Raw genomic sequence first — 57671 nt, forward strand, 5'->3', positions numbered from 1 at the left:
AATCGCGACGATCATCGCCACCGCGGTCGAGCAGCAGAGTTCCGCCACCCGCGAGATCGCCCGCAACGTCGGCGAGGCCGCCGACGGCACCCAGCATGTCCGCCGCAACATCGACTCGGTCGCCCGCGCCGCCGCGGAATCGGGCGAGTCCGCCAACCGCGTGCTGACCGCGTCGTCCACCGTGGCCGACGAGGTGCGCTCGCTCGGCTCGCAGGTCGACAGCCTCGTCAGCCAGATGCGGGCGGGCTGACCGGCGGCGGGCTGATGGCCGGGCGTCGCTCCGCCGCCGCGCACAGCGGACGGCGGAGACGCCTTGCCGGACCCCGCACCGCAGCGATCACCGGCGGCCCGAGCCCACGACCGAGATCGGCCGCCACAGGATCGCCGCCCCGGCGCCGGCGCCGCAGGCACCGCCCCAGAAACCGGTTTCGCCCTGCCCATCATTGGTTCCGACGCCGGCACCGGCCTGGGTGCTGCTGACGCCGGTGTTCTGGTCCGCCCGGGCATCGCCGGATTGGGCCATCTGCTGCTGCTGTGACTGAGTGGTCATACCAATTCTCCTATCGAGGGCGCACCAGCTACCAAACTATTCGTCGGCAATCAATTGCGTTCTTCGATAGACGGCGTGACATTTTCTACGCCCGGACCAAGCGTTTTCGTCGGTCTTTCTTGCAGTGCCGAAGAGTTTGCCCCGCAGCGCACAAGAAAAAGGGCAAGAATGGTGACCCAGCAATCATGCGTCCGCTCCAAACGAAAAAGCCCCTCTCCCGCGGGGGGAGAGGGGCTCTCGCCGGACGGTCACGCCGCGCCGGAAGACCGGGACCGGATCAGCCGCTGTTGCGCAAGCCGGCGGCGATGCCGTTGATGGTCAGGTGGATGCCGCGGGCGATCTGCTCGCCGCTGTCGCTGGTGCGGTGGCGCTTCAGCAGCTCGACCTGGACGTGGTTGAGCGGATCCAGGTAGGGGAAGCGGTTGCGGATCGAGCGCGCCAGCAGCGGGTTGCTTTCGAGCAGCGCCGTCTGGCCGGAGATCGCCAGCAGCGCCTCGATGCTGTCCTGCCACTCCGACCGGATGCGCGAGAAGATGCTGTCGCGCAGCGCCGGGTCGGACACCAGCCCGGCGTAGCGCGAGGCGATGGCGATGTTCGACTTGGCCAGCACCATGTCCATGTTGGACAGCAGCGTGCGGAAGAAGCCCCAGTCGCGGTGCATGGCGCGCAGCCGCTCCATGCCGTCGGGATGCGCGGCGAGGTAGGCCTTGACCGCCGAGCCGAAGCCGTACCAGCCCGGCAGCATCAGGCGGCACTGCGCCCAGCTGAACACCCAGGGAATGGCGCGCAGATCCTCGATGCTGGTGGACTTCTTGCGCGACGCCGGGCGGCTGCCGATGTTCAGGTTGGCGATCTCGCCGATCACCGTCGATTCCCAGAAGTACTTTTCAAAGCCGTCGGTTTCGTAGACCAGGCCGCGGTAGGCCTTGAAGGCATGCTCCGACAGCTCCTCCATGGTTTCGAGGAACAGGTCGGTGCAGGGCGCGGCCGATTCCGGATGCAGCAGGGTCGCTTCCAGCGTGGCGGCGGCCAGCGTTTCCAGGTTGCGGCGCCCAACCTCGGCGTTGGAGTATTTGCCGGCGATCACCTCGCCCTGCTCGGTGATGCGGATGGCGCCCTGGACGGCGCCGCCCGGCTGGGCCAGGATCGCCTGATAGCTGGGCCCGCCGCCGCGGCCGACCGAGCCGCCGCGGCCATGGAACAGCCGCAGCCGCACGCCGTGCTTGGCGAACACCTCGACCAGCGCGATCTCGGCCTTGTACAGCTCCCAGCCGGAGGTCATGAAACCGCCGTCCTTGTTGCTGTCCGAATAGCCGAGCATCACCTCCTGCAGGTTGCCGCGGCTTTCCAGGAAGCGGCGGTAGGTCGGGATCGACAGCAGGCGGTCCATGGTGGCGGCGCAGTTGCGCAGGTCGCCGATGGTTTCGAACAGCGGCGAGATGTTGAGGTCGAGCGCACCGTCCTTCGGCCGCAGCAGCCCGGCCTCCTTCAGCAGGACCGCGACCTCCAGGATGTCCGACACGCCGTCGGTCTTGGAGATGACGCAGTTCACCACCGCGTCGGCACCGAAGCGGGCGCGGCAGTCGGCGGCGGTGCGGATGATGTCCAGCTCCGACCGCGTCTCTTCCGAATATTCGGCGTAGGGCGAGGCCAACGGGCGGTTGGTCTCCAGCTCGCCGATCAGCAGGGCGATGCGCTCGTCCTCCGACAGGTCGGCGTAGTGGATGTCGGGATCGACGAAGGCCAGCAGCTCGGCCACCGAGCGCTCGTGCACGTCGGAGTTCTGGCGCATGTCGACGCTGGCGAGGTGGAAGCCGAACAGGTCGACGGCGCGGCGCAGGTGGCGCAGCCGCCCCTTGGCGAGCGCGGCCGAGCCGTTGACGGTCAGCGACCGGTCGATGATCTCCAGGTCGGCGCGGAACTCCGCCGGGGTGGCGTAGGCCGGCGCGTCGCCCACCGCGTGCAGCGGCGACTCCAGCCCGTCGAGCTGGCGCAGCGTCGCCGCCAGCCGGGCGTAGATGCCGGAGATCGCCCGGCGGTAGGGCTCCATCTTGCGGTGCGGCGACGGATCGGGCGAGCGTTCCGCCAACTGGCGCAGCGGCTCCGACACGTCGATGACCCGGGTGCTGAGCGACAGCTCGGCGCCCAGCGCGTGCAGTTCGTCGAGGTAGAAGCGCAGCGCGCGCGTGCTCTGCATCCGCATCGCCTGGCGCAGCACCGGCGCGGTGACGAAGGGGTTGCCGTCGCGGTCGCCGCCGATCCAGCTGCCCATGCGCAGGAAGGACGGCAGCTCGGTCGCCGACCAGGAGGGATCCATCCGGCGCAGATGGTCCTCGAGCTGCGCGTAGAAGCGCGGCAGCTGGCGCAGGAAGGTGTAGTCGTAGAAGGTCAGGCCGTTCGACACCTCGTCCGTCACCGCCAGCTTGGTGGAGCGCAGGATCGCGGTCTGCCACAGCGTCAGCACGGTGTGCTGCAGCGCTTCGAGGTTGGCCTCCTCCTCCTCCGGCGTCATCGGGCCGTGGTCGCGCTCCGCCAGCAGGTTGGCGATGTTCATCTGCAGGGTCAGGATGCTCTTGCGCTGCACCTCGGTCGGGTGGGCGGTCAGCACCGGGCTGACCAGCGCCGTGTCGAAGAACTCCTTCAGCTGCTGGGTGGTGATGCCGGCCTTCTGCGCCTCGTCCAGCGCGTGCCCCATGGTGCCTTCGCGCGGCGCCGACCCGGCGAGCGCGTGGGCGCGGGTGCGGCGGATGTGGTGCTGGTCCTCCGCGATGTTGGACAGGTGCGAGAAGAAGCTGTAGGCGCGCACCACCCGCGCCGTCTGCGGCGGCGACAGGCTGTTCAGGATGGCCTCAAGCTCGCGCCGGGCGCCCTGGTCCTCGTCGCGGTGGAAACGGACGGAGGTCTGGCGGATGCGCTCGACGATGTCGAAGACCGCCTCGCCCTCCTGGCTGCGCACGGTGTCGCCCAGGATCCGTCCGAGCAGGCGGATGTCTTCGCGGAGCGGCTGGTCCTTCGTCTCGGAATTTTCCTGGAGCAGGATGGCGGACATGGGCGGCGGTTTCCTGGGCGATAGGGAAAGGGCGGATAAGGGCGCGGTGACGAAAAAAACGGCAGGGCCACCCCTGCACGGGAAGTGGTCAGACCATCGGGCACAGCATGCCGATTCCGTATGAAGTTTCAACCGTCCCTGTGGCAGTGCGAAATGATTTCCATAAGGCGGCAGCGGCGGCAAGATCCCGACGGCCGCCAGCCCCCGCGGGGTGGCGCCATGCGACGTCGCATGACGGACGACGGAACTGCGCCGGGCGAGACGGCCCACCCCCCTGGAAGGAATGGCTGCAATTCCGCCTGCGCTCTGCCCGCCCCGCGTGGTTGGGCTTGCTCATTTACTAGTATGGTAGTATGCTTCAAGATTGGTTGCTGCGCGTCCGGCGTGCAGAAGGGCAAAGGGATGACGGTACCGATGCTGAGCAAGATCGATGCGGAATCGAGCGAGCCGATCGCGCGGCGCGTGTACAGGGTGCTGCGCGGCGCCATCGTGACGATGCAGTTCCGCCCCGGTCAAGCCCTGTCGGAACAGGAGATCGCCGACCAGCTCGGCGTCAGCCGCCAACCGGTGCGCGAGGCCTTCATCAAGCTGAGCGAAGCCGGGCTGCTGACCATCCGGCCGCAACGCGGCACGTTCGTCGTCAAGATCTCGGCCAAGCAGGTGCTCGACGCCCGCTTCGTGCGCGAGGCGGTGGAGCGGGCGGTGGTGCGCAAGGCCTGCGAGACCATCACGCCCAGCGGGCTGACCGAGCTGCGCGACAACCTGAAGGCGCAGTGGGACATCGCCGAGGATCCGAACCCCGAACGCTTCCTGGAACTGGACGAGGCGTTCCACCGCGCCATCGCCGCCGCCGCCGAGTGCGATTATGCCTGGCGCATCGTCGAGGAGACGAAGGCCCAGATGGACCGGGTTCGCTACCTCAGCGTACCCTACGCCACCCCGATCCGCCGGCTGATCGGGCAGCACCAAGCCGTGCTGGAGGCGATCACCGCCCGCGATCCCGCCAGGGCGGAAACCGCGATGGGCGTGCATTTGCGCGAGATCCTGACCTCCCTGCCGGAGTTGGAAGGCAAGTTCCCCGACCTGTTCAGCCCGGACGAACCCGGAGTGGGGGCGGCGAAGATGCCGCCGCGGGCGGTGGGCCGGGCGCGGACCGTCCTGTCCCGCTAACGAGACCCAGGCGGGTTGGTCACGCCGACCGGCCCCCTGATCGGGCTCCATGGATTCCAGGAGTTGGATCCGACATCGACCGGCACGTGCCCTCTTGATCCGTGCTCTCGCTTGCCTGCTATGATTGGATGACACAACAGTCGCGATTGCCAATCGCTGATGTTGTTGACATACTACCATACAAGAAAGCGAGCACGCCTCGTGAGGGAAGGGAACAGCCTATGCGCCTGAGCGCCTCCAACCTGGCCAGCCTGCCCGCCACGGTCGCCCGCCCGGCCTACGACCGCGGGGCGCTGAGCGTCGGCATCGTTCATCTCGGCGTCGGCGCCTTCCAGCGGGCCCATCAGGCCGCCTACACCGACGCGGTGCTGGACCAGGGGGGCGGGCAGGACGGCGCCGCCTGGGGCATCGCCGGCGTCAGCCTGCGCAGCCCCGACACGCGCGACGCGCTGGCGCCGCAGGACGGGCTCTACACCGTCGCGGTGCGCGATGCCGAGGGCGAGCGGCTGCGGGTGATCGGCTGCCTGACCGAACTGCTGGTCGCGCCGGAGGATCCGCCGGCGGTGCTGGAACGGCTGACCCGGCCAGCGGTGCGCATCGTGACGCTGACGGTGACGGAGAAGGGCTATTGCCATGACCCGGCCACCGGCGCCCTGAACGAGGACCATCCCGACATCCGCCACGACCTGAACACTCCGGACCGGCCGCGCACCGCCGTCGGCTTCCTGGTCGAGGCGCTGGCCCGCCGCCGCGCCGCCGGGGTGGCGCCCTTCACGGTGCTGAGCTGCGACAACCTGCCGGGCAACGGCGACACCGTCGCCCGCATCCTGCACCGCTTCGCCGAACTCCGCGACCCGGCCTTCGGCGCCTGGGTGGCCGACACGGTCGCCTGCCCGAACAGCATGGTCGACCGCATCGTCCCGGCCACCACCAACGCCGACCGCGCCCGCGTGTCGGACGCGTTGGGCGCCGAGGACGCGTGGCCGGTGGTGACCGAGCCGTTCAGCCAGTGGGTGGTGGAGGACCGCTTCCCCGCCGGCCGCCCGGCCTGGGAGACGGTCGGCGTCGAGATGGTGGCCGACGTCCACCCCTACGAGACGATGAAGCTGCGGCTGCTGAACGGCAGCCACTCCACCATCGCCTATCTGGGTTATCTGGCCGGCTACGAGACGGTGTCGGACACCATGACCGACCAGGATTTCGCCAGCCTGATCCGCGGCCTGATGGACCAGGAGGCCGGCCCGACCCTGCGCATGCCGCCGGGGGCCGATCTGGAGCGCTACAAGAGCGCGCTGATCACCCGATTCCTGAACCCGGCGCTGCGCCACCGCACCTGGCAGATCGCCATGGACGGCACGCAGAAACTGCCGCCGCGGCTGCTGAACCCGATCCGCGACCGGCTGGCCGCCGGCCTGCCGATCGACCGGCTGGCCCTGGGCGTCGCCGCCTGGATGCGCTACGTCGCCGGCACCGACGAACAGGGCCGGCCCATCGATGTGCGCGACCCGATGGCCGGCCGGCTGGCGGAGATCGCCGCGGCGGCGGCCGGCGACCCCGACCGGCTGGCCCAGGCGCTGTTCGGCCTGACCACGGTGTTCGGCGAGGATCTGCCGCGCGACCCGCGCTTCACCGGCCCGGTCACCGCCGCCCTGCGCCGCCTGTTCGCCGAGGGCGCCCGCGCCGTCGTGGCGGCGACCGCCTGACATTCGACAGCCTCATCTGTCTACCTTGATTAGGGAGTGTTCCCGTGGTTGCCCTGACCGTCGAAAAACCGCATGTCCTGGCGCTGCGTCCGGAAAACGGACCCGGCGTGGGATCGGTGAAGGCCGGCGAGGTGCTGGTGCGCGTCCAGCGCGCCGGGATCTGCGGCTCCGACCTGCACATCTACCACGGCTCCAACCCGTTCGCGGTCTACCCGCGGGTGATCGGCCACGAGTTCAGCGGCACGGTCGAGGCGGTGGGCGACGGCGTCGCCACCCTTGCGGTCGGCGACCATGTGGTGGTCGATCCCGTGGTGTCCTGCGGCCATTGCTACGCCTGCCGGGCCGGGCGGACCAACGTCTGCGCCAATCTGGAGGTGTTCGGCGTCCATCGCGACGGCGGGTTCCGCAACCATGTCGCGGTTCCGGCGGCCAACGCCGTCAAGCTGCGCTCCGACCTGCCCTTCTCCATCGCGGCGCTGGCCGAACCCTTCTCGATCGCCGCCAACGTGCTGTCGCGCACCGGCATCGCCGCCGATGACACGCTGCTGGTCTACGGCGCCGGCACGGTCGGGCTGACGGTGGTGCAGGTCGCCAAGCTGCACGGCGCCCGCTGCATCGTCGCCGACATCGACGACAGCCGGCTGGAGCGCGCGCGGGAGTTCGGCGCCGACGTCGTGCTGAACTCCGCCCGCGTGTCGGTGCCCGACGCGGTGCGCGACGAAAATGACGGGCTCGGCCCGACGGTGGTGATCGACGGCGCCGGCGTGCCGGCGCTGCTGGAGGAAGCCTGCCGCATCGCCAGCCCGGCCGGACGCATCGGCCTGCTCGGGTTCTCCCCCAACCCCTGCCCGGTGATCCAGCAGGAGATCGTCAAGAAGGAACTGACGCTGGTCGGCTCCCGCCTGAACCGCCGGCTGCTGCCGCAGGTGGTGGAATGGCTGGAAAGCGGCCGGCTCCAGCCCGCCGCGATGATCACCCAGGTCTTCCCGGCCGCCGACGCGGCGAGCGCCTTCGCCCTGATCGAAAAGGACCCGTCGAGCACCATCAAGGTGCAGCTCGACTTCGAATCCTGAGCCCATCCGCAACGACAAGACGGCAGGCCCGCCCTGCCCCCAAAGAGGAGGAACCCCACGATGGACAGCAAGACCCCGATTTCCCGCCGCAGTCTGGCCCGCAGCATCGGTCTCGGCGCCGGTCTGGCCGCCGGCGCGACGCTGCTGGGCGGCCTCGCCGCCCCGGCCATCGTCCGCGCCCAGAGCAAGACGACGCTGAAGCTCGGCCACCTCGCCAACGAGGACAATGTCTGGCACAAGGCCGCGATGGTCTTCGCCGAGGAGGTCGGCAAGCGCACCAACGGGCAGGTCGAGGTCAAGGTCTTCCCCAACGAGCAGCTCGGCAAGGAAACCGACCTGATCAAGGGCATCCAGCTCGGCACGGTGGACTTCACCATCACGGGAGAGTCGCTGCAGAACTGGGCGCCGGCGGCGGCGTTGCTGGCGGTGCCCTACGCCATCCGCGACCTCGACCATCTCGACAAGGTGGTCAACGGCGCCCCCGGCCGGAAGATCGCCGAGAACATCGAACAGAAGACCCAGCTCCTGCCGCTGACCTACTTCGCCCGCGGCCCGCGCAACCTGACGAGCAACCGCCCGATCAAGACACCGGCCGAGCTGAACGGGTTGAAGATGCGCGTGCCGAACGTGCCGCTGTTCGTGTCCTTCTGGCAGGGGCTGGGCGCCAAGCCGACGCCGATGGCCTTCTCCGAAGTGTTCACCGGGCTGCAGAACGGCACCATCGACGCCCAGGAGAACCCGCTGGCCCTGATCAAGTCGGCGAGCTTCTTCGAGGTGCAGAAATACGTGAACCAGACCGAGCACGTCATCAGCTGGATCTATCTGGTCGGCGGCTCCAAGAAGCTGGGCAAGCTGCCGGCCGAACAGCGCACGGCGATCATGGAGGCGGCGAAGGCCGCCCAGGCCGCCGAACGCAAGCTGTTCATCGAGGACGAGACCAAGCTCGCCGCCGACCTGAAGGCCAAGGGCATGGAGTTCGTCGCCGTCGACAAGGCCGCCTTCGCCGAAAAGGGCCGCCCCGCCGTGGTCGCGGCGCTGTCGGCGGAGGTCAAGCCGATCTACGACGAGATCCTGGCGGTCGGGTGATCGGGGACTTGCCCCTCTCCTCCCCCGGGGAGAGGGGCGAGCCGAAGGCTCGGGGGTGAGGGGGCGTTACGCCCGGCAGGGCGGAGAAAGACGATTGAGCGGTTTAGCCCGACCGTCGGCACGCCATGCGTCCCCCTCACCCAACCCTCTCCCCAGGGGGGAGAGGGCTTGCCCTCCCCCTTCCATCCTCCGCAAGGACTTCCGATGCGCAACGCAATCGCCGCCGTCGTGTCGGCCGCCGCAACCCTCTGCCGCTGGGGCACCCTGGCGGCCACCGGCGTTCTCATCCTCGTGGTCACGCTCCAGGTGCTGGGGCGGATCCCCGGCATGCCCTCGCCGCCCTGGACCGAGGAGGTGGCGCGCTTCGCCCTGGTCCATCTCGTCGCCTTCTCCTGCGGGCTGGCGCTGCTGCGCGGCGAGCTGGTCAACGTCGACATGTTCACCAGCCTGCTGCCGGTGCCGATGCAGACCGCGGTCGCCCGGCTGGTCGACCTGATCATCCTGGTCTTCGCCGTCGCCATCATTCCCGGCTCATGGGATTACGTCGTCGGCAGCCTGGGCGAGCGGGCGCGCTCCATCGACGTGCCGATGATCTGGGTCTACGCCGTGACGCTGATCATCCCGGTCTCCCTCGCCTTCTTCGCCATCGCCCGGCTGGCCGGGCTGGGGCGCGAGCAACAATCGCCCAGCCACGGAGAGATGGTCTGATGGTCACCGCGCTCTTCCTCACCTTCGCCATCCTGCTGATCATCGGCGCCCCCGTCGGCATCGCGCTGGGAGCGGCATCGGCGGTCTATCTCGTCGGCAGCGACATCGACCTCGCGGTGGTGCCGCAGTTCATGTACGCCGGCATGGACAGCTTCGTGCTGCTGTGCATCCCCGGCTTCGTGCTGGCCGGCAACCTGATGAACGGCGGCGGCATCACCGACCAGATCGTGCTGTTCAGCAACCGGCTGGTCGGCCATATCCGCGGCGGGCTGGGGCTGGCCAACGTCACCGGGTCGATGGTGTTCGCCGGCATCTCCGGCACCGCGGTGGCGGAAACCGCCTCGATCGGCGCGGTGATGATCCCGGCGATGCGCAAGTCGGGCTACGACGCGCCCTTCGCCGCGGCGGTGACGGCGGCCGCCTCCACCGTCGGGCCGATCATCCCGCCCAGCGTTCCGATGATCATCGTCGGCACGCTGACCGGCCTGTCGGTCGGCAAGATGTTCATGGCCGGCGCCATCCCCGGCCTGCTGCTGGGCGTCGGCATGATGCTGACCGTCTGGATCCTGGCCCGCACCCGCAACTACCCCAAGGGCCGCTGGGAGGGCTTCGGCGCCCTGCTTAAGGCCAGCCGCGGCGCCTTCTGGGCGCTGCTGATGACGGCGATCATCCTGTTCGGCATCGTCGGCGGCTATTTCACCCCGACCGAGGCGTCGGTGGTGGCGGCGATCTACGCCTTCGTCATCGGGCTGTTCGTCTACAAGGGCTTCAAACTGCGCGACCTGCCCGGCATCCTGCTGGAGAGTGCCATCGGCTCGGGCGGGCTGATCCTGCTGGTCGGGCTGGCCAACGTCTTCGGCTGGATCCTGACCAGCGAGCAGATCCCGCAGGCCATCGCCGCCTCGATGCTGGCGCTGACCACCAACAAGTACCTGATCATCCTGCTGATCAACATCCTGCTGCTGATCGTCGGCACCTTCATGGAGACGATCGCGGCGCTGATCATCCTGTTCCCGCCGCTGCTGGCGGTGGCGACCCAGGTCGGCATCGACCCGATCCATTTCGCCACCTTCGCCGTGCTGAACCTGATGATCGGCCTGACCACCCCCCCGGTCGGCGTCTGCCTGTTCGTCGCGGCCAACATCGCCAAGATCTCGCTGGGCGACATCACGCGGGCGATCTGGCCCTTCCTGCTGTGCAACATCGCCATCCTGTTCCTGGTCTCCTACGTGCCGATCATCTCGCTCTGGTTGCCCAACCTGCTGTTCCGCTGACCGTTCAACCCCCGCCCCCTTCCAAAGCCCCCTCCCAAGGAGTTCGAAGCCATGGAACAGTCCTGGCGCTGGTTCGGCCCCGAAGACGCCATCAAGCTGAACCACATCCGTCAAGCCGGCGCCTCCGGCATCGTCACCGCCCTGCACCACATCCCCTACGGCGTCGTCTGGTCGGTCGAGGAGATCGAGAAGCGCCGGGCGATGATCGAGGCGGACGCGACGCTCGGCCTGCGCTGGAACGTCACCGAAAGCCTGCCGATCCACGAAGCGATCAAGATCGGCGACGGCGACCTGACGGAGCTGTTCGACAACTACCGCCAGTCGATGCGCAACCTCGCCGCCTGCGGCGTGATGACGATCTGCTACAACTTCATGCCGGTGCTGGACTGGACGCGCACCGACCTGGCGGCGGCGCTGCCCGGCGGCGGCACCTCGCTGCGCTTCAACGCGCACGAGCACGCCGCCTTCGACGTCTACATGCTGGAGCGTCCCGGCGCCGAGGACGACCATTCCCCCGAGGTGATGGCGAAGGCCAAGGCGTGGTTCGACCGCTCGTCGGAGAGCGACCGGGCCAAGCTGCTGTCGAACATCATGGCCGGCCTGCCCGGCGCCTTCGACCGCTACGACATCCCCGGCCTGCGCCGGATGATCGCCCGCTACAACGCGATGACCGCCGACGGCCTGCGCGAGCGGCTGGTCCATTTCCTGCGCGAGGTGATCCCGACCGCCGAAGAGGTCGGCATCCGCATGGCGATCCACCCCGACGACCCACCCCGCCCGCTGTTCGGCCTGCCGCGCATCGTCAGCACCGAGGACGATCTCGCCTATCTGATCGACGCGGTGAAGTCGCCGTCGAACGGCCTGACCTTCTGCACCGGCTCGCTCGGCGCCGGCCAGAGCAACGACGTGCCGGCGATGGCCAAGCGCTTCACCTCCGACATCCACTTCGTCCATCTGCGCAACGTCGCCAAGGAGCCCGACGGCTCGTTCGAGGAGGCCGACCATCTCGGCGGCGACGTCGACATGGTGTCGGTCGTCACCACCCTGCTGGAGGAGCAGAAGCGCCGCCAGGACGCCGGCAACGACAACTGGCGCCTGCCCTTCCGCCCCGACCACGGCCACGAGCTGCTGGACGACGTCGGCAAGCCGACCCACCCCGGTTACCCGATGATCGGCCGCCTGCGCGGTCTGGCCGAAATCCGCGGCGTGATGACCGCGGTGGCCGACCTGAAGCGGCTGCCGGTGTGAGGGTGACGGCGCGCCGGGGTCAGTTCCCAAGGCAATCGCTTGAAGGTCTGCAATTCCTTTTTAGGAAGCTCGTCATCCCCGCGAAGGCGGGGATCCACGGTTCGTAGAGTGGTTCCTGTGGGAAAATCTGGATCCCCGCCTTCGCGGGGATGACAGGAATAATCCTACTCATAGGAACTTCCGTCCCTCATCCGATGGCCCTGGATTACCCCCCGGCGCGCAGGCCCAGCCGGGCCAGCTTCTTGTAGAAGGCGGCGCGGGAGATGCCGAGCGACCGCGCCGCCTCCGTCGCCTTGCCGCCGCTGGCGGCGAGCGCACGGCCCAACAGCGCGCGTTCGAAGGCGTCGAACGCCTCGTCATAGCCCGGCACCGTCGCGGCCGGTTCCGCGGCGCGCGCCGCCGGTGCCGACGGTACGGCCAGGGCCGGCGGCGCGGCGCTTCCCCCCAGGTTCGGCAGCGCCTCCGCCAGATCCTCGGCGGTCAGGCGGCGGTTGTCGGTCAGCAGGCAGGCGCGCTCCAGCACGTTGCGCAGCTCGCGCACGTTGCCGGGCCAGCGGTGGCGGCCCAGCGCCTCCACCGCGTCGGGGGTCAGGCCGCGCAGGGGCAGGCCGGTGCGGGCGGCGATCTCCTGCAGGATCGATTCGGCGATGGCCTCCAGCCCGCCGCCCATGTCCGCCAGGGCCGGCAGGCGGATCGGCAGCACGTTCAGCCGGTAGAACAGGTCGGAGCGGAAGCGCCCGTCGCGGATGCGGTTCTCCAGGTCGACGTTGGTCGCGGCGATCACCCGCACGTCGATCTTGACCGGCCGGTCCGACCCCAGCGGCTCGATCTCCTGCTCCTGCAGGGCGCGCAGCAGCTTGGCCTGGAGGCCCAGCGGCATGTCGCCGATCTCGTCGAGGAACAGGGTGCCGCCGTCGGCGGTCTTGAACCGCCCCTCCCGCCCGCGGCGGTCCAGCCCGGTGTAGGCGCCGGGCACCGCGCCGAAGAACTCCGCCTCCAGCAGGGTTTCGGGGATCGCCGCGACGTTGACGCCGACGAAGGGCCGGCCGCTGCGGGCCGACAGGCCGTGGATGGCCTGGGCGATCAGCTCCTTGCCGGTGCCGGTCTCGCCCAGCAGCAGGATCGGCGCGTCGCTGCGCGCGGCCAGCCGGGCCTTGCGCTTCACCTCCAGGCAGACCGGGCTGTCGCCGACGTAGCTTTGCAGCGTGTAGCGCGGCTGCCGCCCCTCGTCGAGCCGTCGCTTGGTCGCCGCCAGTTCGGCCTCCAGCCGCGACAGCTCGGCCAGCAGCGGTTTCAGCCGGTGCAGGCTGTCATACAGCACGAAGCCGACCGCGCCGATCACCGTGCCCGCATCGTCGGTCAACGGAAAGCGCGACACCACCAGCCGTTGCGTCCCGAACAGCATCAGGTCGAGCAGGATCGGCTGCCCGGTCGCCACCACCTGGCGCATCTGCGAGTGGGGGATGATGTCCTCCACCTCGCGGCCGATGGCGAGCGCGGGGTCGGCGATGCCGAGCATCCGGGCGTATTTGGCGTTGATCCACACCACCCGCGCGTCGCGGTCGACCGCCACCGTGCCTTCGGACTGGGTGTCCAGCGCCTCGAACAGCGACGGCATCGCCCGGCCGCGCAGCATCGCCGGCCCGCCGGGAAGCGCGTCGAGAAAGCGCTCCCCATCACCGCGATCCGCCTCGCCCCGATGCTCCTCGCCCCGATCCGCCACGCAACCCCTCCCGTCCCGGCCTCCCGAGCGCCGGGGATAGCTGTAACGGAATTTCAGGCCGGCGTGCAGCCCCTGCCGGTCGGCACGGGCACCATGATCGCAACGCGGCGGCGGCACGGCCTTTTCCATTGCGGCGGCAGGGTCTTGCGCCGGCCGGACGGGACGGTCCATTCTCGGCGCCGAAACATTGCCGAGTCCGCCGACATGCCCGCCGTCCTGCCCGCCGCCACGATTGTGTCGCGATGAGCGTTCCGTCCGTCCTTCTTCTGGTCGCGGTCGTCGCGACCCTATGGACGGCTTGGCGCAGCTGGGCGTTGCCGCCCTTCCCCGGCCGCGTCAACTTCATGCTGATGCAGCTGTCGGCCGCGTGGTGGACGACCGCCGCCGCGCTGGAAACCCTGGTGGCCGCCCCGGCGGACAAGCTGTTCTGGGCGGAAATGGCGTGGATCGGCATCGTCGGCGCACCCAGCTTCTGGACGCTGTTCATCTGGTCCTACATCAAGGGCGAGCTGCCGGGGCGCTGGCGGCTGGTGCCGACGGTGGTCGGGCTGGCGACCTGGGCGGCGGCGATGACCAACGAGGCCCACCACCTGATGTACGTCGCGGTCCAGCCGGTCGACGACCAGCCGGGCGCGGCGCTGCTCTACCGGCACGGGTTGTGGTTCTTCGCCATCACCATCTACCTCTACGCCTTCATGTTGCTGAGCATCATCGTCACCGCCAGCGGCATCCACCGCGCGGCGCCGGCCTACCGCGCCCATTACCTGGGCTTCCTGGTGGCGATGGCGGTGCCGTGGGTGGCGAATGTCGGCTATGTCACCGGCAACGCCACGCTGTTCGACTTCGACCCGACGCCCTTCAGCTTCCTGGTGATGGGCGCCGTCTTCTATTGGCTGATCACCCGCCGCCGGTTGTTCGACCTGCTGCCGGTGGCCCGCGACGCCCTGCTGGACGCGGTGCCCGACCCGGTGCTGGTGCTGGACGCCGACGGCACGGTGGTGGAGGCCAACCCGGCCGCCCGCGCGCTGGTGATCGGCCGGGCGCCCATCGGCCGCCGGCTGGCCGAGCTTCCCGGCCTGGACGCGCTGGCATGGGCGCATGGGTCCAGCGACGCCGGCCCCTACCCCGCCGCGCCGCAGCCGATCACGCTGGAGACCGGCGGCGGCCTGCGCAGCTTCGAGGCGACGCGGGTCCCGCTCGGCGCCTCGGCCCGCATGGTCGGCTGCCTGCTGCTGCTGCGCGACGTCACCCACCGCCGCCGGGCCGAGGCGCGGCTGGAGGACACCGTCCGCCGGCTCGACACCGCGCGGCGCGAGGCGGAGGAGCGGCTGGCCGCCGAGCAGGAGGCCAAGCGGGCGCTGAACGGCTTCCTGTCGATGGCAGCGCACGAGTTCAAGACGCCGCTCGCCATCATCGACGGCGCGGCGCAGCTCCTGCTGCTCGACGCCGAGGTCAAGGCGCCGAACATGCTGCCGCGGCTGGAGAAGATCCGCCGCGCGGTCCGCCGGCAGGTCAACATCCTGGAGACCTGTCTGGCCGACGACCGCCTGAACGACCCGGCCTTCGCGCTGCGCCGCGACAGCGTCGACCTGCCGGCCCTGCTGCGCACCGCCGCCGCGGCCCAGAGCGACGCCGCCGCCGGCCGCCGGGTGGAGCTGGACCTCGCCGACTGCCCGGAGCGCGTTGCCGGCGACGGCCCGCTGCTGGAGCTGTGCGTCCACAATTTGCTGAACAACGCGCTGAAATACTCCAGCCCCGGCACCCCGGTGCGGTTGCGCGCCTGGACGGAGTGCGGGGCGGGCCAAGGGACGGAGCAGTTCGCCCTGTCGGTCGGCGACCATGGCATCGGCATCCCGGCCGACCAGCTGGACCGGGTGTTCGACCGTTTCTTCCGCGCCAGCAACACCGGGACCGCGGCGGGCAGCGGCGTCGGGTTGAACATGGTCCGCCGCATCGCCGCGCTGCATGGCGGCAGCGTCACCGCCGACAGCCGGCTGGGCGAGGGCAGCGTCTTCACCCTGCGGCTGCCGCTCTGCGACGGCGCCATGGCGGAGCTGCCCGTCGACGAGAGTGTGATCGCTTCAAGCGGAATCGCTTGAAGCGATCATACGGAAAACCAAAAGCTTGGATTCGATCCGGCGCTCATTGAAGCGCCTGATCGAATCCAATCCGTTTGGCAGAACGTTTCTTGCATTGATTGGCCCGTGAAGGGAATAATCCCGCTCCCTTCACCTGGACCTTGGCAAGATGAGCGAACACGACCCCACCGTCGTCCGGCCGATGCCGAAACCCCGCGTCCCCCTGGGCATCGAAGAGGTGCTGGTCGCCATCACCATGGGAGTGGTGGCGCTGATCACCTTCGCCAACGTCGTGGTGCGCTACCTGACCGACATCTCCTTCGCCTTCACGGAAGAGTATTCGATTGCGCTGATGGTCATCATGACCTTCCTCGGCGCGTCTGCCGCGGTGGTGAAGGACCGCCACATGCGGATCACCTTTCTGACCAGCAAGCTGTCGCTGCCCAACCGCCGCCGGGCGGAGGTCTTCGCCATGGCCTGCACCGCGGCCATGTACGCGCTGCTGGTGGCCTATGGGACCTGGGCGACCTGGGACGACTACCGGTTCGAGGTGACGTCGCCGGCACTGGGGCTGCCGCAATGGATCTACACGATCTGGCTGCCCGTGCTGTCGGTCGTCGTCACCCTGCGCGCCCTCGGCCGCATGGTCCGGATCGCCCGGCAGAACGAGAAGCTGGAGGGCGAGGCATGATCACCACCCTGCTGTTCGGCTCCTTCCTGTTCATGCTGCTGCTGGGCGTGCCGATCGCGGTCGCGCTGGGGCTGGCCGGCACCGCCTCCATCGCCTTCGCCCATCTCGGCGTCATCTCGGTGCCGACCAGCGTCTATACAGGCATCGCGAAATACCCGCTGCTGACGATCCCGATGTTCGTGCTGGCCGGCACCATCTTCGACCGGTCGGGCGTGGCGCAGAAGCTGGTGCGCTTCGCCACCGCCGTCATCGGCCAGGGCAAGGGGGCGCTGGCGGTGATCGCGGTGGTCGTCGCGATGATGATGGGCGGCATCGCCGGCTCGGGCCCGGCCATCGCCGCGGCGGTTTGCGGCGTCATGGCACCCAGCATGATCCGCGCCGGCTATCCACGACCCTACATCGCCGGCGTCATCGCCGCCGCCGCCGCCACCGACATCCTGATCCCCCCGTCGGTCGCGCTGATCATCTACAGCGTCCTGGTTCCGGCGGCGCCGGTCACCGCCATGTTCGCCGCCGGCATCATTCCAGGGACGCTGGCCGGGCTGGCCCTGATCGTTCCGACCCTGTGGTTGGCCCGCCGCTACAACCTCGGTGGGAACATGGCGCACGAACCGCGGCCGCCCTTCTGGAGCAGCTTGTGGGACGCCTCGCTCGGCATGTTCGCCAAGGTGCTGATCCTGGGCGGCCTGCGGCTCGGCATTTTCACCCCGACCGAGGCGGCGGTGATCGCCGTGGCCTACGGCCTGCTGCTGGGCATGGTGGTCTACCGCACGATCAAGGTCCGCGACCTCTATTCCATGATGGTCGAGGCCGCGGAGATTTCGGCCATCATCCTCACGGTCATCGCACTGGCCAGCGTTTTCGGCTGGGCGATGAGCACCCTGTCGATCATCGACCCGATCGCCAACGCCATCGTCAATCTCGGGATCGGCGAATACGGGGTCCTGTTCCTGCTGATGATCATGCTGATCGTCATCGGGACATTCCTGGACGGCGTTTCGACCTTCATCATCCTGCTGCCGCTGCTGATTCCGATCGCCATGACCTATCATTGGGATCTGGTCTGGTTCGGCGTCCTGCTGACGCTGAAGATCGCGATCGGCCAGTTCACCCCGCCGATGGCGGTCAACCTCATGGTCACCTGCCGCATCGCCGGCTGCACGATCGAAAGCACCGTGCCCTGGGTGCTGTGGCTGATCCTGACCATGTTCATGACACTCGCCGCCGTCGTGGTCTGGCCGGATCTGGCGCTGTGGCTGCCGCGGCGCATGGGGTTCTAGAGGACGTCGGCGATGTCGCGGCTGGTCAAATGCAGGCTGGCCGCGACGTCATACCCGCGACGGGCGATCTTGCCGGCCGCTGCGGCCTCCAACGCTCCGCGGTGGTCGGCGGCGTAGGCGAGGCAGTCCTCCGGCGCCGGTTCGCGCCGGCCGAGCAGCGCGCGGAAGGCCAGCCGGTGGACGGCGCACCAGCCGCCATGCCCCGCCGGGCGGAAGACCAGCGCGTCGATCTCCGCCCGCCACAGCAGCCCATCCGCCGTCATTCGCGCAGCCCCAGCCGCTTGGCGAGGCGGAACAGGTTGCTGCGGTCGAGCCCGAGGGACCGCGCCGCCTGGGCCCAGTTGCCGCCCTGCCGGTCGAGATGCTGCTCGATCATCCGCCGCTGCAGCGCCTCCACCGCGTCGTGCAGCGACAGCTCGGGCGGCGGTTCCGGCGGCACGGGGGGTGCGGCCGGGGAGGCTGACACGCCCGCGCCGCGCTCCTCCAGCACGCCATCCTCAAGGCCGAGGTCGGCCGCGGTCAGCGTCAGCACGCCGCCCTCCGCGGCGCGGGCGACGCGGGCGCGGATGGCGCCACGGCCGATGGCGTGCTCCAGCTCGCGCACGTTGCCGGGCCAGGGATAGGCCAGCATCCGCCGCTCCGCCGCCGGGGAAAGCCGCAGGTTGCGCAGGCCGAGCCGCGCCCGGTTGCGCTCCAGGAACAGGCCGGCCAGCCGCAGCACGTCGGTGCCGCGGTCGCGCAGCGGCGGCACCCGCAGCGGATAGACGCTGAGCCGGTGATAGACGTCGGCGCGGAACCGCCCTTCCCGCACCTCCGCCGCGAGGTCGCGGTTGGTGGCGGCGACGACGCGGACATCGACGGTGATCGGACGGTCGGAGCCGACGCGCTGGATCTCGCCGTTCTGCAGGGCGCGCAGCATCGTCGCCTGGGCCGCCAGCGGCAGCTCGCCGACCTCGTCGAGGAACAGGGTGCCGCCGTCGGCCAGCTCGAACTTGCCGCGGCGGTCGGCCACGGCGCCGGAAAAGGCGCCGCGGACATGGCCGAACAGCTCGCTTTCCACCAGCGCCGCCGGCAGGGCGGCGCAGTTGACATGGACCAGCGGCCCGGCGGCGCGACGGGAACGGGCGTGCAGCCGGCGGGCCACCAGCTCCTTGCCGACGCCGGTTTCGCCCAGCACCAGCACGACGAGGTCGCTGGCCGCCACCGTGTCGACCTCCGTCAACAGCGCCGCCATCGCCGGGCCGACCTCAAGGCCGAGGCCAAAGTCGGAATCGGGGTCGGGCGGCGGGTCGCCGACGATGCGCACCGCGCCATCCTCCGCCCACGCGGCCCCCCGCCCGGCCGACTGCCGCTCGACCGCCGCCGCCAGGTCGGCGGTCAGCCGGGCCCAGGCGGCAATGGCCTCCTCCCAACCGTCGAAGCGGCCCTCGTTCAGCGCGTCGAGCGTCAGCATGCCCCAGGGCCGCCCCTCCACCGCCAGCGGCGCCCCGACACAGTCGTGGACATGCAGCCGCTCGCCCAGGTCGGGGATCAACCCGTCATAGGGATCGGGCAGGTCGCAGCCGGCGGGAAAGCGCAGCGGCGCGCCGCCCGACCCGGCGATGGCCTGCAAACGGGGATGCTCATCAAGCTGAAAACGACGCCCCAGCGTGTCGGGGCTGAGGCCCCGCGTCGCCAGCGGCCGCAGGCGGCGCCCGTCCTGGTCCTGGTCCTCGCCGCGGTCGCCGTCCTGCCGCAGCAGGGCGCAGGCGTCGCAGGGCAGGTGGCGCACCATGAGATCCAGCAGCAGGGGCCACAGCCGTGCCGGATCATCGAGCGTCCGCAGCAGCGCGCCAACCTCGTCCAGCGGGATCAGCGTTGTCGAAATGACCGCATCGTTGTCCATCCGACATCATACGTCACGCGGTCAAACCGACAACAGACGATTTCTGCAGCGCAGAAATGCGGGCTGCGGCGCTTTGGCACAGGGATTGCCATGGGGTTGCGACATCGTGACGCGCAAAAGGATTGCCCCGCTCCATGCTGACTCCTGCCCAGATCGCCGTCATCAAGGCGACCGCTCCCGTCGTCGCCGCCAACGCCAACCGGATCACCGGCACCTTCTACCCGCTGATGTTCGAGCGCTACCCGGAAGTCCGGGCGGTCTTCAACCAGAGCCACCAGCGCAGCAGCGCCCAGCCCGAGGCGCTGGCCAACGCCATCATCGCCTACGCCTCCAACATCGACCGGCTGGAGGTGCTGGGCCCGGCGGTGGACGGCATCGTGCAGAAGCACGTCTCGCTCAACATCACGCCCGACCAGTACAAGATCGTCGGCACCTGCCTGATGGAGGCCATCGGCACCGTGCTGGGCGCCGCGGTGACGGCGGAGGTCGCCGACGCCTGGGGCGCGGCCTACTGGCAGCTCGCCGAGCTGCTGATCGCGGCGGAAGAGAAGGAATACGCCCGCAAGGCGGCCCTGACCGGCGGCTGGCGCGGCGCCCGCCGTTTCCGCATCGTCGAGAAGACGCCGGAAAGCGCGGTCATCACCTCCTTCCGGCTGGCGCCGGTCGATGGCGGACGGGTGATGGACTTCCAGCCCGGCCAGTATCTCGGGCTGTGCCTGTCGATCGACGGCCAGACGGTGCACCGCAACTACAGCCTGTCGGCCTCGCCCAACGGCCGCGACTACCGCATTTCGGTGAAGCGGGAGCAGCAGGGGCTGGTGTCCGGCTTCCTGCACGACCGGGCCCGGGTCGGCGACGAAATCGACGCCTACCCGCCGGCCGGCGAGTTCGTGCTGCGCGAGGGCAACGGTCCGCTGCTGCTGATCACCGGCGGCGTCGGCCAGACCCCGGCCCTGCCGCTGGCCGAGCAGGCGCTGGCGTCCGGCCGCAAGGTGATCTACGTCCACGCCGCGATCAACGGGTCGGTCCACGCCTTCCGCGAGCAGGTCGACCGGCTGGCGGCGCAGCACGGCGCCCTGACGCCGGTCTATTGCTACGCCGAACCGCAGGACGGCGACCAGCCGCACCTGACCGGCCTGCTCGACCAGGAGCGTCTGGCGGCGCTGCTGCCGCAGGAGGACGGGGTGGCCGCCTATGTCGTCGGCCCGAAGCCCTTCATGGCCGCCGTCATCAAGGCGCTGACCGCGCTGGGCCTGCCCTCCTCGTCCATCGTGCACGAGTTCTTCGGGCCGCGGGAAGCCATCGCCTGATCGGGCTCGCCCCGACAAGGTGCCTGCAACATTTTGGGGCCGGATCTCCTCTGGAGTCCGGCCCTTCCTGTTCCCTGGGACACCCGCGCCGATTGCCGATCCACAACCTGGGGGACATCAATTCTCGCCAATCTCGGAGCAACCTGTCTTCGTTTCGGAAACGGCACGACCCTATGGCGAAAACTGCCCGTACAAAATCCCGCTTCCGGTGATTTTGTCTGACAACCTTGGCCCTCGGCCGCCTGGGGATCCGAAAGTCTGGTAGCGGCCGAGGTTCAGATCGTGGATTCTCCTTATTTCTTTCTTAGGCAATTCCGCGCTTTCCTATCAGCCAGACGGCGCAAATTTTTCCGAACCTTCGCCTTTCGCGCAAACCCGGCCACCGGAGCGTTGCGGAAACGGCATGGGCAAGGGAACGGCCGCGCCGGGCACGACGGTGCGAATTTGTCAGTTCATATGATGATTTGCGCGGCGAGAGTCGGAAAAGGCCGGTCGCGGAACCTGCAGGGCGCATTGGGGAGGACGGGATGTCGAACGACACGATCAGCGTGATGCCACAGAGCATCGGCACGCCCACCGGACGCGGGACGGGCGGTGGCGCCTGGTATTCCGGGCTGCGCGGCAAACTGATGATCGCCATCGGCGTCGTGCTGTCGGGGACGCTGGTCGCCGCCGCGGTGGCGCTGATGGGATACGCCAACGTGCGCACCACCATCGACGCGATCGTCGGGCAGGCGGTGCCGGCGATGACGGAAGGCATGGGCGTGGCGCAGCAGGCCGAACGGCTGGTCGCGCTGGCCCCGGCGCTGACCTCCGCCGACAGCCCGGCCGCGCGCGCGGCGGTGTCCGCCCGCATCGGCGCCGCGAAGGACGAATTCAACACCCGGCTCGCCCGCCTGCGCGCGACCGGTTCCGCCGGAACCCAGCTCGCCGCCATCGAAGAGGCGGCGCAGGGCCTGCTCGGCAACCTCGCTCAGCTCGACCAGGCGGCGGCGGAGCGGGTGGCGCTGGCCGAGCAGCGCAAGGCGATGCTGCCCAAGGTCATGGCCGCCGATGCCGAGATCCAGAAATTCACCGCCCCCTGGCGCTCGGTCATGAACAACAACGAGGATCAGGCGCGCGCCACGCTGACCGACCCCGGCTCCGACCCCAACACCCTGCGCGAGGCCGCCGCCGAGCTGACCCGCATCACCGCTGAGAAGAAGCCACTGGTCACGGTGATCGAGGAGGCGACCAGCGTCCGCAACATGATCCTGGAGGCCACCGGGTCCAACGACGACCAGCGGCTGGCCATCCTGGAGACGCGCGTCGGCGTGTCGTTGGCCGGGCTGGTCAACGCCGCCACCGCCCTGCCCGAACGTCTGGCCGAGGTGGCGGGCAAGCAGGCCGAACTGCTGACCGGCTTCGCCGTCGGCGACGACTCGGTGGTCAGCATCCGCCAGAAGGAGCTGGCGATCCAGGTCCAGTTCACCCAGCTTCTGGAGAGCAACCACACGCTGGCCGGCACGCTGTCGTCGGGAATCGCCACCCTGGTGGACGCACAGAAGTCCGCCATCGCCGACGCCAGCGGCGCCACCACCCGCATGCTCGACAACAGCCGCCTGACCCAGATCGCGGTCAGCGTGGTCAGCGTGATCGTCTCGATCCTGGTGGTCTGGCTTTATGTCGGCCGCATCGTCATCCGCCGCATGCTGACCCTGAAGGCCGGCATGGGCCGCATTGCCGCCGGCGACCTCGACGCCGACATCACGCTGGACGGCCGCGACGAGATCGCCGAGATGGGCGCCGCGCTGCGCGTGTTCCGCGACACCGCGCGCGAGGTGGAGACCACCCGCACCGCGGCGGAAGCCGAACGGCAGCGCGCCGCCGGTGAACGCCGCCAGGCCATGCTGTCGCTGGCCGACCAGTTCGAGAACGGCGTGAAGACGGTGGTGGAGACGGTGTCCGCCGCCGCCACCCAGATGCACCAGACCGCCGCCACCATGGTGGAGACCGCCGACGACACCTCGCGTCAGGCCGGCAGCGCCGCCGAGGCGGCCGAACACGCGTCGGTCAACGTCGACGGTGCCGCGTCCGCCGCGCACGAGCTGTCGCAGTCGATCACCGAGATCTCCCGGCAGGTGACCGAATCGGCCGCGATCGCCGCCAAGGCTGCGAACGAGGCCGAACGCACCGACAGCACCATGCGCGAGCTGAACGAGGCGGCCGGCCGGATCGGCGCGGTGCTGGACCTGATCTCCGACATCGCCGGGCAGACCAACCTGCTGGCGCTGAACGCCACCATCGAGGCCGCCAGGGCGGGCGAGGCCGGCAAGGGCTTCGCCGTGGTGGCGCAGGAGGTCAAGCAGCTCGCCAGCCAGACGGCGAAGGCCACCGACCAGATCGCCGGCCAGATCGGCGCCATGCAGAACGCCACCAACGAGGCGGTCACCGCCATCCGCAACATCGGCCAGACCATCGGCCGCCTGAACGACATCGCCTCCAGCATCGCCGCCGCGGTGGAGGAGCAGGGTGCCGCCACCTCGGAGATCGCCCGCAACGTCCAGCAGGCGGCGGGCGGCACGGCGCAGGCCTCGCAGAACATCGGTCAGGTCCGCACCGCCGCCGGCCAGACCGGCCAGTCGGCGCAGGAGGTCCTGTCGGTCGCCGAGGAAGTCTCCAGCCAGACCTCCCACCTGCAGCAGCAGATCGACCGCTTCCTGCACCAGGTGCGGTCGGCCTGAGCGACGGCTGCCAACCGAAGGGTCTCTACTCGTCCTGGTGCTGGTCGGTCAGGCGCTGGCGGGCGCGGTTCAGATGGGACCGCATCGCCAGCGCCGCCGCGTCGGCGTCGCCCAGCGTGATCGCTTCGAAGATGCGGGCGTGTTCCTCCAGCACCCGGCGGGTCCGTTGCGGGGCGTCGCCGGCCAGCAGGTTCAGCGCCACCACCATCGACCGGTCGATGGCGGGGTGCAGCGTGTCGAGGACCGACACGAACATCGGGTTGCAGGTCGCCTCCGCCACCGCGTGGTGGAAGGCGAAGTCGGCGGCGCTGGCGGCCGTCGGCGACGCGCCCGTCTCCAGCGCCCGCACCAGCCCGTCCAGCGCCTCGCCGATCCGCGACAACTGGTCGGGCGACCGCCGCACCGCGGCCAACGCCGCCGCCTCGCTTTCCAGCGGCAGGCGCAGTTCGAAGCTGCGCAGCATCCCGGCAATGTCGGACAGCCCGGCCAGCGCGGCCAGCCCCTGCGGCGGGCGCCGCTGCACATAGGTGCCGGAGCCCTGGCGGGCCACCACCAGCCCGTCGGCCTGCAACAGCATCATCGCCTCGCGCACCACCGGGCGCGAGACCTCGAACATCTGGCACAGCTCCTTCTCGGAGGGCAGCCGGTCCCCCTCCTTCAGCGCGCCGGATATGATCTGTTCGAGGAGCTGGCCATAGAGCTGGTCGCCCAGGCGCTCCCGGCGTTTGGGCTGCAATTTCAGTCCGGCGATCTTTGCCATACCCCAACCCGACGACGTCCAAGACGGCGGGCATGGTAGCGGACGGCGCGCACCGGCGGAACGCCGCAGATCCGGCACGGGTCCTTCCGCCGCAGGTGAAAGGACCCGTGCCCGTCGCGTCGGCTCAGCCCTGGACGACGATCTGGCGCTGGCGGCCCAGCCCTTCGATGCCCAGCTCCACCACATCGCCGGCCTTCAGGAAGACCTGCGGCTTCTGTCCCATGCCAACGCCCGGCGGGGTGCCGGTGGAGACGATGTCGCCCGGCTGCAGGCTCATGAAGCGCGACAGGTAGGACACCAGATAGCGCACGCCGTAGACCATCGTCGCGCTGCTGCCGTCCTGATAGCGGTGGCCGTTGACCTCCAGCCACATCTTGAGCTTCTGCGGGTCCTCGACCTCGTCCCGCGTCACCAGCCACGGGCCGGTCGGGCCGAAGCTGTCGCAGCTCTTGCCCTTGGTCCACTGGCCCTGGCGCTCGATCTGGAAAGCACGCTCGGACACGTCGTTGACGATGCAATAGCCGGCGACATGGTCCATCGCCTCGTCTTCCGAGACGTATTTGGCGGTCTTGCCGATGACGAAGGCCAGTTCGACCTCCCAGTCGGTCTTTTCCGAGCCGCGCGGCAGCTCGATGGCGTCATTCGGCCCGACGATGGCGCTGGTCGCCTTCATGAAGATGATCGGCTCCGGCGGCACCGCCATCCCGGTCTCCGCCGCGTGGTCGGAGAAGTTCAGGCCGATGCAGACCATCTTGCCCACCCGCCCGACGCAGGGGCCGAGGCGGGGGTCGCCCTCCACCAGCGGCAGCGTCGCCGGGTCGATCGCTCGCAGCCGGTCGAGCCCGTCCGGCAGCAGTACCGCACCGGCGATGTCGTCGACATGGCCGGACAGATCGCGGATGCGGCCGTCGGCGTCGAGCAGGCCCGGCTTTTCCTGGCCCGGCGGGCCGTAGCGCAACAGTTTCATCGAGAATTTTCCTGATGTGACGGTGACGTCGGCAGTGACGGCGCCGGATCCTGTCGGAACGGCCGCGAAAGTAAAGGGGAGAACGAACGAATTGTAGCGTTGCTTCTCCGGCGGGTCGACAGGGTGAAAATTATGTAGTAAAACTACAATTTGTTCCCGCCCCCACCCAATCATCCCCTCCTTCACCCCGGCCCCGCGACCCTCATGCTGGCAACCATCGCATCCTCCCTGGACCGGCTGCGCCGCGCGGAAGCCGCGGTGGCGCGCACGGTCCTGGCCGACCCCGACGCCGCGGTCCGCGACAGCCTGGCGCAGCTCGCGGCCAAGGCCGGGGTCAGCGAGCCGTCGGTGCTGCGCTTCTGCCGCTCCGCCGGGTTCGGCGGCTTTCAGGAGTTCAAGATCGGCCTCGCCCAGCATCTGGCGGCATCGGCCGCGTGGGAGCAGGCGGCCGACCGGCCGACGCCGCTGGTGCGCGACCTGTCGCCCGGCGACAGCGTCGCCGGTGCGGCGGAAAAGGTGCTGAACCGCGCCATCGACGCGCTGGTCCGCCTGCGCAGCCGGCTCGACGCCCCGGCGCTGGAGCGGGCCGCCGCCACGCTGGCCCAGGCGCGGCGGGTGCAGATCGTCGGCGTCGGCGCGTCGGGCGCGGTGGCGCTGGACGCCCACCACAAGCTGTTCCGCCTGCTCCCCCAGGTGACCGCCAGCACCGACGCCCATCTGCAGGCGATGGCCGCGGCGACGCTCGGCCGCGGCGACGTGCTGCTGGCGATTTCCAAGACCGGCACCAGCGCCGAGATCCTCGACACCACCGCCATCGCCCGGGACGGCGGCGCGACGGTGATCGCCATCACCGCCTCGGCGACGCCGCTGGCGGAGCGCGCCGACATCCGCCTGACCGTCGATGTCGACGAGGACACCGCGGTCCACACCCCGATGGCCTCGCGGCTGGCGCAGTTGGCGTTGGTCGACGCGCTGACGGTCGCGGTCGGGCTCCAGGCGCCGCCCGGGCTGGACCGCCGGCTGTCCCGGATCAAGGCGGTGCTCGCCGGCCACCACCGGGCGCCGGACCGCCCGCCGACCCAACCCACCACCATCCCGCCCACTGAGGAATCCTGATGTCCAGCACCCAGAGCAGCGTCCAGACTCCCAGCGCCATTCTCGACCAGCTCGTCGCCTACGGCGTCGTTCCGGTCATCCGCAACAGCTCCGCCGATCTGGCGCGGACGGCGGTCGGCTGGCTGCGCGAGGCCGGTTACGGCACCTTCGAGATCACCATGACCACCCCCGGCGCCGTCGGCCTGATCGAGGAGCTGTCGGCGGAGGGCGGCGCCCTGATCGGCGCCGGCACCGTGCTGACCCCCGCCGCCGTCGCCGAGGTGGTGAAGGCCGGCGCCCGCTACGTCGTGTCGCCCTGCGTGGTGCCGAAGGTGGCCGCCGCCTGCCGCGACCACGGCGTCGCCTGCCTGATGGGCGCCCTGACCCCGACCGAGGTGCACGCCGCGATCTCCGCCGGCGCCGACGCCATCAAGATCTTCCCGGCCTCCACCGTCGGCCCGGCGCACATCAAGGCGCTGAAGTCGGTGTTCCCCGGCATCCCCTTCGTCCCCACCGGCGGCATCGACGCGACGACGGTCGCCGCCTACGTCGCGGCGGGCGTTGCCTGCGTCGGCGCCGGCGGCAAGCTGGTCGACGAGACGCTGGTCAAGAAGGGCGACCGCGAGGCCATCCTGGCCGCCGGCCGCCAACTGCTGGACGCCTACCGCGCCGCCAAGGCCGGCTGACTCCTACATCGTCGCCGCCAGCGCCTCGCGGACGGCGTCGACCGCCGCCACGCCGCGGGTGAACACCGCCGGCGCGGTGGCGGCGAGGTCCTGCGCCTCGGCGCGGCGGCCTTCGCGCATGCCGTCCTCGACGGCACGCATCAGGCCGACGAACAGGGTCAGGCCGAAATGACTGCCCGCGCCGGCCAGCCGGTGGGCGATGTCCTCGATCTCGTCGTCGGCGGCATCGGCGGCGGTCAGGCGGGGCAGCCCCTCCCCCGCGCTTTCCAGCAGCAGGCCGCGGATGGTGGCGAAGCGGGCGGGGCCGAGCGAGCGGATGTAGCGCTCCAGAATCTCCTCGTTCACGTCCACCTCCCGCACGGTTTCCCGCGCCGGCGTTTCGTCGGCCTCGGCCTCACCCGGCGCCTCGTCGTCGGTCCGTGCGGCGACGGTGTTGGACAGCAGGTGCATCAGCCGTTCCGGGAAGATCGGCTTCTCGATCACCGCGTCGATGCCGGAGACGATGTAGCGGGCGCGGTCGGCGGCAAAGACGTTGGCGGTCACGGCGACGATCGGCACCGCAGCGCGGTCGGCGTCGGCCAGGGCACGGATGCGGCGCGCCACCTCCGGCCCGTCGATGTCGGGCAGCCGGATGTCGAGCAGCACGGCGTCGAACCGCTTCCGCGCCGCCAGCTCCAACGCCTTCTCGCCGGTTTCCGCCACGGTGATGCGGTGGCCGGCGTCGGACAGCAGCCCCAGCGCCACCTCGCGGTTGATCGCGTCGTCCTCCACCAGCAGCAGGGCCAGCGACCGCACCCGGCTGATCGGCAGCAGCCGCCCGGGCCGCGTCGGCAGCGCCAGTTCCGCCACCCGTTCCAGCGGGATGGTGACGGTGAAGACGCTGCCCAGCCCGACCGCGCTGTCGACGCGGATGCTGCCCTGCATGGCGTCGAGCAGGTGGCGGACGATGGCCAGCCCAAGCCCGCTGCCGCCGAAGCGCCGGGCGATGGTCGGATCGGCCTGTTCCAGCTTTTCGAAGATGGCGGCGCGGCGTTCGGGCGGCACGCCGATGCCGGTGTCGCGCACCGCCAGCCGCAGCCGTTCCCCGGTGCCCTTCGAACCGGCTCCGGAACGTTCCGAACCCGGTTCGATATCGACGCGCAGGTCGACCCCGCCGCGTTCGGTGAACTTCACCGCGTTGCCGACGAGGTTGACGAGGATCTGGCGCAGCCGCTGGCGGTCGATCACCACCAGCTCCGGCACCTCCGGCGCGATGTCGAGGACCAGCGCGATGCCCTTCTCGTTCGCCAGCCCCTCCACCGTCGCCACCACCTCCTCCAGCACCGGCAGCAGCGCGCAGGGGGCGGGGTCGAGGTCGAGCTTGCCGTCCTCGATCTTGCGCAGGTCGAGGATGTCGTTGACCTGATCGAGCAGCCCGTGGCCGCAGCGCATGATCGATTGGGCGTAGCGCCGCTCGCCGCTGTGCAGTTGCCCGGTCAGCAGCAGCCGGCACAGGCCGAGGATGCCGTTCAGCGGCGTGCGCATCTCGTGGCTGACGGTGGCAAGGAACTCGGTCTTGGCGGCGTCGGCGCGTTCGGCCCGCTCCTTGGCCTGCCGCAACTCCTCGCGCGCCCGGCGCGAGGCGGTGATGTCGTTGGCGACGCAGATGATGCGGCAGCGGCCGTCGCCCGACCATTCGAAGGGGTGGCGCTGCAGGGCGAACACCGCGGTCTCGCCGTTGCGGGTCAGCACCAGCTCCTCCATCCCGAGCGAGCGCATGGCGCCGGGATCGCCGCCGGCCAGCGCCCGGCCGGTCTCATGCCCCAGCACCTCGGCCAGCGGCCGGTTTTCGATGGCGGCGCGGCGGGTGCCGAAGCTGTCCTCCGCCGCGCGGTTCCACAGCACGACGCGCCCGCTGTCGCCCTCCAGCACGTAGAGCACGCTCGGCACGTTGTCGATCACCGCGTCCAGGAACGCCTGGGTCCGGCGCAGCAGTTCCTCCGCCTCGCGCCGGCGGGTGATGTCGACGACCGAACTCAGCAGCACCTCCTCGCCCTGGAACTCGAAGGCGATGCCCGACAGCAGGCCCCACAGGCGGCGGCCGGATTCGGTGACCAGCTCGGTCTCCACATCCAGCGCCAAGCCGCTGGTGAAGACGTCGCGCACGAACTCCTCGCGCACCGCCGGGGCGAACCAGACGCTGGAGGCCGGCCGGCCCAGCAGGTTCCCGGCGTCGGCCACCTCGAACAGGTCGGCGGCGCGGCGGTTGACGAAGCGGATCTGGCCGTCAGCCCGGCCGGAGATCACCAGCGGCACCGGCGCCGCCTCCAGCACCGTGCGCAGCCATTGCTCGTTGCGGCGCAGCGCCTCGCTCTTGTCCTCGGTCTCCTGGATGTAGAAGCGTAGCGCCCGGGCCAGTTCGCCGATCTCGTCGGCGCCGGTCGCCGGCACCTCGGCGCGGCCGCCGTTGGTGCGATCGCGGATCGCCTCGCTGACCGCCCACAGCCGCGCCAGCACCTTGCGCCGGACATACAGCACCGACAGCACCATGCCCAGCAGCACCACGCCGACCGAGGCGAAGAACAGGCGGGTGTAGGTGGTCGACACCTCGATCACCTGCTGGCGGCTTTCCTCCGCCGCCTTGGTCTGCTCGACGAAGATGCCGGTGTTGAGGCCGGTGTTGACCAGCGACACCTGGTTGGCGCGCTCGACCAGCCCGGTCAGCGCCTCCGACGCCTGCAGTTCGGCCTGCCGCTGGCGGAAGACCGAACGGTCGCCCTCCACCACCGCGCGCATGCCGTCGGCCAGCCGCTCCAGCCGGCCGGCGACGCCATCGGCGATGACGGCCGCCGTGACGGGCCGCGCGTCCGACAGGGCCGCCAGTTGCGCCGCCGCCCCATCGGCCAGCCGGCTCAACGCGAAGCTGTTCTCCATCTGGTGGACCGATGCGCTCAGGAACAGCAGCCGTTCCGCCATCGCCAGCCAGCGCTGGACGCCGGCGTCCTCCACCCCGCGCAGGCCCGGCTCGGCCAGGGCGTCGGCCATCCGCCGCACGTCGCGGTCGCGCTCCGCCAGCGCCCGGCGGGCGGCGATGCGGACGGTCACGCTGCGGTCGATGGCGTCGCGCAGCCGCAGGATCTCGTCGCGCTGCTGCTTCAGCCCGGCGATGCGCGGCGCTTGGCGGCCATCGGCGGCGTCCATCTCCGCCAGCAGCCGGTCATAGCCGTTGAGCTGGTCGGCAAGGCCCTGGTTGATCGTTTCACGTCCGAAATTGTCGTTGGACAGCGCCAATTGTTCCAGGGTCCGCATGATCCGCTGGTGCTGGCGTTCCAGCTTGGCCGAGGCGACGACGGCGGGGAACTGCTCCGACGTCACCTTGGTGATGCCGGCGTGCAGCCCGTCGAAGGCGATGTAGGCGCCGAGCCCGATCAGGAAGGCGACCAGCCCGTTGAAGGCGAGCGCGCCGAACAGCCGCGCGCCAACGCCGATCCTCACCACGCCCGCCTTGCCGTCGCCCGTCATTCCGTCTCCATCGGCACCCCGCCCATCGATAGCCTGATCTTTTGCGCGGAGCCGCGGCCAGCGTATCATAGCGGCGTCGTGGGATAAGGGGAGAAGCATGGGCCAGCCGCGCAGGGGCGTCCTTTTCGGTCTGCTGGCCGCTGTGCTGGTTGGTTTGGCATCCGTTCCGAACCGCCCGGCCGTTGCGGTCGACGCCGTCGCGGCGGCGGGGGGCGGCGACCGCCCGGTGCTGGCGGAGATCGAACGGCGCGGCGTTGTGCGCTGCGGCGTGTCCTTCAACCCCGGCTTCGCCGCCAACGACGATTCGGGGCGCCCGGTCGGCTTCATGGTCGATCTGTGCCGGGCGCTCGCCGCGGCGGTGCTGGGCAAGGCCGACGCCATCGAGATCCGCCGCATGTCCAAACCGCAGGAGTTCGCCGCCGTCGCCGCCGGGGAGGTCGACGTCTCCTTCGCCCAGACCTCCTGGACGCTGACGCGCGACACGACCTACGCCGTCGATTTCGGCCCGCCGGTCTTCCACGATGCGCAGGGGCTGGCGGCGTGGCGGCTGCCCGATGGCCGCTCGGCCCTGGAAAACGGCGAGCTGACGGTCTGCGTGCCGACCGGCACGACGACGCAGGCCGAGTTGGAATCGCTGATCGCCCGCGGTCGCCGGCCGTGGAAGCTGCGGATCTATCCCGCCTGGCCCGACGCGCTGGAGGCCTTCCTCGGCCGTGAATGCGGGGCGATCAGCGCCGACCGCGCCCTGCTGACCACCGCGCTGCACGCGCTGGACACCCCGCGCGACGCGGTGGAGATCGCCGTCCCCCCGGAAGCGACGCGCGAGCCGATCGCGCCGCTGACCCCGAACAGCGACCGGATGTGGATGGCGGCGGTGCGCTGGACCATGTTCGCGCTGATCCTGGCCGACGACGGCGGCGTCACCGGCGCCAACGCCAATTTCCAGCGCATCACCGGCAGCAGCGAGATGCGGCGCCTGCTGTCCGGCCTGCCGGACGTGGCGGCCAAGGCCGGCCTGCGCCCGGACTGGGCCTATCAGGCGATCGTGCAGGTGGGAAATTACGGCGAGATCTTCGAGCGCAACCTGGGCGCCCACTCGCCCTTCCGGATGGAGCGCGGGGCGAACCGGCCCTGGACCCAGGGCGGGCTGCTCTACGCCCCGGTGTTCCAGTAGGCGCCCCAGCCTACCCGAACGAACACTGTGGCGAGCGCGATGGAGCGTTGTGACCCCCGACCATGGTAGGGGGTGACACTGATAGTTCGTACACCACACAATCCTCCCGATAACAGAGAGCCGTACTTGGTCATTAGTCCATTCGACCATGAGGCGCGGCTCGCCAAAAACCTACTGTTCAGATGGGAGGGTGCAGATCATGGCCTACGCGGCTTCGACGGCGGATGCCGTCCGACCGATGACGGGCGAGGAGAAAAAAGTCATTTTCGCCTCGTCGCTCGGCACCGTGTTCGAATGGTACGATTTCTACCTGTACGGATCGCTCAGCGCGGTGATCGCCAAGCAGTTCTTCTCGGGCGTCAATCCGACGGCGGCCTTCATCTTCGCGCTGATGGCCTTTGCCGCCGGCTTCGCCGTGCGCCCCTTCGGCGCGCTGGTGTTCGGCCGGCTGGGCGACATGATCGGCCGCAAATACACCTTCCTGATCACCATCCTGATCATGGGCCTGTCGACCTTCATCGTCGGCATCCTGCCCAACTACGCCTCCATCGGCATCGCCGCCCCGGTCATCCTGATCGGCCTGCGCCTGCTGCAGGGCTTGGCACTGGGCGGTGAATATGGCGGTGCCGCCACCTATGTGGCGGAGCATGCGCCGCACGGCCGCCGCGGCAACTACACCTCCTGGATCCAGACCACGGCGACCCTCGGCCTGTTCCTGTCGCTGCTGATCATCCTGGCCTGCCGCGGGGCGATGGCACCGGAGGACTTCGACGCCTGGGGCTGGCGCATTCCCTTCCTGATCTCGATCGTGCTGCTGGGCGTGTCGGTGTGGATCCGCCTGATGCTGAACGAATCGCCGGCCTTCAAGCGGATGAAGGAGGAGGGCAAGCACTCCACCGCCCCGCTGACCGAGTCCTTCGCCCGGTGGAAGAACCTGAAGATCGTGCTGCTCGCCCTGTTCGGCCTCGTCGCCGGCCAGGCGGTGGTGTGGTACACGGGGCAGTTCTACGCCCTGTTCTTCCTGACCCAGACGCTGAAGGTCGACGCCCAGCCGGCCAACCTGATGATCGCCGCGGCGCTGCTGATCGGCACGCCCTTCTTCGTGATCTTCGGCTCGCTCGCCGACCGCATCGGCCGCAAGCCGATCATCATGGCCGGTCTGCTGCTGGCCTGCCTGACCTACTTCCCGCTGTTCAAGGGCATCACCCACTACGCCAACCCGGCGCTGGAGGAGGCGATCGCCACCGCCCCCGTCGTCGTCGTCGCCGACCCCAACGAGTGCTCGTTCCAGTTCAACCCGGTCGGCACCAGCCAGTTCACCAGCTCCTGCGACATCGCCAAGAGCGCCCTGGTGAAGCGCGGCATCCCCTACACCAACGAGGCCGCGCCGGCCGGCACCACCGCCTCGGTCAAGGTCGGCAGCACGGTGATCCCCGGCTATTCAGCGGCCCCGCAGGCCAACACCACGGTGTCGCTGGGCCACGCCCCGGCCACCGCCCCCGCCACCCCGGCCGACGCCAAGGCCGCGGGCGCCGCCTTCGACAAGGGTCTGGGCGACGCGCTGAAGACGGCCAACTACCCGCCGAAGGCCGACCCGGCCCGCATCAACACGCTGATGGTCGTGGCGCTGCTGACGGTGCTGGTCATCTACGTGACGATGGTCTACGGCCCGATCGCCGCGATGCTGGTGGAAATGTTCCCGACCCGCATCCGCTACACCTCGATGTCGCTGCCCTACCACATCGGCAACGGCTGGTTCGGCGGCTTCCTGCCGACGACCTCCTTCGCCATCGTGGCGGCGACCGGCGACATCTACTCCGGCCTCTGGTACCCGATCATCATCGCAGCCGCGACCCTGGTGATCGGCCTGCTGTTCGTCCGCGAAACCAAGGACGTCGACATCTACCAGCACGATTGAAGCCGGCGCTTCCGGGCTGAGACGCAAACGGGCGGAGGGAATGGCCCCTCCGCCCGTTCCGCGTTTCCGCTCGGTCTCAGTTTCCGCTCGGTCTCAGTTTCCGCTCGGTCTCAGTTTCCGCTCGGTCTCAGTTTCCGCTCGGTTTCAGTCGCCGATCGACAGCGCCGCATGCTGCGTGCCGTCGAAGGCCATGGACGCCGTGCCGAGCCCGGTGCTCAACGGGGCGGCGCTGCGGCCCTCCTCGTAGCCGTGGGTGACGTAATGCGTCGTCGCCGCCTGGAGGTCGTTCCCGAAGGCGGCCTGCAGGTCGGGATAGCGCGCCAGATAGGACTGGGCGTCGAAGACCAGCGACCGCCCCTCCTGCCGGCCGAACTCGGCGTAATGCAGCGCCGCCGCCGTGGTGTCGGCGCCGAACGCCGCGATCAGGTCGGGGTTGGCCGCCAGATAGCTCATGGAATCGAAGGCGGTCTGCCGCCCCTCCAACCGGCCGGTCTCGATGTAGTGGCGGGTCGCCTGCGCGGTGTCGGTGCCGAAGGCCGCCACCAGATCGGGGTTGTCGGCGAGGTAGCCGGCGGCGTTGAAGCGCAGCGACCGCCCCTCGCTCCAGCCGGTGTTCAGATAATGGCTGAGGGCGGCGTCGCTGTTGGTGCCGAAGGCGGCGGCCAGATCGGTGTTGGCCGCCAGATAGGACAGCGGGTCGAACACCGGCGCGCTGGCGCTGGCCACGGTCTGGTCGGTGTAGCGGATGAACTCCACGTCGCGCAGCCGGTCGTACCCGCCGCCGTCAACCACATAGACGGAGCCGTCGTACGCGATGGCGCCGCTGCCGCCCAGCGCCGCGTGGCGTTCCACCGTGTCGTTGCCGGCGCCGCCGTCGATGACGTTCACCCCGGTGCCGCCGTCGAGCAGGTCGTCCCCGCCGGCGCCGTTGATGGTGTCGTTGCCGGCATAGCCCCGCAAGGTGTCGTTGAAATCCGAACCCAGGAGCAGGTCGTTGCCGGCCATGATCGCGCCCCGCACCTCCTCCGCGCTGGTGCCGCTGGCGGCCCAGCCGAGGACGGTCGACACCGGCAGGTTCAGATCGCCGACCGCGAAGTTGAGGTCGGTCCCGGAGACGTCGCGGACCCCGGTCAGCGTGCCGCCGGCCAGCGTCGTTCCGGTCACGTCGTAGGTGAACTGGCCCTGAAATTCAGTGTGATGGCCACCGCCGTAATCGACGACGATCTGGTCTGCCGTCGCCTGGGCGACCGTGCCGCCCCGAATGTCCGTGACCCCGATCGCGTCCGTGTTCAGGCCATGCTGGGAACCAGCCGTGAGCGCTACCATTCGACCCCTCCATAGCTTCTGCTTGTCCGCCCCTCGGGCTGTGGAGCCCGATGCACGAACAGCGCGGCGGGCCGAACGTTGCCTGCCGACCGGTTCCACCTTTCGTGGTTGACTGAAGGGGGAATGGCGGAGGCCCGGTCCCGGCGGGCTCCCCCTTGCTTCCATCCCCACCGGGGAGGCGGTTGTGCTACGCTCACGACCCAGGGGAGAAGAAATCCGAAAAGGGATGCGAAAAGCCCGATGGAAAGCTGGTTCATCGTCGCCGCGTCGCTGGCCTACCTGCTGTCGCTGTTCGCCATCGCCTGGTACGGCGACCGCACCGGCGGCAATGGCGGGGAACGCCGCACGCCCTGGCTCTACGCGCTGAGCTTCGGGGTCTACTGCACCTCGTGGACCTTCTACGGCGCGGTCGGGCGGGCGGCGACGGGCGGCTTCTATTTCCTGCCGATCTACATCGGACCGATCCTGATGATCGGGCTGGGCTGGCCGATCCTGGCCCGCATCGTCCGCGTCGCCAAGGCGGAGAACGTCGTCTCCATCTCCGACTTCCTGTCGGCCCGCTACGGCAAGAGCCGCAGTCTGGCGGCGCTGGTCACCATCGCCGCGGTGATCGGGCTGCTGCCCTACATCGCCCTGCAACTGAAGGCGATCAGCGTCAGTTTCGAGATTCTGGCCGGCGCCTCGCTCGGCGCCGACGTCAACCAGCTGCCCGGCGGCACCGCCCTGCTGGCCGCGCTACTGATGGCCGCCTTCGCCATCCTGTTCGGCGTGCGCAACGTGTCGGCCAACGAACACCACCGCGGGCTGATGATGGCGATCGCCGCGGAATCGGTGGTGAAGCTGGCCGCCGCCCTGGGGGTGGGCGGCGCCATCGCCGTCGCCGTCTTCGGCGACCCCGGCACCTTCGTCGACGCCGCCGCCCGGCATCCCGGATTCCTGGAGCTGATGAGCCTGGGCAACATCGGCGCCGACTGGTGGGTCGCCTGCATCCTGTCGGCGCTGGCCATCCTGTGCCTGCCGCGCCAGTTCCACGTCGCGGTGGTGGAGAACACCCATGGCGGGGACGTGCGGTCGTCGGCCCGGCTGTTCCCGGCCTATCTGGTCGCCATCAACCTGTTCGTGCTGCCGGTGGCGCTGGCCGGGCTGATGCTGTTCCCGGACGGGGCGACCAACGCCGACACCTTCATGGTGTCGATCCCGCTGAGCCAGGGCTGGCCCGGGCTGGCGCTGATCGCCTTCATCGGCGGGCTGTCGGCGGCGACCAGCATGATCCTGGTCGAGATGGTGGCGCTCAGCACCATGATCTGCAACGACATCGCCGTTCCCCTGCTGATGGCGCTGCGGCCGGAGGACCGGCGGCTGCGCGACGACCCGGCGGCGACCCTGCTGCTGGTGCGGCGGTCGGCGGTGATCGTGCTGGTGCTGCTGTCCTACGGCTGCTACCGCCTGATCGGCCCGGCCTTCCCGCTGGCGACCATCGGCATGATGAGCTTCACCGCGGTGTCCCAGTTCGCCCCCGCCCTGCTCGGCGGCCTGGTGTGGAGCCGCGCCAGCCGCACCGGCGCCTTCGCCGGGATCTGCGCCGGTTTCGTCGGCTGGGCCTACACCATGCTGCTGCCGTCCTTCGCCGACGCCGGCTGGCTGGCGTCCAGCGCGCTGCGCGAGGGGCCGTTCGGCCTGACCGGCCTCAGCCCGGTGGCGCTGGCCGGCATCGCCGGCATCGACCCGCTGACCAACGCCGCGCTGTGGAGCCTGGGACCGAACATCCTGCTGTTCGTGGTGATCTCGCTGCTGACCCGGCCGTCGACGCTGGAGCGCCAGCAGGCCGCCCGTTTCATCAGTCTGCGCCGCGCCACCGACGGCGACCATCACGGGCCGCGCGGCGCCACGCTGGCCGACCTGCATGATCTGGCGGTGCGCTATGTCGGGCAGGCGCGCGCCGACGCCGCCTTCCGCCGCTTCACCGGGGTGCAGGACGGCGACCTGCGCACCGCCCTGCTGACCCGCACCGACGGCGAGGCGATCCAGCTGACCGAGCGGCTGCTGGCCGGCGCCGTCGGCTCCGCCTCGGCGCGCGTGGTGGTGGCCGGGCTGCTGTCCGACCGGCGGCTGTCGCGCACCGACGCCCGCTCGATCATCGACGAGGCGTCGCGCGCCATCCTGAAGCAGCACGAGCTGCTGCGCGCCACCGTGGAGAATGTCCCCCAGGGCATCGCCGTGTTCGACGAGGACTGGCGCGTCGCCACCTGGAACAACCAGTTCCTGGTGCTGCTCGACCTGCCCGACGGCTTCGTCCAGGTCGGCACCTCGCTGGAGGACATCGTCGGGCTGATCGACCGCCGCGGCGAGTATGGCCACAACGGCGAGATCGAGACGCTGCTCGCCCGCCGCTCCGACCCGCGGCGGCGCAACCGGCCCGACGTCTACGAGCGGGTGCGGCCCGACGGCACCGTGCTGGAGATCGCCACCAACCCGATGCCGGGCAGTGGCTTCGTCGCCGTCTACACCGACGTCACCGAACGCCACCGCGCCGCCGCCGCCCTGCGCGAAGCCAACGAATCGCTGGAACGCCGCATCGCCGAGCGCACCCACGCCCTGTCCGAAGCGAAGGCCGAGGCGGAACGCGCCAACCGTGGCAAGACCCGCTTCCTGGCTGCCGCCAGCCACGACCTGCTGCAGCCGCTGCACGCCGCCCGCCTGTTCCTGTCCGCCCTGTCGGAGCGCAACGGCGACAGCGCCATCCGCCAGATCGACGCCTCGCTGCGGTCGGTGGAGCAGATCCTGGGCGACCTGCTGGACGTGTCGAAGATCGACAGCGGCGTGGTGAAGCCGAACCCGGTGCCGATGCGCATCGACGAGCTGCTGAAGCCGCTGGGCGAGGAGTTCACCGTGCTGGCCAGCCGCCACGGGCTGGCGCTGCGCGTGGTGGAGTGTTCGGCCACGGTGCGCAGCGACCCGACGCTGCTGCGGCGCATCCTGCAGAACTACCTTGCCAACGCGGTGCGCTACACCCGCACCGGCCGCATCCTGCTGGGCTGCCGGCGGCGGGGAAACTTCCTGTCGATCGAGGTGTGGGACACCGGCCCCGGCATCCCCGAGCACAAGGTGCCGGAGATCTTCATCGAGTTCCGCCAGCTCGACAACGACGCCAACGAGCGCGGCAAGGGGCTGGGCCTCGGCCTCGCCATCGTCGAGCGTCTGGCCGGCATCCTCGGCCACACCGTGCAGGTGCGCTCCACCGTCGGGCGGGGCAGCGCCTTTTCGGTGCTGGTGCCGCTGACCGACGAGCCGGTCGCCGCCCGTGCCGTGGTGGTGCGCCCGCGCGTGCGCGACCTGCGCGGTGTGCTGGTGCTGTGCCTGGAAAACGAACCCGCCATCGCGCGGGCGACCGAGGATCTGCTGTCGAGCTGGTCCTGCCGCGTCATCACCGCCGCCGTCCCGGAACTGGCGCTCGCCAGCCTGAACGGCGAAATCCCCGACGTGATCCTGACCGACTACCACCTCGACCGCAGCCTGACCGGCGTGGAAGCGCTGCGGACATTGCGCGCGACGCTGGGCAGCGAGATCCCGGCGGCCGTGGTCACGGCGGATCGCGACCCGTCGGTGCGCGAGGACATCGAGGCGGCGGGCTGCCGGCTGCTCTACAAACCGGTGCGTCCGGGCGCGCTGCGGGCGCTGCTGGGGCAGTTGCTGACGGAGGGGCAGCGGATGGCGGGGTGAGAGTGCCCCTTCTCCGTCCGCAGAGGATGAGCGTCGGGGAGTGTCACTCCACCGGCGGCGGTGGCACCGAGGACAGCGCCAGCTGGCTCGCCAGCACCGCGGCCTGCGTCCGGGTCAGCACACCCAGCTTGCGCAGGATCGTGGTGACGTGCGCCTTCACCGTCGTTTCGGCGACGTTCATTTCGTAGGCGATCTGCTTGTTCAGCTTGCCCTCGGCGATGCCGGCCAGGACGCGGAGCTGCTGCGGGGTCAGGGTGGCGGCGCGTTTGGCCGGGTCGGGCGCGTCGACCTCCGCGCCGGCGTTGATCTCGGGCAGCCAGAGCTGGCCGTCCAGCACCACGTTGATCGCCTCGATGATCTGGGTGTTGGGGGCGGATTTCGGCACGAAGCCGGAGGCACCGTAGTCGATGGCGCGCTGGATCGTCACCGCGTCCTCCGACGCCGAGACGACGATCACCGGGATCGCCGGGTGTTCGGACCGCAGCATCATCAGGCCGATCAGGCCGCTCATCCCCGGCATGTGCAGGTCGAGCAGGATGACGTCGGGCGGCTCCCCGGTGTCCAGCAGCGGCTTGATCTGCTCGAACCGCGACGCCTCCAGGATGACGGAGCCGGGCATCGCCTGACCAATGGTCTGGGCCAGCGCGGTGCGCATCAGGGGGTGGTCGTCGGCGATCAAAATGCGGTGGGACATGGACAATCCGGAATTAAAATTATTCCAACAGTATCCCCTCTGGGACGCCGGTTGACAACAGCGCCCAATGCCGCGCGACAACCTTTCCGCCAATCGTTCCGGTGCCCCGTCCGGCGGGCCGCCTCATCCGTCCGCGGATGGAATGGCCCCGGCGCTGGTGCGTTCGTGGATGGCCTGCCGGCGGAAGCGGTACAACTCCGCGGGGCGGCCGCCGGTCTGGCTCTCGTAGCAGCCGGTCGGCTCGACGAAACCGCCGGAAATCATCAGGCGGCGGAAGTTCTGCTTGTGCACCCGCTCGCCCGACAGCGCCTCCACCACCAGCTGGAGCTGGTGCAGGGTGAAGGCCGGCGGCAGCAGTTCGAAGACGATCGGGCGGTAGCGCAGCTTGCCACGCAGCCGCTCCAGCGCGGTTGCCAGGATGCGGCGGCCGTCGCGCGCCATCGGCCGGCCGAGCGCGCGCGGCATGACGCCGCCGGCTGCCGGAGCGGAGCGGTCGACGCGGGCGGCGAGGTCGCGGTCGCGGAACGCCTCCACCACCAGGCCGGCCTCGTAGAGCAGCTCATAGCGCTCCAGCACGCGCTCCATGTCCCAGTCGGCGCCGTCCAGCCCGAAGGCCATCCGCGCCCGCTCGGCCCGGCGCTGGCGGGCGCCGTCATCGCCGGCGGCGTCGATCCAGCCGCCGAGCGCCGGCGCGATCACACCGTCGAGCAGCGGCGGGCGCTGGTCGCGCCAGTCCTCCCACGGGAAATGGTCGTAGAGGTCGCGCCATTCGGCCGAGCCCTCGCCACCCAGCGGCCCGTCGCGGACCAGCGCCAGATAGCCGACGACGACCGAGCGCGGCCCGCCGAACAGCTCATGCGGGTCGCGGTGGCGGTCGCCGAAGGTGTAGAGCTGCTCGACATAGCGCAGCGACAGGCCGGACAGCCCCTCCGCCACCGCGCGCACGCCCTCCTGCAGGGTGCGGAAACGGTCGGGGTCGAAGGGCGCGCCGGGCAAGGCGTCGCGGTGCGGCAACGGCTCGTCGCCGCGCCGGTGTTCCGCCGGCACGGCAAAGCCGCTGCGCACCGTCACCACGCGCGGCGTCCCGCCGGTCACCGCCACGATGGCGACCGACAGGCCGAGTTGCAGGGCGTTGGTCATCCCCCTTCCCTCTGCCCGGGAGGGAGAAGGAAGGGAAAGCGCCGACGCGCGGCTTTTGCGCTCAACGCTTGTCCAGCGGGACGAACGGACGAACGTCGTTGCCGGTGTAGAGCTGGCGCGGGCGGCCGATCTTCTGGGCCGGATCCTCGATCATCTCCTTCCACTGGCTGATCCAGCCGACGGTGCGGGCCAGCGCGAACAGCACGGTGAACATGCTGGTCGGGAAGCCCATCGCCTTCAGGATGATGCCCGAATAGAAGTCGACGTTCGGGTAGAGCTTCTTCTCGATGAAGTACTCGTCCGACAGGGCGATCCGCTCCAGCTCCATCGCGATGGCCAGATGCGGCTCGTCCTTGATGCCCAGCGTCTCCAGCACCTGATAGCAGGTCTCGCGCATGATCTTGGCGCGCGGGTCGTAGTTCTTGTAGACCCGGTGGCCGAAGCCCATCAGGCGGAAGCTGTCGTTCTTGTCCTTGGCGCGGCGGACGAATTCGGGGATGCGGTCGACCGTGCCGATCTCCTCCAGCATCGTCAGCACGGCCTCGTTCGCGCCGCCATGGGCCGGACCCCACAGCGCGGCGATGCCCGACGCGATGCAGGCGAACGGGTTGGCGTGCGACGAGCCGGCCAGGCGGACGGTGGAGGTCGAGGCGTTCTGCTCGTGGTCGGCGTGCAGGATGAAGATCTTGTCCATCGCCTTGGACAGGACCGGGTCGACCTTCCATTCCTCGCACGGCGTGCCGAAGGTCATGTAGAGGAAGTTTTCCGCGTAGGTCAGGTCGTTGCGCGGATACATGAAGGGCTGGCCGCTGGTGTACTTGTAGGCCATCGCCGCCATGGTCGGCATCTTGGCGATCAGGCGGTGCGCGGCGATCTTGCGCTGCACCGGATCGAAGATGTCGGTCGAATCATGGTAGAAGGCCGACAGGGCGCCGACCACACCGCACATGATCGCCATCGGGTGGGCGTCGCGGCGGAAGCCGCTGTAGAACTTGGCGAGCTGCTCGTGCACCATCGTGTGGTAGGTGATGGTGCGCTCGAAATCCGCCTTCTGCTCCGGATTCGGCAGCTCGTTGTTCAGCAGCAGGTGGCAGACTTCCAGGAAGTCGCAATTGTCGGCCAGATCGGCGATGGCATAGCCACGGTGCAGCAGCACGCCCTCGTCGCCGTCGATGTAGGTGATCGCCGAATCGCAGGCGGCGGTCGAGGTGAAACCCGGGTCGTAGGTGAAGTAACCGGTCGCGGCGTAAAGCTTGCGGATGTCGATCACGTTCGGACCGGTGGAGCCGGCCAGCACGGGCAGCTTCAGCGTCTTGCCGGTGGCGTCGTCGGTCAGCGTGACGGTGCCGACCTGGTTCACATCGCCGTGCGGCGTGTGCTTGCTCGATTCCATGACCTTCTCACACTCCTTGCTGGCCGGTCGCCGGAGGTTCGGGCCCCCGCGGCCGGTCCTTGTGGTTGGCCCGTCGTTTCTGCGGCCCGGCACCGATGGCGCCACGCCGTCTTCTCCCGGTCTCCGAAGGGACGGTCGGAATGCGGAACCCGCAACCCCTCCGCGTCGTTGACTCCTTCGGAAGATAGCAGAGGACATCATGACCGACACGCCCCAAGAACGCATCCCCTCCGAAGGCACTCCCACCAAGGGAGCGTCCGCGGGGGCATCCCCGACGCCGGCCACGACACCGGGAGCGGCGACGCACGACCAGACGCCGGCCGGCGAGCGGTCCCCGCGCGAGGACATGCGCAAGACGCCCGGCGACGGCACGCTGCAGGACGCCACCCCCGCCGGCCTGTCGTCGAAGGAACTGCGCGAGCGGGCCGAGTCCACCGACGGTTCGTCCCAATCCGGCACCGGCTGAGCGCCCCCCGGCGGGGTGGTGACGGCGGCGGCGGTCAGGCCGCCGGGTGGGGCACCGCGGTGCGGTCGCGCAACCGCTGCTCCAGCCGGGCCGCCTCGCGCACCAGCACCGGCAGAAGCTGCACCGCCTGCGCCTGGTCGCCGTTGCGGCAGACGACCTCCATCCTCCAGGCCAGGTGCAGCACCGCCATGCCGCCGAAGCTGCCGGCAAGGCTGGACAGGTCGTGCGCCTCCCCCGCCAGCCGGCGCAGGTCGATGGCGCCCGACAGCGCCGATTCCGCGATGGCCGACAGCCGCTCCAGCCGCTTGGCCACGTCGCTCAGGAAGCTGTCGACGATCAGCGCCAAATTGTCGGCGCCGACCGTCGCAACCAGATCGGCGAGCACCGCCTCGTCGAGCGCGTCGCCCGCCTCCTCTTCGGCGCCACCCTCCCGACCGGCCGCGTCCGCCGACGTCCCGGCCTGCCCCCCGGTGTCCGCCGCCATCCAGCGGTCGAGCGCCGCCAACAGCCCGGCGCGGCTGATCGGCTTGGTCAGATAGTCGCTCATGCCGGCGCGCAGGCATTGTTCGCGGGTGCCGGGCATCGCGTCGGCGGTCAGCGCGATGATCGGCAGGCTGGTCAGACGCCCGCCCTGCGTCCGGCCCAACGCCCGGATCGCCTGGGCAGCCTCCAGCCCGTCCATCCCCGGCATCTGCACATCCATCAGGATCAGGTCGATCCCGCCGCGGCAGGCGGCGGCCACCGCCTGCTCGCCATCTTCGGCCAGTTCGACGGTGTAGCCCAGCTTGCGCAACAGGGTGGTGGCGAACAGCTGGTTGGTCCGGTTGTCCTCCGCCAGCAGGATGCGGCCGGTGCGTTGCGCCTCGACGACGGCTTGGACGGCGGGCTGGGCGGGAGCGCCGGCGTCGGGCGCCGCGACGCCGGGGTCGAGCAGCTCGGTCAGGCAGGCGGCCAGCGCGCTCTGGCGCAGCGGCCGGTTGACCACGGCGTGGGCCAGCCCGTGGACCAGCCCGCCCCCGCTTTCGCTCTGGAGCCGCGACGCGGGCCCCAACACCGCGACCAGCACGCGCCGGGTGGCGGCGATGCCGGGGTCGCCGGCGATCGCCGCCAGCAGCGCGTCACCGCCCATGCCGGGCATCGTCTGGTCGACCAGCACGACGTCGAACGGCTTGCCCCCGAAGGCCGCGCGCCGCAGCGCGTCGAGCGCGTCCGGCCCGTTGTCGACCGCCGTCGGCACAGCCCCCAGGCTGTCGAGCATCGCCGCCAGGACGCGCCGGTTCACCGCCAGATCGTCGACGATCAGGACGCGACGGCCGGCCAGCGGCTGCTCGGCCGGCGGCAACGCCTCGTCCGACAGCGCCAGCGGCAGGTCGACCAGGAACCGGCTGCCGGTGCCGGGCGTGCTTTCCACCGCGATGCTGCCGCCCATCAGCTCCGACAATTGGCGGCAGATCGCCAGCCCCAGCCCGGTGCCGCCGAACTTGCGGGTGATCGACCCGTCGACCTGCTGGAACTTGTTGAACAGGGTGGGCAGGGCGTCGGCCGGGATGCCGATGCCGGTGTCGGTCACGGTGATGCGCAGCACCAGATGCGCGTCGGTGGCGTCCAGCGCCTCCAGCTCCACCGCGACCGACCCCTGGTCGGTGAACTTCACGGCGTTGCCGACCAGATTGACCAGGATTTGCCGGATGCGCGTCGGGTCGCCCAGCAGCGTGCGGCGCAGCAGCGGGTCGATGTAGAAGCCGATCTCGATGCCCTTCTCGTGGGCCCGCGGGGTCAGCAGCTCGACCACGCCCTCCACCAGATCGGCGGGGTCGAAGGGCAGCGTCTCGATGGTGACGCGGCCGGCCTCCAGCTTCGAGATGTCGAGGATGTCGTTGATGATGGTCAGCAGCGCGTTGGACGAGCTGCGCACCGCCTGCGCGAACTGGCGCTGCTCGTCGGTCAGCGGCGTGTCGAACAGCAACTCGGTCATGCCCATGATGCCGTTCATCGGCGTGCGGATCTCGTGGCTCATCGCCGCCAGGAATTCCGACTTGGCCTGGGTCGCCGCCTCCGCCCGGGCGCGCAGGGCGTCGGCCTCCTCGCGCGCCGCGTCCAGCCCCTCGGCCAGCGCGCACATGTCGGCGGCCTGGCGCTGCAACTCGTCCTCGAAGCGCTTGCGTTCGGTGATGTCGGTGCGGGTGCAGACCAGCGCCCCGCTGGAGGTGCGGTTCTCCGCCACCAGGATCCAGCGGCCGTCCGGCAACTGCCGTTCGAACGGCGCGCCGGGGCTGCGGTGCTGGGCCAGCTCGCCCCGGATCCAGGCTTCGTCGGTCGGGCCGTCGGGATTGCCGCCGAACTCGCCGTTGGCGATGGCGGCGCGCAGGATCGCCTCGAACGGGCGGCCGGGGGTCAGCAGCGCCGCCGTGCGCGGGTGGGCGGCGCGGTAACGCTGGTTGCACAGGATCAGCCGGTCGTCGGCGTCGAAATAGGCCAGACCTTCCGGCACCGCCTCGATCGCGTCGTCGAGCGTCTGCTTGGCGAGGCGCAGCTCCTCCTCGGTCAGCTTCTCCCGCGTGATGTCGGTGTGGGCGCCGACCATGCGAACCACCTGGCCGGAGGCGTCGCGCACCTGGATGGCGCGGCTGAGGATGTAGACGGTGTGCCCGCGCTTGTGGCGGAAGCGCTGCACCGCCTCGAAGGTCGGGATGCGGCCGCTGTTGTAATCCTCCACCATCCGCAGCGCCGCGGCGTGGTCCTCCTCGAAGATCAGGCTCGACCACATCTCCAGCGTGTTCTCCAGCTCGTCGTCGCGGTAGCCGAGCTGCTCCTTCCAGGTGGGCGAGAACCAGATGCTGTTGGTGCGAAAATCCCAGTCCCAGATGCCGTCCCGCGTCGCCTGCACGGTCAGCGCGAGCAGTTCGCGGTTCGACCGGAGTTCGGCCTCCTCCCGCTTGGCCTCGGTGATGTCCTGCACGACGCCGAGCAGCCCGGCCGGCCGGCCGTCGGCCCCCCATTCGGCCATGCCGCGGATGAAGACATGCCGCAGTTCGCCGTCCGGCCGGATGGCACGGGCTTCCGCCGAAAACCCCTCCCCCGTTGTCCGGGCGCGCTCGACCAGCGCCGCCATCCTCGGCAGATCGTCCGGGTGATAGGCGGCGCGCGACAGCTCGACGGTCGGGATCACCCCCTGGAGGGGCAGGCCCATGATGCGGAACACCTCGTCCGACCAGCGGCGCTCGCCGGTGACGAAGTCGATGTACCAGTGGCCGAACTGCCCGATCTCCTCGGCCAGGTTCAGCAGGCGCGAGCGGTCGCGCAGTTCCGCCTCCGCCTGTTCGCGCCGCGTCACCTCGCGGCGCAGCTCCAGCTCGTCGACCACCAGCCGGGCGAGCTGGGTCAGCGTCTGTGCGTCGCGGGCGTCGAAGGACAGGTGCGGGATGTCGTCGATGACGCACAGGGTGCCCAGCTTGTACCCGCCGGCGACCAGCGGGGCGCCGGCGTAGAAGCGGATGTTGGGCGCGCCGGTGACCAGCGGGTTGCCGGCGAAGCGCCGGTCCTGCGTGGCGTCGTGGACCACCATCACGCCCTGGCCGTTGATGGCGTGGGCGCAGAAGGCGAGATCACGCGGGGTTTCCGACACGTCCAGCCCGACGCGGCTCTTGAACCACTGGCGGTCGCGGTCGATCAGCGACACCAGCGCGATGCGCGTCCCGAAGAAATGCTGCGCCAGCCGGGTGATGTTGTCGAATCCGGCCTCGGCGGGGGTGTCGAGCACGCAGTAGGAGTCCAGCATCGCCTGCCGGTCGCGCTCGTCGGACGGCGGCGGTGCGGGAACGGCGCCGGGCGGCGGTGGCGCCGGGACGGCGCCGGGCGGCGCGCTCACGCCGCGCTCTCCCCGGACACCCGCCATTGCTGGAGCTTGCGGTAGATGGTGGACGGGCTGATCTCCAGCATCAGGGCGGCGCGCGGCACGTCGTCGCCGGTCAGCCGCAACGCTCTCTGGATCATGTCCTTTTCGACCCGCCACAACGGCTGCACCGCCTCGTCGTCCGCCACCGGGTCGCCCACCGGGCCGCCGCCGCCGGGGCCGCCGCCGGCCGGGCCGTCGGCCCCGGCGACCAGCGCCGGCAGCATGTCCAGCGTGACCTGGGGGCCGTCGTGCAGCACCACCACATTGCGCACGACGTTCTGCAACTGGCGCACGTTGCCGGGCCAGTCATGGGCGCGCAGCCGCGCCTCCACCTCGGGCGCGAAGGAGGCGAGCGACTTGCCCTCCTCCCGCGCGTAGTCGACCAGGAAGGAGCGGGCGATCTCGATCACGTCGTCGCCGCGGTCGCGCAGCGGCGGCAGGGCCAGCGGGATGACGTGCAGGCGGTAATAGAGGTCCTCGCGGAACCGGCCGGCCTGCACCTCGGCCAGCGGGTCGCGGTTGGTGGCGGCGACGAAGCGCACGTCCACCCGCGCCTCCTGCCCGCTGCCGACGGGGGTGACGGCGCCGGTCTGGACGAAGCGCAGCAGCTTGCTTTGCAGGTCGACCGGCATCTCGCAGATCTCGTCCAGGAACAGCGTGCCGCCGTCGGCCAGCAGCGCCGCCCCCGGCCGGTCGCCCGCCGCCCCGGTGAAGGCGCCCTTCACATGGCCGAAGATTTCCGATTCCAGCAGGTTCTTCGGGATGGCGGCGCAGTTCAGCGCGACGAAGGGCCGGTCACGGCGCGGGCTGGCGCGGTGGATGGCCTGGGCCGCCACCTCCTTGCCGGTGCCGCTCTCGCCGGTGATGAAGACGTTGGCGCGGCTGGCCGCCACGCTCTCGATGGTGCGGTAGACCGCCTGCATCTCCGGCGAGCCGCCGATGAAGCCGTGGAAGCGGCCGCGGTCGAGGTCCTTGCGGTAATCCTCGACGATGCGGGTCAGCGCCCGGCGTTCCAGCGCGTTGCGCAGCGTCAGGTTCAGCCGGTCGGCGTTGAAGGGTTTCACGATGAAGTCGAAGGCGCCGAGCTTCATGGCCTCCACCGCCAGGTCGATGGAGCCGTGGGCGGTGATGATGACCACCGACACGCTGGCGTCGCGGGCCTGCAGCGCGCGCAGCACCTCCAGCCCATCCATGTCCGGCAGCTTCAGGTCGAGGATCACCGCGTCGGGCGGCGCCGCGGCGGCGGCATCCAGCGCCTCCTGCCCGCGGGTGCAGTGCATCACCTCCCGCGATTCGGCGCGCAAGAACTCGATGTAGAGCTTGGCGAGCGGAACCGTATCTTCGATCAGCAGGATCCGGCGCTTTTTCGATGGGGACAAGGGTCAGCACTCGGAAAGTTCAGGCGGATGCAGCAACGGTGGCGGACCAACCGCGGAGGGATTGTATCGTGGCCGGCACCATATCTCCAGTCGGGGTATTCCTCCGGTCGGGCCCTGCGCCCCGCCTCAGGCGCCGCTGTCGATCAGGTCGGTGCGGCCGATCCGGCGCAGCGACACCTGGACCCGGGCGTTGTGGTCGCGGATTTCGCGCAGCGTCTTCAGCGTGAACTCGACGTGCGCGTCGGCCGCGGCGTGGGCGGCCTGGGCGTCGCCGGCCAGCACCGCGTCGGCGATGGCGAGATGCTGTTGCAGCAGCAGGTCGCGCACCCCCGGCCGGGAATAGAGGTCGGCGCGGTTGTAGAAGACGTCGTTGCGCAGCAGGTCGGACAGCGTCCGCATGATGTGCAGCATGACGACGTTGTGCGCCGCCTCGTAAATCGCCAGATGCAGGTCGGCGTCGGCGTCCGCCTCTTCGGAGCTGTCGTCCTGGCCGTGGGCGGCCTGCATGCGGGCGACGATGGCGCGGATGCCGTCGCGGTCGGGACCGGTCGCCCGTTGCGCCGCCAGACCAGCCGCCGCGGCCTCGATCGAGCGGCGGAACTCCAGATAATCGAAGGACGCGTCCGGCTTGTTGCGCATCAGCGTCACCAGCGGATCGGCGATCTGCGACAGGAAGCTGGCGACGTGGGTGCCGTTGCGGCCGCTGACCAGCAGCCCGCGTTCCTCCAGCTTGGCGATGGCGTCACGCAGCGACGGGCGCGACACGTCCAGCTTCACCGCCAGTTCGCGTTCGGCCAGCAGCTTTTCTCCCGGGCGCAGCGCGCCTTCCAGGATCAGCCGTTCCAGATGCTCGGCAATGGCGTCGGCCAGCTTGGCCGGTTTGATCGTCCCCTGCATCGGATCGGCGGCCTCTCCTGCACGTCTCGCACCGTCTCTTCAATACCGGTGCAACGGAGACGCGTCCAGAGGGGTGGTCGGCCCAGGCGGCCCTCACCCCCCTACGAAAGTGGGTTGGTTAGCAAACGATTCAGCCGTTGCACAGTTTGGTAAAATCTTTTATCCAACTGTCACCGTATGGATAAGAGATATCCGCCGCTGCCCGGATGGCAAGGGGTCTTCCCCAATGCCGCCGGGCCGGAAAGGGCATCCACATGTACCGGGACAGGACGGACCACCCCGACCAGGGGCGCATCCGCACCGCAGGGCCTGGGGCTGCGCGCCCCCGGCGGCGGTGAACGCCATCGCATTGCCGGTCGCCCGGCCCGTTCCCCGTGCCGCCATCCCGGCACCGATGGGCGGGGCGCCAGAATGCGGCCAACCCGCCCCGGGACACCGTTCGGACCAAAACCACTCCCCGAGAAGGAGGTCCCCGAGGATGAGCTGGTCGCAAGTCTACGATCCGATGAACAACACTTGGCTGTCGACGCTGTTCGCGTCGTTGCCGGTCCTGGTGATGCTGGGCAGTCTCGGCATCCTGCACATGAAGGCGCACCGCGCCGCCCTGTTGGGTCTGGCGACGGCGCTGGTGGTGGCGGTCGCCGTGTTCGGCATGCCGATGGCGATGGCGGGAAAGACCGCGCTGCTGGGTGCGGCTTACGGCCTGCTGCCGATCGGCTGGATCGTCGTCAACATCATCTTCCTCTACCACCTGACCGAGCAGCGCGGGCAGTTCAAGGTTCTTCAGGAGAGCATCACCGGCATCACCAACGACCGCCGGCTCCAGCTTCTGCTGATCGCCTTCTGCTTCGGCGCCTTCTTCGAGGGCGCCGCCGGCTTCGGCACGCCGGTCGCGGTGACCGGCGCCATGCTGATCGGGCTGGGCTTCACCCCGCTGGCGGCCTCCGGCCTGTCGCTGATCGCCAACACCGCCCCGGTCGCCTATGGCGCGCTGGGCACGCCGGTGCTGGCGCTGGCCGCGGTCACCGGCCTGCCGCTGCTGGACCTGTCGGCGATGATCGGCCGCCAGTTGCCCTTCTTCTCGGTCCTGGTGCCCTTCTGGCTGATCGTCGCCTTCGCCGGCTGGCGCGGCATGATCCAGATCTGGCCGGCCATCCTGGTCGCCGGCGTGTCCTTCGCCGTTCCGCAATATCTGGTGTCGAACTACCACGGCCCCTGGCTGGTGGACGTCGCCGCCGCCATCGTCTCGCTGGTCTGCGTCACCCTGTTCCTGAAGGTCTGGCACCCGAAGGCGATCTGGCACACCGCCGGCGGGGCATCCGCCCTGACGCAGGGTGTCGGCGCCGCGGTGGTCCAGGGCGAGGCGCGCGGCAGCCACGGCTACAGCGCCGCGGAAGTCCTCCGCGCCTGGACGCCCTGGGTGATCCTCAGCATCCTCGTCTTCCTGTGGGGCATCCCGGAGGTCAAGGTCTTCCTCGACGGCGTGTCGATCGTCAAGTTCCCGATCGACGGCCTGCACAACATGGTGATGCGCGTTCCCCCGGTGGTGGCCAAGCCCCATCCGGAGGCCGCGGTCTACACGCTGAACTGGCTGTCGGCCACCGGCACCGGCATCTTCATCGCCGCCGTCATCTCCGGCTTCCTGATGGGCTATTCGCCGGTGGAGATGGTGAAGACCTACGGCCGGACGCTCTACGCCATCCGCAACTCGCTGCTGACCATCGCCGCCATGCTGGCGCTGGGCTACACCACCCGCTATTCGGGCCTGGACACCACACTGGGCCTCGCCTTCGCCAACTCCGGCTTCCTCTACCCGTTCTTCGGCACCTTCCTGGGCTGGCTCGGCGTGGCGCTGACCGGGTCGGACACGGCGTCCAACGTGCTGTTCGGCAGCCTGCAGAAGGTGTCGTCGGAGCAGCTTGGCCTGCCGCCGACGCTGATGGCCGCGGCCAACAGCTCGGGCGGCGTGATGGGCAAGATGATCGACGCCCAGAGCATCGTCGTCGCCGCCGTCGCCACCAAATGGCATGGGCATGAGGGCAAGATCCTGCGGTTCGTCATCTGGCACTCGCTGGCGCTGACCGCGCTGGTCGGCCTGCTGGTCATGGCCCAGGCCTATCTGTGGCCCTTCACCGCCATGGTCATCGGCCGCTAAGGCCGCTCTCCCGACCGTCTCCCTCCTCCCCTCCAGCCGGAGCCGCCGCCGATGCTGCCTGCCCCCTACGACCGCGTGCTGGCCGAACTTCGGGCCGCCATTCCCGAGGCCCGGTCGGGGACCAGGCTGATCACCGACCCGCTGCGCACGCTGGCCTACGGCACCGACGCCAGCTTCTACCGGCTGATCCCCAAGATCGTCGCGGTGGTGGAGACGGAGGAGGAGGTGGTGCGGCTGCTGCGCATCACCCGCGATCACGGCGTGCCGGTGACCTTCCGCGCCGCCGGCACCAGCCTGTCCGGCCAGGCGGTCAGCGACAGCGTGCTGGTGCTGCTGGGCGACAACGGCTGGCGAGGTTGCGACGTCGCACCGGACGCGGCGACCGTCACGCTCCAGCCCGGCGTCATCGGGGCGGAGGCAAACCGCCGGCTGGCGCCGCTCGGCCGCAAGATCGGCCCCGACCCGGCCTCGATCAACACCGCCAAGATCGGCGGCATCGCCGCCAACAACGCCAGCGGCATGTGCTGCGGCACCGCGCAGAACAGCTACCGCACGCTTCAGTCCATGCGGCTGGTGCTGGCCGACGGCGCGGTGCTCGACACCGGCGACGCCGCCAGCGTCGCGGAATTCCGCCGCAGCCACGCCGGCCTGCTCGACCGGCTGGCGGGGCTGGGGCAGCGTACCCGCGCCGACGCCGCGCTGGCGACGCGGATCCGCGACAAGTTCCGCATCAAGAACACCACCGGCTACAGCCTGAACGCGCTGGTCGATTACGACGATCCGATCGACATCCTCCAGCACCTGATGATCGGGTCGGAGGGGACGCTGGGCTTCATCGCCGCCATCACCCTGCGCACGGTGCCGGAACACGCCCACAAGGCCAGCGCCCTGCTGTTCTTCCCCGACATCGGCGAGGCGTGCCACGCCGTCGCCCTGCTGAAGGCGGCGCCGGTCGCCGCGGCGGAGCTGATGGACCGCGCCTCGTTGCGCTCGATCCAGGACAAGCCCGGCATGCCGCCGCAGATCAGGGGCTTCGGCCCCGACGCCGCCGCGCTGCTGGTGGAAACCCGCGCCGAGAGCGCCCAGGCGCTGGCCGCCCAGGTGGCGGAGATCGGCGCGGTGCTGGCCGACTGCGTCACCATCGGCGATCCCGGCTTCACCACCGACGCCAAGGCCTGCGAGGGTTTCTGGAAGATCCGCAAGGGGCTGTTCCCGGCGGTCGGCGCCATCCGCGACACCGGCACGACCGTCATCATCGAGGACGTCGCCTTCCCGCTGCCCCGGCTGGCCGAGGCGACGCGCGAGTTGCAGGCGCTGTTCCTGCGCCACGGCTACCACGAGGCGATCATCTTCGGCCACGCGCTGGAAGGGAACCTGCACTTCGTCTTCACCCAGGCGTTCGACACCGCGGAAGAGATCGACCGCTACCGCCGCTTCATGGACGACGTCGCCGCGATGGTGGTCGGCCGCTACGACGGCTCGCTGAAGGCGGAGCACGGCACCGGCCGCAACATGGCGCCCTTCGTCGAGATGGAATGGGGGCCGCAGGCCTACGGCCTGATGACGGAGATCAAGACGCTGTTCGACCCGGAGGGGCTGCTGAACCCCGGCGTCATCCTGAACGGCGATCCCGAGGCCCATCTGAAGAACCTGAAGCCGCTGCCGCCCGCCGACCCTCTGGTCGACACCTGCATCGAGTGCGGCTTCTGCGAGCCGACCTGCCCGTCCCACCGCTTCACCCTGTCGCCGCGCCAGCGCATCGTCGGCCGGCGCGAGATGGCGCGGCTGGAGACGGCGGGCGATGATCCGACCCGGCTGGCGGCGCTGACCGACGCCTACCAGTATCAGGGCATCGACACCTGCGCCGCCTGTGGCCTGTGCGCCACCGCCTGCCCGGTCGGCATCGAAACCGGCCTGCTGGTCAAGGCGCTGCGCGGCGAGCGGCGCGGCGCGCTGGCGCGCAAGGCCGGGGCACTGGTCGCCGACCATATGGCGGGCACGTTGGGCCTCGCCCGCAGCGGATTGCGGCTGGCCGACCTCGCCCGCCGCACGGTGGGGCACGGGGTGGTCGAAACGGCCGCCCGCGCGTTGACCGGCGGGCACCTGCCGACGCTGCCGCGCAGCCTGCCGACCGCCGCCACCTTCACGCCACGGCCGGACCGGACCGCCGAGGGCGACGCGCCGACGGTGGTCTACGCCCCGAGCTGCGTCAGCCGCTCGATGGGGCCGGCGGCCGACGACCCGCAGCGGACACCGCTGCCCCAGGCGGTGGAATCGGTGATGCGCAAGGCCGGCTTCCGCGTGGTCCATCCCGACGACACCGACAGCCACTGCTGCGGCATGCCGCTGGAGAGCAAGGGCCTGACCGCCAGCGCCGACGCCAAGGCCGACGCGATGCTGGCGGCGCTGTCCAAGGCCAGCCGGGGCGGCGCCTTCCCCATCGTGATGGACACCAGCCCCTGCGCCCTGCGGCTGAAGACACGGCTGAGCGACGCCGGCCTGCGCATCCTCGACCTCGCCGAGTTCCTGAGCGAGTTCGCCCTGCCCCGCCTCGACGTCACCCGGACGACGGAGCCGGTGATGCTGCACCTGACCTGCTCCACCCGGCGCATGGGGCTGGACGGCGCGCTGACCGCCGTCGCCAGGGCCTGCGCCGAGACGGTGGTGGTGCCGCCCGACGTCGGCTGCTGCGGCTTCGCCGGCGACAAGGGCTTCACCACGCCGGAGCTGAACGCCCACGCCCTGCGCCGCCTGCCCGAGGCGGTGCCGGCGGGCTGCACCTCCGGCTACTCGACCAGCCGCACCTGCGAGATCGGCCTGTCCGACAAGGCCGGCGTGCCCTACCGGTCGATCGTCCATCTGGTCGACGCCTGTTCGACCGCGAAGGTGGAGGCGGCGGCGCGGGTGGCGGAGGTCGCGTTTTGAGGCGGTGGATCGTGAAGGCGTGATGCCCCCTCCCTAACCCTCCCCCTCTTCGAGGGAGAGGGAACTCCGCCGCTCCCGCGCTCAAGCCCCCTCTCCCGCCGAAGGCGGGGGAGGGTTGGGGAGGGGGCAATGACGATCAACCATAAGAAGACGCCCCGGAGGAAACGCCCATGGACCACCAGCCCGCCACCCCCAAACCGACCCGCGTCTACTACTTCGGCACCTGCCTCGTCGACCTGTTCTTCCCCGACGCCGGCATGGCCGGCATCGAGCTGCTGCAGGCGCAGGGCCTCACCGTCGTCTTCCCGCAGGGGCAGAGCTGCTGCGGCCAGCCCGCCTACAACTCCGGCTACCGGGCCGAGGCGCTGAAGGTCGCCCGCGCGCAGCTCGATCTGTTCCCCGGCGACGACCCCATCGTCGTGCCGTCGGGCTCCTGCGCCGGCATGATGAAGAAGCACTGGCCCGACCTGTTCCACGGCGAGCCGGACGAGGCCAAGGCGGTGCAGGTGGCCTCCCGCGTCTGGGAGCTGACCCAGTTCCTGGTCCAGGCGCTGGAGGTCCGGCTGACCGACAAGGGCGAGCCGGTGCGCGTCACCTGGCACGCCTCCTGCCACGCGCAGCGCGAGATGGGGGTGGTGGACGAACCGAAGGCGCTGCTGCGCCAGCTCGCCAACGTCGAGCTGGTGGAACTGGCACGCGAAAAGGAATGCTGCGGCTTCGGCGGCACCTTCGCTGTGCGCCACCCGGAGATCTCGGCGGCGATGGTCGGCGACAAGGTGGCGGACATCGCCGGCACCGGCGCGGCGCGCGTGGTGTCGGGCGACTGCGGTTGCCTGCTGAACATCACCGGCGCGCTGGAGGCCGGGCGCCAGCCGGTGCAGGGCCAGCACATCGCCCAGTTCCTGAAGGAGCGCACCCATGGCTGACGGCACCGTCGATTTCGCAGCGGCGTCGCGCGCCGCGCTGCAGGACCCGCAGTTGCGCGGCAACTTCCGCCGCGCCATGGACGGGCTGATGGGCAAGCGCGCCGCCCAGTTCCCCGACGCGGCGGAATGGCGCGGCGTGCGCGAGCTCGCCGCCGCCGTCCGGCTGCGCGCCCTGGCCAAGCTGCCGGAGTTGCTGGAACGGCTGGAGGAAAACTGCAGCCGCAACGGCATCACCGTCCATTGGGCCGCCACCACCGCCGAGGCCAACGCCATCGCGCTCGACATCCTGCGCAAGGTCGACGCCAAGCTGGTGGTCAAGGGCAAGTCGATGGTGACGGAGGAGATGCACCTCAACGCCGTGCTGGAAGACCATGGCATCGAGGTGCTGGAAAGCGACCTCGGCGAATACATCGTGCAGCTGGACGGCACCATGCCGTCGCACATCATCATGCCGGCGATCCACCTGAACACCAAGCAGATCGCCCACCTGTTCAAGCGCAAGATCAAGGACGCCGAAAGCCGCGAGGATGCCGCCTACCTGACCGACCTCGCCCGCCGGGTGCTGCGCGCCAAGTTCCTGGCCGCCGATGTCGGCATGTCCGGCGTCAACGCCGCGGTGGCGGAAACCGGCACGCTCTGCCTGATCGAGAACGAGGGCAACGGCCGGATGTGCACCACGGTGCCGCCGGTCCACATCGCCTTCATGGGGCTGGAGAAGGTCGTCGAAAAACTGGAGGACGTGCCGCCGGTCATCAGCCTGCTGCCGCGCTCCGCCACCGGGCAGCCGATCACCACCTACGTCAACATGATCTCCGGTCCCCGTAAATCGGGTGAGAAGGACGGCCCGCGCGAGGTCCATCTGGTGATCCTCGACAACGGGCGGTCGTCGATCTACGCCGACCCGGAGCTGCGCGACACGCTGCGCTGCATCCGCTGCGGCGCCTGCATGAACCATTGCCCGGTCTACACCAAGGTCGGCGGCCACGCCTACGAGGCGCCCTATCCCGGCCCGATCGGCAAAATCCTGGTGCCGCAGATCGAGGGGCTGGAGACACGCGGCGCCCTGCCCCACGCCTGCACCATGTGCAACGCCTGCGTCGAGATCTGCCCGGTCAAGATCCCGATCGTCGAGATCATGGGCCGCCTGCGGGTCGAGGCGGTGCGCCCCGGCGGCGCGGTGAAGGACGGCGGCGCCAAGGCCAGCCGCGCCGAGGCGATGGTGTGGAGCGGCTGGGCGGCGATGAACGCCTCCCCCACCGCCTACCGCATCGCGACCTTGGCGATGAGCCGGCTCGGCAACGCGGCGCCGTCGTCGCTGCCGCTGCTGAAGGACTGGACCCGCGTCGACAACGAGGCGGTCCGCAGCAAGCCGCGCTTCGCCACCCGCACCCTGCATGACCTCGCCCGCGCCAAGGGGATTCCCGATGCCTGACGCCCGCTCCGCGATCCTGGCCAAGCTCCGCGCCGACCGCGACGCCCACCCGCTGACCCCGCCGGCGTCGGACTTCACGCCGATCGAGGCGAAGCGCTGGCCGGATGATGACCGCCTGCCGCGCATCCGCCGCCTGATGGAAGCGGTGCACACCGAGTTCCTCGACGCCACCGACACCGACTGGCCGGCGGTGCTGCGGGAGTTCCTGGCCCGGGAGGGCGTCGGCACGCTGCTGTACGCGCCGGAAACGGAAGTGGGGAAGCGGTTGGAACGGGAGTGGGAGAGGGAGGGGACCCACGAAGTGGAGAGGGTGAGGGGTGATCCAAGATGCGAGCGCATCGATCCTTGCCTCACCCCTCACCCTTCCCATGCTCCGCATGGGCCCCTTCCCTCTCCCGGGGCGGGAGAGGGACCCACCCTCATCCCCTACGACAAACCCATCGAAGACCTGAAGCCCCAGCTCTTCACCGCCATCGACGCCGGGCTGACCACCACCCGCGGCGCCATCGCCGAGACCGGCAGCCTGATCCTGTGGCCGAGCGCCGACGAGCCGCGCACGCTGTCGCTCGTCCCGCACATCCACATCGCGCTGCTGCGCGCCGACGCGCTCTACGACACGTTCCTGCAGGCGATGCGCGAGCAGCGCTGGGCCGACGCCATGTCGACCAACGCGCTGCTGATCTCCGGCCCCAGCAAGACCGCCGACATCGAGCAGACGCTGGCCTACGGCGTCCACGGCCCGAAGCGGCTGGTGGTCCTGGTGGTGCGGAGCTGACCGATCAGGCCGGGCGGACGGCGGCCGGGCGCGACACCGGGACCGCCGGCTTGCGGCCGTAGCGGGCGACGCTCAGCCCTTCCATGTCGATGTCGGTCTGGCGGCCGCTGACCACGTCGGCCAGCACCCGGCCCGACCCGGCGGACATCGTCCAGCCCAGCGTGCCGTGGCCGGTGTTGAGGTACAGGTTGCGGATGTCGGTGCCGCCCAGGATCGGCGTGCCGTCCGGGGTGTTCGGGCGCAGGCCGGTCCAGAACTCCGCCTGCGACAGGTCGCCGCCCTGCGGGAACAAGTCGCGGACGACATGGTCGAGCGGCCCGCGGCGGCCGGCGCGCAGCGTCAGGTCGAAGCCGGTCAGCTCCGCCGTGCCGCCGACGCGGATGCGGTCGCCGAGGCGGGTGACGGCGATCTTGTGCGTCTCGTCCATCACGGTGGATTCCGGCGCGCCGGCGGCGTCGGTGATCGGCAGGGTCAGCGAATAGCCCTTCACCGGATAGACCGGCAGGTCGATGCCCAACGGCTTCACCAGCTTGGGCGAGTAGCTGCCCATGGCGACGACGTAGCTGTCGGCGGTCAGCACGCCCTGGTCGGTGACGACGCCGGTGATCTTGCGGCCGTCGCTCTCCAGCCCGCGGATCGCGACGCCGTAGCGGAACTCCACCCCACGCTTGGCGGCGTAGTCGGCCAGCTTGTTGGTGAACTGGAAGCAGTCGCCGGTCTCGTCGCCCGGCAGGTGCAGGGCGCCGACCAGCTTGTCCTTCACCCGCGCCAGCGCCGGCTCGACCGTGGTCAGGCCGTCGCGGTCGAACAGGCTGTAGGGCACGCCGTAGCGCTCCAGCACCGCCATGTCGTAGCCGGCGGCGTCCATCTGCTTCTGGGTGCGGAAGACCTGGAGC

39 protein-coding genes and 1 pseudogene (1 of these 40 running past the window's edge) are annotated in these 57671 nt (G+C 70.1%); 24 read left to right on the top strand and 16 right to left on the bottom strand.

Translation table 11 applies throughout. The annotated features are described in order from the left end of the window. A pseudogene (locus tag TSO352_RS19750) lies at positions 1-250 on the top strand (methyl-accepting chemotaxis protein); the annotation flags it as partial. A gap of 87 nt (positions 251-337) precedes the next feature. Here the strand turns inward: TSO352_RS19750 and TSO352_RS19755 are convergent. Both TSO352_RS19755 and ppc read right to left on the bottom strand, forming a co-directional pair. After that, entirely contained in the window at positions 338-550 is a 213-nt protein-coding gene (locus TSO352_RS19755) for a hypothetical protein (RefSeq protein ID WP_109108964.1), read from the bottom strand. Positions 551-827: 277 nt separating this feature from the next. Continuing rightward, positions 828-3599, bottom strand: coding sequence for a phosphoenolpyruvate carboxylase (gene ppc, locus TSO352_RS19760; protein WP_109108965.1), 2772 nt, complete (start codon positions 3597-3599; stop codon positions 828-830). 414 nt (positions 3600-4013) lie between these two features. Here ppc and TSO352_RS19770 point away from each other — a divergent pair, with 414 nt between their 5' ends. From TSO352_RS19770 to uxuA, 7 genes are all read left to right on the top strand, one after another. Further along, positions 4014-4769, top strand: a complete 756-nt coding sequence (locus TSO352_RS19770) for a GntR family transcriptional regulator (RefSeq protein ID WP_109108967.1) — start codon at positions 4014-4016, stop codon at positions 4767-4769. A gap of 221 nt (positions 4770-4990) precedes the next feature. Then, a complete protein-coding gene (locus TSO352_RS19775; protein ID WP_109108968.1) occupies positions 4991-6472 on the top strand; it encodes a mannitol dehydrogenase family protein in 1482 nt (493 codons plus the stop codon). A gap of 44 nt (positions 6473-6516) precedes the next feature. Then, positions 6517-7545, top strand: a complete 1029-nt coding sequence (locus TSO352_RS19780; protein WP_109108969.1) for a Zn-dependent oxidoreductase — start codon at positions 6517-6519, stop codon at positions 7543-7545. 60 nt (positions 7546-7605) lie between these two features. Continuing rightward, positions 7606-8631: a TRAP transporter substrate-binding protein gene (locus tag TSO352_RS19785; RefSeq protein WP_109108970.1), complete on the top strand. Its 1026-nt coding sequence runs from the start codon at positions 7606-7608 to the stop codon at positions 8629-8631. 204 nt (positions 8632-8835) lie between these two features. Next, the gene (locus TSO352_RS19790; protein WP_109108971.1) at positions 8836-9339 is read left to right on the top strand and encodes a TRAP transporter small permease subunit; all 504 of its coding nucleotides are present in this window, start codon (positions 8836-8838) and stop codon (positions 9337-9339) included. Further along, positions 9339-10613, top strand: a complete 1275-nt coding sequence (locus tag TSO352_RS19795) for a TRAP transporter large permease (RefSeq protein ID WP_109108972.1) — start codon at positions 9339-9341, stop codon at positions 10611-10613. Before TSO352_RS19790 ends, TSO352_RS19795 begins: the two co-directional genes overlap by 1 nt. Positions 10614-10664: 51 nt before the next feature. Then, complete coding sequence (uxuA, locus tag TSO352_RS19800) at positions 10665-11861, top strand: mannonate dehydratase (protein WP_109108973.1); 1197 nt, start codon at positions 10665-10667, stop codon at positions 11859-11861. Between the two features lie 205 nt (positions 11862-12066). On the opposite strand, the gene TSO352_RS19805 is transcribed toward uxuA, so the two are convergent. Continuing rightward, positions 12067-13584, bottom strand: coding sequence for a sigma 54-interacting transcriptional regulator (locus tag TSO352_RS19805; RefSeq protein WP_247872270.1), 1518 nt, complete (start codon positions 13582-13584; stop codon positions 12067-12069). A gap of 242 nt (positions 13585-13826) precedes the next feature. On the opposite strand from TSO352_RS19805, the gene TSO352_RS19810 reads away from it, so the two are divergent. From TSO352_RS19810 to TSO352_RS19820, 3 genes are all read left to right on the top strand, one after another. Then, on the top strand, positions 13827-15683 hold the full coding sequence (locus TSO352_RS19810; protein WP_109108975.1) for a histidine kinase N-terminal 7TM domain-containing protein: 1857 nt from the start codon (positions 13827-13829) through the stop codon (positions 15681-15683). 148 nt (positions 15684-15831) lie between these two features. Continuing rightward, the gene (locus TSO352_RS19815; RefSeq protein ID WP_109108976.1) at positions 15832-16353 is read left to right on the top strand and encodes a TRAP transporter small permease; all 522 of its coding nucleotides are present in this window, start codon (positions 15832-15834) and stop codon (positions 16351-16353) included. Further along, complete coding sequence (locus TSO352_RS19820; protein ID WP_109108977.1) at positions 16350-17633, top strand: TRAP transporter large permease; 1284 nt, start codon at positions 16350-16352, stop codon at positions 17631-17633. The genes TSO352_RS19815 and TSO352_RS19820 overlap by 4 nt, the downstream gene beginning before the upstream one ends. Here the strand turns inward: TSO352_RS19820 and TSO352_RS19825 are convergent. Together TSO352_RS19825 and norR are read right to left on the bottom strand one after the other, a co-directional pair. Further along, complete coding sequence (locus TSO352_RS19825) at positions 17630-17896, bottom strand: DUF1488 family protein (protein ID WP_109108978.1); 267 nt, start codon at positions 17894-17896, stop codon at positions 17630-17632. The genes TSO352_RS19820 and TSO352_RS19825 overlap by 4 nt on opposite strands. After that, complete coding sequence (gene norR / locus TSO352_RS19830) at positions 17893-19518, bottom strand: nitric oxide reductase transcriptional regulator NorR (RefSeq protein ID WP_109108979.1); 1626 nt, start codon at positions 19516-19518, stop codon at positions 17893-17895. The genes TSO352_RS19825 and norR overlap by 4 nt, the downstream gene beginning before the upstream one ends. A gap of 134 nt (positions 19519-19652) precedes the next feature. Here norR and hmpA point away from each other — a divergent pair, with 134 nt between their 5' ends. Continuing rightward, on the top strand, positions 19653-20828 hold the full coding sequence (gene hmpA / locus TSO352_RS19835) for an NO-inducible flavohemoprotein (RefSeq protein WP_109108980.1): 1176 nt from the start codon (positions 19653-19655) through the stop codon (positions 20826-20828). A 527-nt stretch (positions 20829-21355) separates the two neighbouring features. Further along, positions 21356-23551 (top strand): methyl-accepting chemotaxis protein, encoded by a 2196-nt coding sequence (locus tag TSO352_RS19840; protein WP_109108981.1) that lies wholly within the window; start codon positions 21356-21358, stop codon positions 23549-23551. Positions 23552-23576: 25 nt separating this feature from the next. On the opposite strand, the gene TSO352_RS19845 is transcribed toward TSO352_RS19840, so the two are convergent. Continuing rightward, positions 23577-24311: a FadR/GntR family transcriptional regulator gene (locus tag TSO352_RS19845; RefSeq protein WP_109108982.1), complete on the bottom strand. Its 735-nt coding sequence runs from the start codon at positions 24309-24311 to the stop codon at positions 23577-23579. A gap of 124 nt (positions 24312-24435) precedes the next feature. Continuing rightward, positions 24436-25278, bottom strand: a complete 843-nt coding sequence (locus TSO352_RS19850) for a fumarylacetoacetate hydrolase family protein (protein WP_109108983.1) — start codon at positions 25276-25278, stop codon at positions 24436-24438. Between the two features lie 204 nt (positions 25279-25482). Between TSO352_RS19850 and TSO352_RS19855 the strand changes: the two genes are divergently transcribed. Continuing rightward, positions 25483-26394, top strand: coding sequence for a MurR/RpiR family transcriptional regulator (locus TSO352_RS19855; RefSeq protein WP_109108984.1), 912 nt, complete (start codon positions 25483-25485; stop codon positions 26392-26394). Continuing rightward, positions 26394-27059: a bifunctional 4-hydroxy-2-oxoglutarate aldolase/2-dehydro-3-deoxy-phosphogluconate aldolase gene (locus TSO352_RS19860; RefSeq protein ID WP_109108985.1), complete on the top strand. Its 666-nt coding sequence runs from the start codon at positions 26394-26396 to the stop codon at positions 27057-27059. Before TSO352_RS19855 ends, TSO352_RS19860 begins: the two co-directional genes overlap by 1 nt. Positions 27060-27062: 3 nt before the next feature. On the opposite strand, the gene TSO352_RS19865 is transcribed toward TSO352_RS19860, so the two are convergent. Next, positions 27063-30560: an ATP-binding protein gene (locus TSO352_RS19865; protein ID WP_109108986.1), complete on the bottom strand. Its 3498-nt coding sequence runs from the start codon at positions 30558-30560 to the stop codon at positions 27063-27065. A gap of 97 nt (positions 30561-30657) precedes the next feature. On the opposite strand from TSO352_RS19865, the gene TSO352_RS19870 reads away from it, so the two are divergent. After that, positions 30658-31734, top strand: coding sequence for a transporter substrate-binding domain-containing protein (locus tag TSO352_RS19870; RefSeq protein ID WP_109108987.1), 1077 nt, complete (start codon positions 30658-30660; stop codon positions 31732-31734). Between the two features lie 199 nt (positions 31735-31933). Next, entirely contained in the window at positions 31934-33652 is a 1719-nt protein-coding gene (locus TSO352_RS19875) for an MFS transporter (protein ID WP_109108988.1), read from the top strand. Positions 33653-33796: 144 nt separating this feature from the next. Here TSO352_RS19875 and TSO352_RS33590 read toward each other — a convergent pair whose 3' ends face one another. After that, the gene (locus TSO352_RS33590) at positions 33797-34978 is read right to left on the bottom strand and encodes a hypothetical protein (RefSeq protein ID WP_109108989.1); all 1182 of its coding nucleotides are present in this window, start codon (positions 34976-34978) and stop codon (positions 33797-33799) included. A gap of 240 nt (positions 34979-35218) precedes the next feature. Between TSO352_RS33590 and TSO352_RS19885 the strand changes: the two genes are divergently transcribed. Beyond that, positions 35219-38698, top strand: a complete 3480-nt coding sequence (locus tag TSO352_RS19885; protein ID WP_109108990.1) for a PAS domain-containing hybrid sensor histidine kinase/response regulator — start codon at positions 35219-35221, stop codon at positions 38696-38698. A 43-nt stretch (positions 38699-38741) separates the two neighbouring features. Here the strand turns inward: TSO352_RS19885 and TSO352_RS19890 are convergent, their stop codons facing one another. The 3 genes from TSO352_RS19890 to gltA all read right to left on the bottom strand — a co-directional run bounded on the left by TSO352_RS19890 (position 38742) and on the right by gltA (position 41925). After that, positions 38742-39392, bottom strand: coding sequence for a response regulator transcription factor (locus TSO352_RS19890; RefSeq protein WP_109108991.1), 651 nt, complete (start codon positions 39390-39392; stop codon positions 38742-38744). Between the two features lie 123 nt (positions 39393-39515). Next, positions 39516-40532, bottom strand: coding sequence for a hypothetical protein (locus TSO352_RS19895; protein WP_109108992.1), 1017 nt, complete (start codon positions 40530-40532; stop codon positions 39516-39518). Positions 40533-40593: 61 nt separating this feature from the next. Next, positions 40594-41925, bottom strand: coding sequence for a citrate synthase (gene gltA, locus TSO352_RS19900; RefSeq protein WP_109108993.1), 1332 nt, complete (start codon positions 41923-41925; stop codon positions 40594-40596). A gap of 199 nt (positions 41926-42124) precedes the next feature. On the opposite strand from gltA, the gene TSO352_RS19905 reads away from it, so the two are divergent. After that, a complete protein-coding gene (locus TSO352_RS19905) occupies positions 42125-42391 on the top strand; it encodes a hypothetical protein (protein WP_109108994.1) in 267 nt (88 codons plus the stop codon). A gap of 34 nt (positions 42392-42425) precedes the next feature. Here the strand turns inward: TSO352_RS19905 and TSO352_RS19910 are convergent, their stop codons facing one another. From TSO352_RS19910 to TSO352_RS19920, 3 genes are all read right to left on the bottom strand, one after another. Further along, positions 42426-46259: a response regulator gene (locus TSO352_RS19910; protein ID WP_247872271.1), complete on the bottom strand. Its 3834-nt coding sequence runs from the start codon at positions 46257-46259 to the stop codon at positions 42426-42428. Next, a complete protein-coding gene (locus TSO352_RS19915; RefSeq protein WP_109108996.1) occupies positions 46256-47665 on the bottom strand; it encodes a sigma-54 dependent transcriptional regulator in 1410 nt (469 codons plus the stop codon). Before TSO352_RS19915 ends, TSO352_RS19910 begins: the two co-directional genes overlap by 4 nt. A gap of 126 nt (positions 47666-47791) precedes the next feature. Further along, positions 47792-48562: an FCD domain-containing protein gene (locus tag TSO352_RS19920; protein WP_109108997.1), complete on the bottom strand. Its 771-nt coding sequence runs from the start codon at positions 48560-48562 to the stop codon at positions 47792-47794. Positions 48563-49040: 478 nt separating this feature from the next. Between TSO352_RS19920 and TSO352_RS19925 the strand changes: the two genes are divergently transcribed. The 5 genes from TSO352_RS19925 (at position 49041) to TSO352_RS19945 (ending at position 56775) form a co-directional block, all read left to right on the top strand. Next, positions 49041-50717: an L-lactate permease gene (locus TSO352_RS19925; protein WP_109108998.1), complete on the top strand. Its 1677-nt coding sequence runs from the start codon at positions 49041-49043 to the stop codon at positions 50715-50717. Positions 50718-50768: 51 nt separating this feature from the next. Continuing rightward, a complete protein-coding gene (locus TSO352_RS19930) occupies positions 50769-53642 on the top strand; it encodes an FAD-binding and (Fe-S)-binding domain-containing protein (RefSeq protein WP_109108999.1) in 2874 nt (957 codons plus the stop codon). A gap of 170 nt (positions 53643-53812) precedes the next feature. Continuing rightward, positions 53813-54568: a (Fe-S)-binding protein gene (locus TSO352_RS19935; RefSeq protein WP_109109000.1), complete on the top strand. Its 756-nt coding sequence runs from the start codon at positions 53813-53815 to the stop codon at positions 54566-54568. Then, the gene (locus TSO352_RS19940) at positions 54561-56000 is read left to right on the top strand and encodes a LutB/LldF family L-lactate oxidation iron-sulfur protein (protein WP_109109001.1); all 1440 of its coding nucleotides are present in this window, start codon (positions 54561-54563) and stop codon (positions 55998-56000) included. Before TSO352_RS19935 ends, TSO352_RS19940 begins: the two co-directional genes overlap by 8 nt. Continuing rightward, complete coding sequence (locus TSO352_RS19945) at positions 55993-56775, top strand: lactate utilization protein (protein ID WP_109109002.1); 783 nt, start codon at positions 55993-55995, stop codon at positions 56773-56775. The genes TSO352_RS19940 and TSO352_RS19945 overlap by 8 nt, the downstream gene beginning before the upstream one ends. Positions 56776-56779: 4 nt before the next feature. Here the strand turns inward: TSO352_RS19945 and TSO352_RS19950 are convergent, their stop codons facing one another. Beyond that, positions 56780-57671, bottom strand: the 3' portion of a protein-coding gene (locus TSO352_RS19950; RefSeq protein WP_109109003.1) for a D-amino acid dehydrogenase. The gene runs 410 nt beyond the window's last position; the window shows 892 of its 1302 coding nt (coding positions 411-1302); the start codon falls outside the window, past its right edge; its stop codon occupies positions 56780-56782.

The organism is Azospirillum sp. TSO35-2 (genome assembly GCF_003116095.1).
In the GTDB taxonomy this organism is placed as follows: domain Bacteria; phylum Pseudomonadota; class Alphaproteobacteria; order Azospirillales; family Azospirillaceae; genus Azospirillum.

What these genes read in the sequence shown, in the direction of transcription:
- TSO352_RS19755 (WP_109108964.1), bottom strand. Translation starts at nt 550, where the DNA reads ATGACCACTCAGTCACAGCAGCAGCAGATGGCCCAATCCGGCGATGCC.
- ppc (WP_109108965.1), bottom strand. Translation starts at nt 3,599, where the DNA reads ATGTCCGCCATCCTGCTCCAGGAAAATTCCGAGACGAAGGACCAGCCG.
- TSO352_RS19770 (WP_109108967.1), top strand. Translation starts at nt 4,014, where the DNA reads ATGCTGAGCAAGATCGATGCGGAATCGAGCGAGCCGATCGCGCGGCGC.
- TSO352_RS19775 (WP_109108968.1), top strand. Translation starts at nt 4,991, where the DNA reads ATGCGCCTGAGCGCCTCCAACCTGGCCAGCCTGCCCGCCACGGTCGCC.
- TSO352_RS19785 (WP_109108970.1), top strand. Translation starts at nt 7,606, where the DNA reads ATGGACAGCAAGACCCCGATTTCCCGCCGCAGTCTGGCCCGCAGCATC.
- TSO352_RS19790 (WP_109108971.1), top strand. Translation starts at nt 8,836, where the DNA reads ATGCGCAACGCAATCGCCGCCGTCGTGTCGGCCGCCGCAACCCTCTGC.
- TSO352_RS19795 (WP_109108972.1), top strand. Translation starts at nt 9,339, where the DNA reads ATGGTCACCGCGCTCTTCCTCACCTTCGCCATCCTGCTGATCATCGGC.
- uxuA (WP_109108973.1), top strand. Translation starts at nt 10,665, where the DNA reads ATGGAACAGTCCTGGCGCTGGTTCGGCCCCGAAGACGCCATCAAGCTG.
- TSO352_RS19810 (WP_109108975.1), top strand. Translation starts at nt 13,827, where the DNA reads ATGAGCGTTCCGTCCGTCCTTCTTCTGGTCGCGGTCGTCGCGACCCTA.
- TSO352_RS19815 (WP_109108976.1), top strand. Translation starts at nt 15,832, where the DNA reads ATGAGCGAACACGACCCCACCGTCGTCCGGCCGATGCCGAAACCCCGC.
- TSO352_RS19820 (WP_109108977.1), top strand. Translation starts at nt 16,350, where the DNA reads ATGATCACCACCCTGCTGTTCGGCTCCTTCCTGTTCATGCTGCTGCTG.
- TSO352_RS19825 (WP_109108978.1), bottom strand. Translation starts at nt 17,896, where the DNA reads ATGACGGCGGATGGGCTGCTGTGGCGGGCGGAGATCGACGCGCTGGTC.
- norR (WP_109108979.1), bottom strand. Translation starts at nt 19,518, where the DNA reads ATGGACAACGATGCGGTCATTTCGACAACGCTGATCCCGCTGGACGAG.
- hmpA (WP_109108980.1), top strand. Translation starts at nt 19,653, where the DNA reads ATGCTGACTCCTGCCCAGATCGCCGTCATCAAGGCGACCGCTCCCGTC.
- TSO352_RS19840 (WP_109108981.1), top strand. Translation starts at nt 21,356, where the DNA reads ATGTCGAACGACACGATCAGCGTGATGCCACAGAGCATCGGCACGCCC.
- TSO352_RS19845 (WP_109108982.1), bottom strand. Translation starts at nt 24,311, where the DNA reads ATGGCAAAGATCGCCGGACTGAAATTGCAGCCCAAACGCCGGGAGCGC.
- TSO352_RS19850 (WP_109108983.1), bottom strand. Translation starts at nt 25,278, where the DNA reads ATGAAACTGTTGCGCTACGGCCCGCCGGGCCAGGAAAAGCCGGGCCTG.
- TSO352_RS19855 (WP_109108984.1), top strand. Translation starts at nt 25,483, where the DNA reads ATGCTGGCAACCATCGCATCCTCCCTGGACCGGCTGCGCCGCGCGGAA.
- TSO352_RS19860 (WP_109108985.1), top strand. Translation starts at nt 26,394, where the DNA reads ATGTCCAGCACCCAGAGCAGCGTCCAGACTCCCAGCGCCATTCTCGAC.
- TSO352_RS19865 (WP_109108986.1), bottom strand. Translation starts at nt 30,560, where the DNA reads ATGACGGGCGACGGCAAGGCGGGCGTGGTGAGGATCGGCGTTGGCGCG.
- TSO352_RS19870 (WP_109108987.1), top strand. Translation starts at nt 30,658, where the DNA reads ATGGGCCAGCCGCGCAGGGGCGTCCTTTTCGGTCTGCTGGCCGCTGTG.
- TSO352_RS19875 (WP_109108988.1), top strand. Translation starts at nt 31,934, where the DNA reads ATGGCCTACGCGGCTTCGACGGCGGATGCCGTCCGACCGATGACGGGC.
- TSO352_RS33590 (WP_109108989.1), bottom strand. Translation starts at nt 34,978, where the DNA reads ATGGTAGCGCTCACGGCTGGTTCCCAGCATGGCCTGAACACGGACGCG.
- TSO352_RS19885 (WP_109108990.1), top strand. Translation starts at nt 35,219, where the DNA reads ATGGAAAGCTGGTTCATCGTCGCCGCGTCGCTGGCCTACCTGCTGTCG.
- TSO352_RS19890 (WP_109108991.1), bottom strand. Translation starts at nt 39,392, where the DNA reads ATGTCCCACCGCATTTTGATCGCCGACGACCACCCCCTGATGCGCACC.
- TSO352_RS19895 (WP_109108992.1), bottom strand. Translation starts at nt 40,532, where the DNA reads ATGACCAACGCCCTGCAACTCGGCCTGTCGGTCGCCATCGTGGCGGTG.
- gltA (WP_109108993.1), bottom strand. Translation starts at nt 41,925, where the DNA reads ATGGAATCGAGCAAGCACACGCCGCACGGCGATGTGAACCAGGTCGGC.
- TSO352_RS19905 (WP_109108994.1), top strand. Translation starts at nt 42,125, where the DNA reads ATGACCGACACGCCCCAAGAACGCATCCCCTCCGAAGGCACTCCCACC.
- TSO352_RS19920 (WP_109108997.1), bottom strand. Translation starts at nt 48,562, where the DNA reads ATGCAGGGGACGATCAAACCGGCCAAGCTGGCCGACGCCATTGCCGAG.
- TSO352_RS19925 (WP_109108998.1), top strand. Translation starts at nt 49,041, where the DNA reads ATGAGCTGGTCGCAAGTCTACGATCCGATGAACAACACTTGGCTGTCG.
- TSO352_RS19930 (WP_109108999.1), top strand. Translation starts at nt 50,769, where the DNA reads ATGCTGCCTGCCCCCTACGACCGCGTGCTGGCCGAACTTCGGGCCGCC.
- TSO352_RS19935 (WP_109109000.1), top strand. Translation starts at nt 53,813, where the DNA reads ATGGACCACCAGCCCGCCACCCCCAAACCGACCCGCGTCTACTACTTC.
- TSO352_RS19940 (WP_109109001.1), top strand. Translation starts at nt 54,561, where the DNA reads ATGGCTGACGGCACCGTCGATTTCGCAGCGGCGTCGCGCGCCGCGCTG.
- TSO352_RS19945 (WP_109109002.1), top strand. Translation starts at nt 55,993, where the DNA reads ATGCCTGACGCCCGCTCCGCGATCCTGGCCAAGCTCCGCGCCGACCGC.